Origin of the sequence: Aquabacterium sp. (assembly GCF_035476535.1) — a bacterium.
GTDB lineage: Bacteria > Pseudomonadota > Gammaproteobacteria > Burkholderiales > Burkholderiaceae_C > Pseudaquabacterium.
The window spans coordinates 54,493-109,926 of the sequence record NZ_DATILJ010000251.1 but is presented as its reverse complement, the minus strand read 5'-3'; the positions used below and the strand labels follow the sequence as shown (position 1 = coordinate 109,926).

Here is a 55,434-nt window from a genome sequence, read left to right as displayed (position 1 = left end):
ACCCAGGTCGTGGCGCGGGTCGCTCAGCAGCAGGCGGCGCGGCAGCGCCGGATCACGCAGGTCGACCTCGAACACCGCCGCCCGGCCTTCATGGTTGGCGCTGATGTACAGCCGGTCGGCGTCCTTGCCGAAGCCCAGCGGACGAACGCTGTCCGGGCTGAACAGCTCGTAAGTCCAGGCGCGGCGCCAGTTCTGGCCGTCGGCGTCGCACAGTTCCACCACGACGCGCGTGCCGGTCTGGCGCACGGCCACGCGTGCGCGGTGTGTGCGGTCGGTGATCCAGCGCGTGACATCGGCGCGCGCTCCCTCGACGAGGCGGCGCTGGCCAGTCTCGATGTTGACGCGGTAGATCGCCGGATCCAGCGTGCCGTCGTCGGCCAGCTGCAGCAGCACATGCTGGCCATCGTCGGGCATCCAGTCGATCACCTGGTCCTGGAACTGCGCTGGGCGCCGATGCTCGTCGAAGCGGCTGTGCCGCACGAGGTTGACCAGGCCGCCACCATCGCGGTGGATGGACAGCAGCCGTGTCTCGGTGAGCTCCGTCCAGCCGCGCCGGCCCGGGTAGACCACGCTGAACACCACCCGGTCATTGTTGCCCCAGCGCAGCCAGCCGAAGCGGAACTGGCGGTTGTCGGTCTTCAGGATGGCGCGAGACTTCTCGCCGCCGGTGAGCTCACGGGTGATCAGGACCGTGTTGTCACCGACGTTCATCAGCGCCGCGAAGCGTTGGCCATCGGGCGACAGCGCCACTTGCTGCAACAGCGGCAGGTGCGCAAAGGCTTGGATGGGCAGTCGCTCGGCGCGGGCCGGCGCGGCTGACACAGGCGCGCTGCTCGCCGAAGCGGCGGGTGCCGGCCCGGTCTGCGCTGATACGGCGACCGCCCCCGCCAAGCCCAGCGCGGCCAGCAGCCCATGGATGACTCTGCGGTTCATGCCGCCTCCCTCTGTTCCGGATCCCGGACCGCGTGCGTGTGCGCGATCGCAAGCCTGCGATGATAGCCAGCGCCCACCCCGATCCCGATGTCCGCCTTGCCCGCTCCCCCTCGACCCGATGCCGCCGATGCGGTGCTGGCCACGCGCGCCTCGCCGGCCGAAATCGCGCTGCTGGCCTCGGTGTTCGTCGTCGCCGCCTGCGGCCTGGTTTACGAGCTGGCCGCTGGTGCGCTGGCCAGCTACCTGCTGGGCGATTCGATCCTGCAGTTCTCCACCGTCATTGGCAGTTATCTGTTTGCGATGGGCATTGGCTCCTGGTTGAGCCGGCACATTGAGCATCAGCTGGTGGCGCAGTTCCTGCGCATCGAGTTGCTGGTGGGGCTGATCGGCGGGCTGATGCCGGCGGCGCTGTTCGCCGCGCACAGCCTGCTGCCGCTGGGCCACGGCCTGCCGTTCAAGCTGATGCTGTACGGCCTGGTGCTGGCGGTGGGCATCCTGGTGGGGCTGGAGATCCCGCTGGTGATGCGCATCCTGAAGCGCCACTTCCGCGAGCGCTATGCGCTGCGCGAGCTGGTGTCGCAGGTGCTGACCTTCGATTACCTGGGCGCGCTGGCGGTGTCGGTGGCCTTCCCGCTGCTGCTGGTGCCGCAGCTGGGGCTGATCCGCACGGGGGTGTTCTTCGGCCTGCTGAACGCCGCGGTGGCGGTGTGGGCGCTGTGGCTGTTCCGCGCCGAGTTGCGCACGCTGCGCTCGCATGCGCTGGCCTGTGCGCTGGTGATCGGCCTGCTGTGCGCCGCAATGCTGTTCGCCGACCGCTTGACCACCTGGGCCGAAGACCGCTTTTATGGCGACCGCGTGATCCTGCGCGAGTCCAGCCCCTACCAGCGCGTGGTGCTGACCTCCGGCCCGGCCGGCGTGCGGCTTTTCCTCAACGGCAACCTGCAGTTCCATTCACGCGACGAGTACCGTTATCACGAAGCCCTGGTGCATCCGGCGATGGCCGGCCACGGAGCGCCCAAGCGCGTGCTGGTGCTGGGCGGCGGCGACGGCATGGCCGTGCGCGAGGTGCTGAAGTACCCCAGCGTCGAGCAGGTCACGCTGGTCGAACTGGACCCGCACATGACGCGGCTGTTCGCCGAGCTGCCGATGCTGCGCCAGCTGAACCACGACGCGCTGCGCTCGCCCAAGCTGCGCATCGTCAACACCGACGCCTTCGGCTGGCTGGAAACGCAGCAGGATGTCTTCGATGTCATCGTCGTCGACTTTCCCGATCCGACCAACTTTGCGCTGGGCAAGCTCTACACCACCAGCTTCTACCAGCGGCTGGACCAGCACCTGGCGGCCGGCGGCTATGCCGTGGTGCAGACCACTTCTCCCTTGATCGCGCGGCGCAGCTTCTGGACCGTCGCCGCGACGATCGAAGCAGCAGGCCTGACGATCACGCCCTACCACGCGCATGTGCCGAGCTTTGGCGAGTGGGGCTTCATCCTGGCCAGCCACCGGCCCTGGCGCCAGCCGACCACGCTGCCTGACGGCCTGCGCTTCCTGACGACGGCGGCGTGGCCGGCGCTGATGGACTTTCCGCCAGACATGGCACGGCTGCCGGCCGAGCCGAACCGCTTGTCGAACCAGACGCTGGTGCACACCTTCGAGGCCGAATGGGGCAAGGTGCACGAGTGAACTGGGGCGCGTCGGGCGTGAATCGCCGTGAGGCGATGCTCGCCGGCGCGGCGCTGCTGGCAGGCTGCGGCGACCGGGCCGCCACAGCGGCGCCGGCCGAGTGGGTGGGCGCCTCGCACGAGCGCGGCCACCGCCTGCGCACACTGCGCAGCGGCGCGCTGCCGGCGCCGGCGCGACAGCGGCGCTGCGACGTGCTGATCGTCGGCGGCGGCATTGCCGGGCTGGCCAGCGCACGCGCGCTGGCGCGCGCCGGTATCCACGACATCGCGCTGCTCGAGCTGGAAGACCAGGCCGGTGGCAACAGCCGTGGCCATACCCTGGCGGGCCAGCGCTGTCCGCTGGGCGCGCATTACCTGCCGATGCCGGACGAGGCGGGCACCGAGGTCAGCGAATTCCTGCATCAGCTGGGCCTGCTGTCGTCGCAGCTGGGCCGCACCGTGGCCGAGGAGCGCTACCTCTGCCACAGCCCGCAGGAGCGCTTGTTCTTCGAAGGCGCCTGGCACGAGGGCCTGTTGCCGCCGGCCGCGCCGGGTTCGGCGACGCAAATCCAATACCGCGCATTTGCAGCGGCCACGGCGCGCGTGCAGCGTGAGCTCGGTTTCGCGATGCCCAGCCTGCGCGCGCCCTGGACCGCCGGCCACGGCGCGCTGGATGCCCAGACCTTCGCCCACTGGCTGAACGGCCACGGTCTTGACGATGCGCGGCTGCGCTGGTACCTGGACTACGCCTGCCGGGACGACTACGGCGCCGGCCTGGACCAGGTGTCGGCCTGGGCCGGCCTGCACTATTTCGCCAGCCGCCACGGTTTCCACGCGCCGGGCGACGATGCGGGCGAGCGCGACGCGGTGTTCACCTGGCCCGAGGGCAATGCCTGGCTCGCCGAGCGCCTGGCCGCACCGCTGCGTGACCGCATGCAGGGCGGTCGCGTGGTGCTGCGCGTCGACCTGCAGCGCGATGGCGTGCAGGCGCTGGCCTGGAGTGCCGCGACCGGCGAGACCGAAGCCTGGTCAGCGCGCGCCGTGGTGATGGCCACGCCGCTGTTCATCGCGGCGCGGCTGCTGTCATCGGTGCCGCCGGCCTTGTCCGAGCTGGTGCCGCGCATGCCGCAGGCGCCGTGGCTGGTGGCCAACCTGCGGCTGCGCGAAGCGCTGCTGGACCGCGGCATCGGCGCGCCGGCGGCCTGGGACAACGTGGCCTACGGCGCGCCGTCGCTGGGCTATGTCGATGCCGGCCACCAGCGCCTGAGCCCGCTGCCCGGACCCACGGTGCTGACGGCCTACTGGGCGCTGCCGCAGGCGCAGCGGCAGCCTTTGCTGGACGGTGAGGCCGCCGCCTGGGCCGCCCGCGTGGTGGCCGACATCGCGGCGCTGCACCCGGACTTGCCGCACAAGCTGGAGCGCATCTCGCTGATGCGCTATGGCCACGCGATGAGCATTCCGGTGCCGGGGCTGCGTTCGTCACCTGCTCTGGCCGCGCTGGCGCAGATGGCCGGCCGGCTGCAGTTTGCGCACAGCGACCTGTCGGCCTACTCGGTGTTCGAAGAAGCATTCACGCACGGCGACCGCGCGGGCCGCGGCGCCGCGGCCTGGCTGCGGCGATGACCCGCCACCGGCCCGCCGCGCCTCACGTGCGGGCGGGCGTCAGACGCACCACGCGCCTGCGCGTGCCGGGTATGTCACGCGCCTGTGCGCGCCGGGTGTGTCACGCGCCGGTGCGTGACAGGCCCATCACGCTGGCCTCGGCGGCCAGCCAGTGCGTCACCGCGTCGGGCAATGGCTTCTGCGGCACGGCCAGGCCCATCGCTGCGTACGAGCTGGCGTTGGGCACCAGCCCCTGGCGCCCGACCGCTGCGCCCTTCATCACGCCGGCCGCGCACAACGTGCCGTCCCGCTGCAGGAATTCGAAGCGCATGTAGTTCCAGTGCGTGTCGGCCGCCAGCATCGAAAAGCGCACGCGGTAGCGCTGCATCGGCTGCAGCCCGCGCCGGTAGGTGATGATCGCCCCGCCGGACATCGGTCGCCAGCCGGCACGCAGCATCGCGCGGGCAAAACCGGTGCGCACGAAGTACTCCATCAGCATCAGGTCCACCAGCGTCAGGTAGCGGCCATTGTTCATGTGGCCGTTGATGTCCAGGTCGTTCGGCAGCACGCGCCAGTGGCGTTCCAGGCAGTCGTCCACCGTCAGTCGCGGCAGGCGCCAGCTGCGCAGCAGGGTCCACAACAATCGCAGGTACAGGTTCATTCAGGCGCTCCATCGATGGCCGATAGTAGTTCTATAACGAACCAATTGTCCAGTTCGTTTCCGAACTTCTTTTGTGCCGACAATGCCCGACCATGGCCACCTCCCGACGCGCTGATGCGGCGCCCCCCGTTCCGAAGCCGGTGCGCAGCTGGCTCACCGTCGTCACCGCCTATCACCTGTGCGATGCGGCGATGACGCAGCAGCTCGCGCCGCTGGGCATCAAGCTGCCCGAGCACGAGGTGCTGTCGCATGTGCTGCGCGACCCCGGCCTCAGTCAGCAGGCACTGGCTGCGCGCTGCTTCACCGCCAAGAGCCACATCAGCGCGCTGGTGGTGGCGCTGGAGGAACGCGGCTGGCTGCTGCGCGAACGCGATCCGGCCGATGGCCGCGCCCGCCGCCTGCGGCTCACCGCCACCGGCCGCACGATGGCCGAGCGCTCGCTGGCGGTGCAGTCCGCCATCGTCAGCGCGATGGCCGAAGCGGTGAGCGCCGAGGAGATGCTGCTGGTCGAACGCGCGATGCAGCGCGTCAACGAGCGGCTGCGGGCGCTGCTGGACGCCGGCTGAACCCGATCGGCGCAGGGTGAGCGGTGGACCCGGTCAGGGGCAGCCTTCCAGCGACAGGACCTCGGGCACCCGCCCGCCGCGCAGCGTGATGATGCGGCCCTGGTCGTTGGTCTCCATCACCAGCGCGTGCTTCTTGTCGCCGGCATAGACCACCAGCGACTTGCCCTGGTCGAAATAAGGGTGCGCGCCCAGCACCAGCCGCGCGCCGTACAGCTGCTGCGCGCGCGCCAGCGTATCGCCCACCCGCAGGCCGCTGGCGGTGGTGTAGCGCGCATCGCGTGTTTCGCTGCGGATGATGCGGCCCTGCAAAACGGCAAAGCGCACGCCGGGCTGGCTGGCCGCGCTGCGGTAATGGCAGGCCTCGGGCGTGGCGGGCGGCTTGTCGGCCAGCAGCGGCTGCCCCAGCGACTTTTGCGCCTGCTCCAGCGTCTGCCCGGCCAGCGCCGGCGACAGGCCTTGCACGGTGAAGCGCTTGTCGTCGGCAGTGCGCGCCGGTGCCGCCGCCGCCAACGCCACCATCCCAGCCGCCACACCCGCGACCACGCCCCGCACCACGCCCCGCACCACGCCGCGCATCAGCACCATCACCGTCCTCGATTGCAGGCCGCGACGATAGCGCAAGTCCTTGTCGGCCTCTGGCCGCTCGAGGCGGCAAGCGCCTCGCGGCGACGCGACGCAACCGTGTCTCAGCCCGCCGCTCGAGCGGCCTGCCGGTAGCGCGTGGCGCTGCCCAGCCCGGCGCGGCGCAAGGCGCTGTTCAGGTGGCTCAGGTGGGCATAGCCCGCATCAGCGGCCACCTGGGGCAGGCTGAGCCGCGCATCGGCCAGCAGCCGGCGGGCATGGGCCAGGCGGCGCTGCATCACCCAGCCGTGCGGGCTCATGCCGAAGCTGGTCTTGAACATACGTGCAAAGTGGTAGGGCGACAGGCAGGCCGCGTCGGCCAGGGCCGGTAGGTCGACCGGCGTGCCATCGGACTGCGCGGCCTCGATGCAATCGAGCACCCGCCGCCGCGCCTGCGGCGACAGCCCGCCGCGCAGCACCGGCGTTGCACGCTGCGCGCCGCCATGGGCCAGCAGCAGCCGTGCCTGCATCTGCAGGCCCAGCTCCTGCAGCCGCAGCGTGGCATCGGTCTCGCGCCAGTCCAGCGAAACGATGCGGCGGCCCAGCTCGGCGAGCAGCGGGTCGTCGAAGTAGATGCGGTCATCCAGGTGCGCCAGGCGCGGATCGCGGTCGAACCACTGCTCGGCCGCCAGCGCCAGCGGCAGCCGCGGCAGGTACAGGTGCAGCAGCTGCAGCGAACCGCGCACCGCCCAGCGCGAGACATGGCCGGCCGGCAGGCAGCACAGGCTGCCGGGCGCGCCACGCGCGGCGGGCTGGTCCAGGCAGCGCACGGCCTCGCCGCCTTCGAGGTACAGCGACAGCGTGTGGTGCGTGGGCTGCTCGTAGGCGGTGTCGGTGTCGGCATTGCGCCAGTGCACCAGCCAGGCGCCATCCGACCCCAGGGCCGCGGCGCGCAAGGGCGTGGCGCGCGACTGCACAAGCGCGCGAAACACGTCGAGCCGGTCCGGCTGAAGTTGGTGAGGCATGGCCGCAAGCTTACGCAGTGGCGGCCGTTTGTGCCCGTGCAGGCCGCACAAAACCGCAAGTTCCTGCCAGCGCCGACGCGGCGCGACCGCCAGACTGCGGCCATGACTTCCTCCGCCGCGCTGTACGCGCTGACCGTCCTGATCTGGGGCACCACCTGGATCGCGCTGAAGCTGCAACTGGGCATCGTGCCCATCGCCTGGTCCATTGCCTGGCGATTTGCGCTGGCGGCTCTGGTCATGCTGGGCTGGCTGGCCTGGACGCGCAAGAGCCGCTGGCCGCCACGCGCCGCCTGGCCCTTGCTGCTGGCCCAGGGCGCGTGCCTGTTCTGCCTGAACTTCCTGTGCTTCCTGGAGGCCAGCCGCTGGATCGCCAGCGGGCTGGTGGCGGTGTGCTTCTCGACCGCGCCGGTGTGGAACGCGCTGAATGCCCGGGTCTTCCACGGCCAGCCGCTGCAGCGCCGCGTGCTGCTTGGCGCCGCACTGGGCCTGGCCGGGCTGCTGCTGCTGTTCGGCACCGAAGTGCTGAAGGACCTGGGCCAGCCGCAGACGCTGCGCGGCCTGGCGCTGGCGATGGCCGGCACCTACTGTTTTTCGCTCGGCAACCTGCTGTCCGGTGCCTTGCAGCGCCGTGGCCTGGCGCCCTTGCAGACCAATGCCTGGGCCATGCTGGCCGGCACGCTGCTGGTCTCGGCCTGGGCGCTGGCCAGCGGGCAGGCGCCGGCCTTCGACCTGTCGCCCACCTATGTGGCGGCCTGGCTGTACCTGGCGATTCCCGGCTCGGTGATCGGCTTCACCGCCTACCTGACGCTGGTCGGCCGGCTCGGCGCCGACCGCGCGGCCTACTGCACCGTGCTGTTCCCCGTGGTGGCGCTGAACGTCTCGGCCTGGGTCGAGGGCTACCACTGGACTGCGCCGGCCGGGTTGGGCCTGCTGCTGGTGCTGGCCGGCAACGTGGCGGTGTTCTGGCGGGCCGGTGCGCTGGCCCTGCCGCTGCCGTGGCTCCGACGGGCGCAGCGGCCGCGCTGATCGAGCACTGCAGGTCTGGCGCTTGCCCGCGCACTGCCGTGTAGCCGCGTTGTCCCCCGGGTGACGGGCGCGGCCCTTCTGCCGCCGCCGCTCCTGGGCTACCCTGGAGGCCGTGACGACGCTGCGCACCGAATCGGTCCATCCTCAGCACGCCGGGCTCGACGGCTATGGCAGCCTGGACCTGGTGCGCGCACTCGTCGACGACCAGCAGCAGGCGCTGGTCGCGGTGCAGGCTGCCGCCGGCGCGCTGGCCCGCGCGGTGGACGACGCGCTGCCGCGGCTGCGCGAAGGCGGGCGCCTGGTCTACGTCGGCGCCGGCAGCTCGGGCCGCCTGGGCATGCTGGATGGCGTGGAACTGCCGCCGACCTTCTCGTGGCCGGCCTACCGCGCGATCGGCCTGCTGGCCGGCGGGCCGCGCGCGATGTTCGTGTCGGTCGAAGGCGCCGAAGACTCGGCCGAGCAGGGCGCCAGCGACGTGCAGGTCGCCGAAGTGAATGGCCGCGACGTGGTGGTGCTGATCGCCGCCTCCGGCAGCACGCCCTATGTGCTGGGTGCGGCGCAGGCCGCCCGAGCCGCCGGCGCGCTGACGCTGGGGCTGTGCAACAACCCCGGCGCACCCTTGCTGGCCGCCGTGCAGCACCCGGTGTTGCTGGACACCGGCCCGGAAGTGATCTCGGGCAGCACGCGGCTCAAAGCCGGCACCGCGCAGAAGATGGCGCTGAACGCCTTGTCCAGCGCGCTGATGGTGCGGCTGCACAAGGTCTACCGCAACCTGATGGTCGACCTGAAGGCCAGCAACAGCAAGCTGCGCCAGCGTGCGCTGATGCTGACGATGCGCGCCTCGGGCGCCGGCGAGGCGGCGTCGCTGCAGGCGCTGGCGGCTTGCGCCGACCAGGTCAAGCCAGCCATCGTGATGCTGCGCGCGCGCTGCGATGCCGAGCGCGCGTTGCTGCTGTTGCAAGCGCATGAAGGCTCGGTGCGCGCGGCGCTGGCGGCAGCCGGCGTGCGCGACGCGTAGTGCGGCCTCAGGCCCCGCCGGTCCGGTTCAGGTCCGCCAGCTGCTCCGGCGTGCCCAGGTTGTGCCAGGGCTGGCTGAGCAGCTCGCCGCCCAGCCGGCCGGCCGCGGCGCTGGCGAACAGCAGCGCATTGAGCCGGGCATGCTGGCCCGGCGTGATGCCGTCCACCAGCCGCCGGCGCACCAGCGCGATATTGGCGTAAGTGAGCGGCCTCGGGTCTGCCTCGCGCAGCACGCGGTCGCCTTGCAGCGCAAAGTCGCCGGCGGCATTGAAACCGGGATTGGGCAGCAGCCACAGGTGCGCGTCGTCATCGCCGGTGGCGAAGCGCTGTGCGATCGTGACATCGAAGCGGAACTGCGGCGTCACGACGTCGCCCGAGACGATCCAGAAGCAGTCGCCCAGCCAGGGCAGGGCCTTGGCGATGCCGCCGGCGGTCTCCAGCGCGCCGCCGTGGTCGCGGCCTTCCATGGAATAGTGGATGCGCAGGCCCCAGCGGCTGCCGTCGCCCAGCGCATCGGGAAATTGCTCCTCGAGCCAGGCGGTGTTGATCACCACCTCCTGCACGCCGTCGCGCGCCAGCGCTTCCAGGTGCCATTCGATCATCGGCTTGCCATGCACCGGCAGCAGCGGCTTCGGGATGTGGTCGGTCAGCGGCCGCATGCGCTCGCCACGACCGGCGGCGAAGATCAGCGCTTTCAGGTTGCCCGCAACCGGGGCACGCGGGGCCGATGCAGCGGCACGCCCGCGCTGCAGGCGGTGGCGCGCCACGCTGCTCGCACCAAACGCCGCCTCCAGCCGCAGCAGCAGCGCATCGGCTTTCGCCGAGTTGTCGGCGCCGAAGTTGCAGACGTAGACATCCAGCGTCACCGCGGCCAGCTCCGGCCAGGTGTGCACCGCCAGGTGCGATTCGGCGAGCAACACCACGCCGGTGATGCCCGGCCCGCCAGTGAAGCGGTGGAACAGTTCGCCCACCGCGGTGAGGCCGGCTTCGGCCACCGCGGCCAAGCACAGCGCGCGCAATGCCGCCGCATCGGTCATCACCGCGGCAGTGGGGGGGCAGCCGCTCAAGTCGGCGGTGAGGTGCAGTCCCTGCATGGATGCGGATTATCGAGCCGCTAAAATCGCCGTTTCCCGCGGTTCCTCCCTCCCCTCCTTTTTCACCCTCCACCAGCCTGACGGCTGCTGCGCGCATGGCCTCCACACTGACTCCCGACACCTCCAGCATTGCCGATGCTTCGCTGATGGCCAACGCGATCCGCGCGCTGGCCATGGACGCCGTGCAACAGGCCAATTCGGGCCACCCCGGCGCGCCGATGGGCATGGCCGAGATCGCCGTCGCGCTGTGGGGCCACCACCTGAAGCACAACCCGGCCAACCCGCTGTGGCCCAACCGCGACCGCTTCGTGCTGTCCAACGGCCACGGCTCGATGCTGATCTACGCGCTGCTGCACCTGACCGGCTACGACCTGCCGATGAGCGAGTTGCGCAATTTCCGCCAGCTGCACAGCAAGACCCCGGGGCATCCGGAAGTGGGCATCACGCCGGGCATCGAAACCACCACTGGCCCGCTGGGCCAGGGCATCAGCAACGCAGTGGGCATGGCGCTGGCCGAGAAGCTGCTGGCCACCGGGTTCAACCGCCCCGGCCATGCCGTGGTCGACCACCACACCTACGCCTTCATCGGCGACGGCTGCCTGATGGAAGGCATCAGCCACGAAGCCTGCGCGCTGGCCGGCGCCTGGAAGCTGAACAAGTTGATCGCGCTGTACGACGACAACGGCATCTCGATCGACGGCCAGGTGCAGCCCTGGTACATCGACAACGCCGGCCAGCGCTTTGAGGCCTATGGCTGGAACGTCATCGGGCCGGTCGACGGCCACGACGTGAAGGCGGTGGACACGGCGATCCAGAAGGCCCGCAGCTCGGCCGTCAAGCCGACGCTGATCATCTGCAAGACCACCATCGGCAAGGGTTCGCCGAACCGCGCCGGCACCGCCAAGGCGCATGGCGAGGCGCTGGGCGGCGACGAGATCAAGCTGACGCGGGAGGCGCTGGGCTGGAGCCACGAGCCCTTCGTGATTCCCGAAGCGGCCTACGGCGCCTGGGACGCCAAGGCCGCCGGCGAAGCGGCCGAAGTGACCTGGCTGGCCACCTTCGCGACCTACAAGGCCGCGTTCCCCGAACTGGCCGCCGAATTCGCGCGCCGCATGGCCGGCGACCTGCCGGCCAACTTTGCGCAGACCGCCGTGGACGCGGCGATCGCCGCGCACACCCAGGCGCAGACCGTGGCCAGCCGCAAGGCCAGCCAGATCGCGCTGGAAGCCTTCACCAAGGCCTTGCCCGAGTTGCTGGGCGGCTCGGCCGACCTGACCGGCTCGAACCTCACCAACACCAGCAGCACCGCGCCGCTGCGCTTTGCTGACGATGGCGCCGCCAAGCTCGGCGAAGACGGCAAGGCCGGCCGCCACATCAACTACGGCGTGCGTGAATTCGGCATGGCGGCGATCATGAACGGCATCGCGCTGCACGGTGGCTTCATCCCCTACGGCGGCACCTTCCTGACCTTCAGCGACTACAGCCGCAACGCCATCCGCATGGCCGCGCTGATGAAGGCGCGCGTGATCCATGTCTTCACGCACGACTCCATCGGCCTCGGCGAAGACGGCCCCACCCACCAGAGCGTGGAGCATGCCGCGGCGCTGCGCCTGATTCCGAACCTGGATGTCTGGCGCCCGGCCGACACCGCCGAAACGGCGGTGGCCTGGGCCAAGGCGATCGAGACGCGCAACCGCCCGAGCGCGCTGCTGCTGTCGCGCCAGAACCTGCCGTATGCGCCGAAGGCCGGTTTGGAGGACATCGCCAAGGGCGCCTACGTGCTGGCCGAGCCGGCCGAAGTCGGGCTGAAGAAGAAGGCCCGCGCGGTGATCATCGCCACCGGCTCTGAAGTGCAGCTGGCCTTGCATGCCCAGGCCCAGCTGGCCCAGGCCGGCATCCCGGTGCGCGTGGTGTCCATGCCCTCGACGACGGTGTTCGACCGCCAGGCCGTGGCCTACAAGAAGAGCGTGCTGCCCGAGGGCCTGCCGCGCGTGGCGGTGGAGGCCGGCGTCACCGACGGCTGGTGGAAGTACGGCTGCGCCGCGGTGGTCGGCATCGACACCTATGGCGAAAGCGCGCCGGCGCCGGCGCTGTTCAAGCATTTCAACTTCACCGCCGAGAACGTGGCCGCGACGGTGAAGAAAGTACTGACGAAGTAGCTGCGGCGCGTCACACTGCGCGCTGCTGAAATCGACCCCCCACTCGTTTCAAACCCGGAGATAACCCACCATGAGCATCAAGATCGGCATCAATGGCTTCGGCCGCATCGGACGCATGGTGTTCCGCGCGGCAGTGCAGAACTTCTCGAACATCGAGGTGGTCGGCATCAACGACCTGCTGGAACCCGACTACCTGGCCTACATGCTGACGTACGACTCGGTGCACGGGCGCTTCAAGGGCGAAGTGGCGGTCGATGGCAACACACTGATCGTCAACGGCAAGAAGATCCGCCTGACGGCGGTGAAGGACCCGGCCGAGCTGAAGTGGGGCGAGATCGGTGCCGACATCGTCGTCGAATCCACCGGCCTGTTCCTGACCAAGGACACCGCGCAGAAGCACATCGATGCCGGCGCGAAGAAGGTCATCATGAGCGCACCGTCGAAGGACGACACGCCGATGTTCGTCTACGGCGTCAACGACAAGAGCTACGCCGGCCAGGCCATCGTCTCCAACGCCTCGTGCACGACCAACTGCCTGGCCCCGGTGGCCAAGGTGCTCAACGACGCCTTCGGCATCAAGCGCGGGCTGATGACCACGGTGCACGCCACCACCGCGACGCAGAAGACCGTCGACGGCCCGAGCAACAAGGACTGGCGCGGCGGCCGCGGCATCCTGGAGAACATCATCCCCAGTTCCACTGGCGCGGCCAAGGCGGTGGGCGTGGTGATTCCCGAGCTGAACAAGAAGCTCACCGGCATGTCCTTCCGCGTGCCGACCTCCGATGTCTCGGTGATCGACCTGACGGTCGAACTGCTGAAGGAAGCCAGCTACGAGGACATCTGCAACGCGATGAAGGCCGCCGCCGCCGGTCCGATGAAGGGCGTGCTCGGCTACACCGAGGACAAGGTGGTCTCCACCGACTTCCGCGGTGAATCGATGACCTCGGTGTTCGATGCCGAAGCCGGCATTGCGCTGGACAAGACCTTCGTCAAGGTCGTGGCTTGGTACGACAATGAATGGGGCTACTCGAACAAGGTGCTCGAGATGGTGCAAGTGATCGCGAGGTGAACACGATGACCGCCGAACATTCCGTGTTGTCGCCAGCGTTGACCGCGCTGTTTGCCGCCGTGCTGGCCTCGGGCTGCGTCACGATGCCCGGCAGCAAGAGTGAAACGGCGGCCGCGCCGGCACCGGCCCCCGCGCCTGCGCCTGCAGCACCCAAGAGCAAGGCCGGCATGAACGAGCGCGGCGAGGTGATCGAGTCGTCCAAGGTCGAGGCCGGCAGCGGTACCACCGTCAAGGGCCTGGGCGGCTGGGAAGGCGAGATCACCGGCCGGCCCGCGCCCGGCAGCAAGTTCACCAAGCTGCAGATCGGCATGTCGATGCGCCAGGCGGTCGACCTGGTCGGCACCCGGCCCACCGACCAGGGCGCCTACATCACCGGCAAGGCCTGGATTCCGTTCTATTACGGCAGCGACCGCCACCGCTACGAAATGGTGTTCAAGGGCCAGGGCCGGCTGATCTTCGCCGGCGGTTCGCTGGGCGACTATTCGGGCGGCAATCTCGTCTGGATCATCCACAGCGCCAGCGAGGGCGGCTACCGCTAAAGGCCCGGTGTTGCCGGCGCGGCGGAACATGTCCACCCCGTTGCGCTTGTAAACCGTCGGCTTACACGGCGCCGCTAGCATGGTTGCGGCGTGCCGGCTCCGGCCGCGCGCGCCGTCCCGTCACCCTGCTGCGAGCTGCCGATGAACACCCGAGCCTGGATCTTCACGCGCCTGTTGCTGGCCGCCGGGCTGCTGCCGGTGGCCGGCGCCGTCACGGCAGCCGAACGTGGCCCGCAGCAGCTGCGCCGCCCGGCGGTGCAGGCCGAAGACGCGTCGACGGCGCGGGTGATCGTCAAGTACAAGGCCGACAGCAGCTTGATGCGCGCGTTGTCGGCCAGCGGCACAACGAGCACCACGGCCACGACCGCCACGGCCACCGCCTTGCCGCAGCACGCCGCCCGGCTGGCGCAACGGCTTGCGCTGCCGCTCACCGACGGCCGTGTGCTCGGCCGCCGCACGCAGGCGCTGCGCGGCACGGGGTTGTCGTCATCGCAGCTGGCCACGCGCCTGGCTGCACTGCCGGATGTCGAATGGGCGGTGGTCGACCAGCGCCGCCAGCTCTACGCGCTGCCGAACGACCCCTACCTTGGCGACCGCCAGACCGGCATCACGCCCACCGCCGGCCAGTGGTACCTGCGCGCGCCGGATGCCACGCTGGCCTCGGCGATCAATGCGGTGGGCGCCTGGGATGTGAGCGTCGGCTCGGCTGCCGTCACCATCGCGGTGCTGGACACCGGTGTGCGGCTGGACCATCCGGACCTGGCGGGCAAGCTGCACCCGGGCTACGACTTCATCGCCGACCGCACGACCGCCAACGATGGCGGCGGCCGCGACAGCGATGCCAGCGACCCCGGCGACTGGACCACCGCCAACGAGTGTTCCGCCGGCGAAGCCGCCTACAGCAGCAGCTGGCACGGCACGCAGGTGGCCGGGCTGATCGGCGCGGCCACCAACAACGGCATCGGCATCGCCGGCGTCGGCCGCAACGTGATGCTGCTGCCGGTGCGCGTGCTCGGCCGCTGCGGCGGCTACGACAGCGACATCATCGCCGGCATGCGCTGGGCCGCGGGCCTGAGCGAAACCCAGGCCAACCCGCATCCGGCCCGGGTGCTGAACATGAGCCTGGGATCGTCGGGCGCGTGCGAACAGAGCTATGCCGAGGTCTTCAACGAACTCAGCGCCGCCGGTGTCTCGGTCGTGGTGGCCAGCGGCAACGACACCGGCCTGGCCATCGGCGTGCCGGCCAACTGTGCCGGCGCCATCGCGGTGGCCGGTGTGCGCCACCTGGGATCGAAGGTCGGCTACTCGAACGTCGGTCCGGAAATGAGCATCGCCGCACCGGCCGGCAACTGCGTCAACGACACCGGCGCCTGCCTGTACCCGCTGCTGACCACCACCAACAGCGGCAGCACCTCGCCCGGCGCCAACATCTACAGCGACAGCTACACCATCTCGGTGGGCACCAGTTTCGCGACGCCGCTGGTCGCCGGCACCGTCGGGCTGATGCTGTCGATCGACCCGACGCTGACGCCAGCGCAGGTGAAAGCCGCGCTGCGCGCCAGCGCGCGACCCTTCCCGAGCAGCGGCGCGGCCTCCGGCGTGGTGGCTTGCCATGCGCCCAACGGTGTCGAGCAGATCGAGTGTTATTGCACCACCAGCACCTGCGGCGCCGGCATGCTGGACGCGGCCGCCGCCGTGGTGCGCGTGCAGGCCGGCGCGGTGCCGGCGCCGACGGTGACGATCAGCGCCTCGACCAGCGCACCGGCCGCAGGCACCTCGGTCACGCTCGACGGCAGCACCTCAGTCGCGCAGGGCGGGCGCACGATCGCGGCCTACCAGTGGGCCATCACGGCGGGGTCGACGCTGGCCTCGTTCAGCGGCGCCACGGACGCCGTCACCGCCACCCTGGCCACCAGCGCGGCCGGCAGCGTGACGGTGAGCCTGACGGTGACCGACTCGGCCGGCGTCAGCAGCACCGGCAGCAGCACGCTCACGGTGGGCGCGGTGCCCACGGTGACCGTTGGCGCAACGACATCGTCCGGCGGCGGCGGGGGTGGCGCGATGGGCGCGGAATGGCTGCTGGCGCTGGCGCTGGCGGTGTTCGCGCTGCGGCGCAGCGCTCGGGCGGACTGAATTTCCGGGTCAGGACTTCGGCAAAGTGCAGGCGGCGAAGGCCGGGCCGTTGTTCGGCAGCTTCAGGCCGCTGAGCTTGTCGCGCTGCGCATCGCTGGCATTCGGCACGCGCAGCGTCACCAAGGGCACTGCGGGCACCAGTGTGATGACCCGCGCGGTGCGCAGGCCGCGCTGCGACAAGCGGCCCAGTTCGGCTTCGGCGGCGGTCTTGTCGTCGAAGCGGCCGAGCACCAGGCCTGGCTCCAGCTCGGGTGAGTTGCTCATCGGCTTGGGGTCGAGCCGCAGGCGCTTGACCTCCTCGATCTTGCGCCCCAGTGTTTCTTCGTCGGCGTACTTGCCCATGTAGATCAGGAACACGCCCTTGCGCTCGCTGCTCACCGGCGTCCAGCTGCCGGGGCTCAGGCCGGCGTTGTCGCGCAGCAGCTTTTCGGCGGCGGCCAGCGCCGTGGCGGGCACCGGGCCGGCTTCGAGGCAGGTGCCGGGAGGTGCGGCCGCCGCACGGACCGCAGCTTCGGCTTCGCTGGCCGCAGCGGCCTGGGCGGCGGCCAGCGCGGCACTGGCCGCCGGCGCGGGCAGCACCCGCACCTGGTCGGCATTCACCTGGCGCTGCAGGCGTTCGGGCTCGCGGTCGGCATCGGCACGTGTGCCGCGCAGCTTGTCGAACAGCCCTTGTGTCCAGCCCAGCACCAGCAGGTTGACCAGCAGCAGCACAAGGGCCGCGGCCCTCAGCATGCGGGGGCCTCGCCCGCCGTCCCGGTGGTGCCGCCGTCGACCCCTGTGCTGCCGGCGCCGGCAGCGGCCACGCGGATGCTCACTTCGCCGCTGCTCACGCGATGGCGCTCGGCGCCCACGCGCAGCCACAGCGCGCCCTTGTCGTCGAGGCCGTCGGCCACGCCTTCGGGCAGCTCGGCCAGCGTGGTGCTCACCGCGCGGCCGTGCAGCGCATCACGCCGGGCATAGGCCGCCTGCAGCGGCGCGAAGCCTTCGCGCTCGAACGCGAGGATCGTGCGCACCAGCGGCGCGGCCAGCAGGGCCAGCGCCTGCGGCGCGCTGATGTCGGCCTGCAACTCCTGCAGGCAGGCATAACCCCAAGCCAGCTCGGCCATGGGCTGCGGCAGCACGTTCAGTCCGATGCCGATGACGGCCATGCGCTGCGTGCCGATCGACACCGTCTCGATCAGGATGCCGCCCAGCTTGCGGCCCAGGCCGCCGGCCTCCAGCAGCAGCAGGTCGTTTGGCCATTTCAGGCCGATGCGCGGCGCCTGCTCGGGCTGCAGCGGATCCAGTGCATCGGCCAGCGCCACGCCCACGGCCAGCGACAGGCCCGACCAATCGGCCGGTGCCAGCGGCAGCGACAGCGAAAAGGTCAGCGATGCGCCGTGGCTCGCGAACCAGGCCTTGCCCTGGCGGCCGCGGCCATGCGTCTGCTGTTCTGCCACCAGCAGGCAAGGCTGCTTGTCGCCGGTGCGCCGGCCCTGGGCCTCGTCGCTCGACGCATGGCCGGTGCCGGCGTGCCGGGCGCGGTCGAGCAGCTGCGTATTGGTCGACGGCGAGCGCGCCACCACTTCCACCGCCAGGCCCGGCAACAGCGGCTGCAATTGGTGCCACAAGGCCTCGGCGCCCCAGTGCAGGTGATGCAGTTGCTGGTCGGCCATGGTGATCTCCAGGCTTCAGGCGCTGAGTTTCTGCCGCTTGGGCGCGAGCATCGTGCCGCGGCAGGTCTTGGCGCCGCAGCGGCACGCGAATTGCCGCTTCAGCGCCGGGGTGTAGCGTTCGTCGATCACCAGGCCGTAGTCGTAGAACAACTCTTCGCCGGGCTTCAGGCTGCGCAAGGCCTTGATGAAGACGCGCTCACCGTCGTCGTCGGCTTCGCAGTTGGGGGCGCAGGCGTGGTTGATCCAGCGCGCCGCGTTGCCGCCGTGTTTGGCGTCGATCACACGTTCTTCATCGATGTGGAAGTAAAAAGTGTGATTGGGATCGCTGGGGTCGTGCGGGTGGCGGCGCAGCGCTTCGGCCCAGGTGATGAGCTCGCCGGTGTACTCGATGATGGTGTCGCCCTTCTTGATCGGCCGCAGCGCGAACACGCCCTTGCCGTGCACGCCGCTCTTGCGCACCTGGATGCGCCGGCCCTTGGGCGCCAAGGCGTCGGCGGCGCCGGGGGTCTTCTCGGGGGAGGCTTGCGTGCTGGGTTTCATTCGGTAAAGTGAATTCATGGGCGCGCGCGTGTACACCTGTGCAGGCGCGCGCGAAGAAGCGGATTGTAGGCACGGCCTATCCAGGGAACTGATCTGAATCCATGAGCAAGACACTCATCATTGCCGAGAAGCCCAGCGTCGCACAGGACATCGTGCGCGCGCTGACCCCCGTGGCAGGCAAGTTCGAGAAACATGCCGAACACTTCGAGAACGACACCTACGTCGTCAGCTCCGCTGTCGGCCACCTGGTGGAGATCAAGGCGCCGGAGGAATACGACGTCAAGCGCGGCAAGTGGAGCTTTGCCCACCTGCCGGTGGTGCCGCCGCACTTCGACCTGGCGCCGATCGACAAGGCCAAGACGCGGCTGAACGCCGTCGTCAAGCTGGTCAAGCGCAAGGATGTGACGCAGCTGATCAACGCCTGCGACGCGGGCCGCGAAGGTGAGCTCATCTTCCGGCTGATCGTGCAGTACGCGGATGGCGCGAAGGCGCCGCTGAACAAGCCGGTCAAGCGCCTGTGGCTGCAGAGCATGACACCGCAGGCCATCCGCGACGGCTTTGCGCAGCTGCGCAGCGACCAGCAGATGCTGGGCCTGGCGGACGCCGCACGCAGCCGCTCCGAGGCCGACTGGCTGGTCGGCATCAACGGCACGCGGGCGATGACGGCCTTCAATTCACGCGATGGTGGCTTCTTTCTCACCACCGTCGGCCGCGTGCAGACCCCCACGCTGTCGATCGTCGTCGAGCGCGAGGAGAAGATCCGCAAGCACGTGGCACGTGACTACTGGGAGATCAAGGCTGGTTTCGCGGCTGCCGCCGGCGAGTACGAGGCCAAGTGGTTCGACCCCAAGTTCAAGAAGAACGACGAAGACCCCGACCGCCGTGCCGACCGCCTGTGGGACGAGAAGGCAGCCAATGCCATCGCCGATGCCGTACTGGGCAAGAGCGGCATCGTCACCGAAGAGGCCAAGCCCAGCAACCAGTCCAGCCCGCTGCTCTACGACCTGACCACCTTGCAGCGCGAGGCCAACGGCCGCTTCGGCTTTTCGGCCAAGACCACGCTGAGCATCGCGCAGGCGCTGTATGAAAAGCACAAGGTGCTGACCTACCCGCGGACCGACTCGCGCGCACTGCCGGAAGACTATGTGCCGACGGTCAAGCAGACCTTCGAGATGATCGCCAAGGAAGACCTGCCGGGCCCGCTGCGCGAACTGGCCCAGCATGCGAAGAAGGGCCTGAAGGAAGGCTACGTCAAGCCGATCAAGCGGGTGTTCGACAACAGCAAGGTGTCGGACCACTTCGCGATCATCCCGACGCTGCAGCCGCCGAAGAGCCTGACCGAGGCCGAGGCCAAGCTCTACGACATGGTGGTCAAGCGCTTCCTGGCGGTGTTCTACCCGCCGGCTGAGTTCATGGTCACCACGCGCATCACCCAGGTCGCCGAGCACCATTTCCAGACCAACGGCAAGGTGCTGGTGAACCCTGGCTGGCTGGCGGTGTATGGCAAGGAAGCGCAGGACGAGGATGCCAACCTGGTGCCGGTGCAGCCCAACGAGACGGTGGCCAACGAGCACATCAGTGTTAACGCGCTAAAGACGCGGCCGCCGGCACGCTACAACGAAGGCACGCTGCTCAGCGCCATGGAAGGCGCCGGCAAGCTGATCGACGACGACGAACTGCGCGCCGCGATGCACGAGAAGGGCCTGGGCACGCCGGCGACGCGCGCGGCCATCATCGAAGGCCTGATCCTCGAGAAGTACATGCTGCGCGAAGGCCGCGACCTGGTGCCCACGGCCAAGGCCTTCCAGCTGATGACCTTGCTGCGCGGCCTGGCCATCGAAGACCTGACCAAGCCCGAACTCACCGGCAACTGGGAATACCAGCTCGCCGAGATGGAGCATGGCCGCCTGTCGCGCGACAGCTTCATGAAGGAGATCGCCAAGATGGCCGAGCGCATCGTGCGCAAGGCCAAGGAGTACGACCGCGACACGATTCCCGGCGATTACGCCACGCTGGCGACGCCGTGCCCGAACTGCGGCGGCGTGGTGAAGGAAAACTACCGCCGCTTTACCTGCAGCGGGGCCGATGGGGCCAGCGAGGGTTGCGGCTTCTCGATCACCAAGATCCCCGGCGCGCGCAGCTTCGAGCTGCATGAAGTCGAAGCCTTCCTGCGCGACAAGAAGGTCGGCCCGCTGGAGGGCTTCCGCTCCAAGGCCGGCTGGCCGTTCACCGCCGAGCTGCGCCTGGTCTTCGATGACGAGATCAAGAACTGGAAGCTGGAGTTCGATTTCGGCGACGACGCGAAGAACGGCGAAGGCGATGGCGAGCCGGTCGACTTCTCGGCCCAGACCGCGCTCGGCAGCTGCCCCAAATGCAAGGGCCGCGTCTTCGAACACGGCAGCAACTATGTCTGCGAGCACAGCGTCGGCGCGCATGTCACCTGCGACTTCAAGTCCGGCAAGATCATCCTGACGCAGCCGGTCTCGCACGAGCAGGTGCACAAGCTGCTGGCCACCGGCAAGACCGATCTGCTCGACGGCTTCGTCTCCAACCGCACCAAGCGCAAGTTCAAGGCCTTCCTGGTCTGGGACGAGAAGGAAGGCAAGGTGATCTTCGAGTTCGAGCCGCGCGGCGCCAAGACACCGGCGGCGAAGAAGACCGCCGCTGCGAAGAAGGTCGCGGCGAAGAAGACCGCGGCGGCCACCGAGGAGTGAATGCGACGAGGCGGGCGGGCGGATCGTCGTCATGGCCCTGCCTGCGCGCACAGGGCGAAGGCTGTGTGCTCGATGTCAGCGTGTCGCCGAACGCCAAGCGCACCGCCGCCGACGGCCTGCACGACGGCGCCTTGCGCGTGCGCCTGGCCGCGCCGCCGGTGGATGGCAAAGCCAATCAATGCCTGATCGACTGGCTGGCCGATGAACTGGGTTGCCCGAAGCGGGCGGTGACCTTGTTGCGCGGTCAGACCTCGCGCCGCAAGCAGCTGCTGTTGGCGCTGCCGCCGGCGCAGCTTGCGGCCTGGCTGGCACGCTGCTGCCCCGACACCGCGGCCTGAGTTCGCCTTACTTCATTGCCGCGTGGCTCAAGGACTCGATCTGCGAACTCACTTCCACCAGCCGCGCGGCGACCACGCCGAATTCGCGCCCGCCATCGCCGGCGCGTGCGGCCGCAATGCGCGCGTTCATCGCCACGATGCGCGCCTCGCCGGCCACGCGTTCGATGCTGCTGATCAGGCTGGCCTGGCGTTGTTGTGCGCGCTGCGCCGATGCGCGGGCATGGGTTTCATAGGACTGGGTCAGGTGGTTCAGCAGCGTCAGCAAGGGCGTGGCCAGCTCCACCAGCGTGGTCAGTGCCTCGCGGTCCTGCCCGCCGTTGCCATCGACGATCTGCCGGGCCAGCGAGATGAAGCGGCGCACCGCGGCGTCGGCACCGTCGTGGCCGAAGAAGGCTTCGCGCAGCGCCGAGGCCGGCGGTGGCGGCAGGCCGTCGCCGCCCTGCGTCAGCCTTTCATGGGCGGTGCTGAACTGCTGCAAGGCGTCGCGCGCGGCGCTGCGGGCCACGCGGTCGCCGCGGTCGGCCAGCAACGCCATCAGCGCGATGCGCTGCGACAGCATGCGCTGGCGTCCGGCCAGGTTGATCAGTGACGACCAGGTCTCGGGCGCCACCATCTCGCCCTGAGGCAGGGCGGTCTGCACTGATGCGAGGCGTGATACGGCAGTCGGAATCATGGCTGCTCCCTGTCTGTGTGCATGAGCATGCATCGTGCAAACTCTGTGCCTGGTTGGGACCCCCCCGAAGCGCCTGCGGCGCCTCCCCCCGAGGGGGCGGCCGCCTGCGGACCGGCAGAGCCGGATCCGCGACGGCTGCGTGGTTGGGTCTGGCCGCTTCAAATGACTGATAGGACTGTTTTACCGTGACGGCGCTGGTCTTGCACAAACTGCTGGCGATCTTCGTCACCGTGGCGCTGGGCTGGGCGGCGGGGCGCATGCGCTGGCTGGGCGCGGCCGGGGGCAGCAGCGATCCGGCGCGCACGCTGGGCAATGCGGCCTTCTACATCTTCGTGCCGGCCCTGCTGTTCCGCACCACCGCGCGGCTGGACCTGGCGACCATGCCTTGGTCCACCGTGGTGGCCTTCTTCGTGCCGGTGCTGCTGCTGCTGCTGGGGGTGTACAGCTGGGCGCGCTGGCGTGGGGCCGGGCGGGTGGCCACCGATGCGGCGCCCGACCTGGCGGCCAGCGAGCGCGCCGCCGCGGCGCCGTCAGCACGGGCGATTGCCGCGACGTTCGGCAACACCGTGCAGGTGGGCATCCCGGTGGCGGCCGCGCTGTTCGGCGAAAAGGGTCTGGGCATCCACATCGCGGTGGTCAGCGTGCATGCGCTGACGCTGATGACAGTGCTGACCGTGCTGGCCGAGATCGACATTGCGCGGGCCCGCGCCAAGCACGAGGCCACGGCCGGCCTGATGCGCACGCTGGCCGCCACCGTGCGCAACACCATCATCCATCCGGTGGTGCTGCCGGTGCTTGCCGGCCTGTTGTGGCATGCCACCGGCTGGCCGCTGCCCGGCGCGGTGGACGAGACGCTGCAGCTGCTGGGCACGGCGGTGGCGCCGCTGTGCCTGGTGCTGATCGGCCTGGCGCTGGCCTACTCCAACGTGGCCGGCGCCGTCGGCGGCGCGGTGCTGGTCAGCGTGCTGAAGCTGCTGGTGCTGCCGGCGCTGGTGCTGGTGGTGGCCCACTGGGGCTTCGGCCTTGCCGGCCTGCCGCTGCAGGTGATCGTGCTGATGGCCGCGCTGCCCACCGGCAGCAATGCGCTGATCTTCGCGCAGCGCTACCGCTCGCAGGAAGTCGAGGCGACGACGACGATCGTGCTGTCGACCTTCGGTTTCGTCTTGACCGCGCCGCTGTGGCTGGCGGTGCTGGCGCGCATCGCCTGACGCCGGCTCATCTGGTGCCGGTGGTCTCGCGCGGGTCGTCGGCGGTGGCGCTGGACAGCACGCGGTGCTCGCGGTCGAAGGTCACGCTGAACACCTTCTTCTGCTGGCCGTCGAGGAAGCGCCAGTCCCACACCTCTTGATCGGGTTTCATCGCAAAGCGCTGCATGCTGGCCGGCCGGCCCAGCAGGCGGCGCACATCGGCCTGGGCCATGCCCGGCTCGACCTTCGCGAAGGCAGCGGGCGTCAGCGCCTGGCGGATCGATTGCAGCTTGCCGTCGGCGCCCAGCGTGATGAAGTAGTTGGTCGAGCCTTCGGGCTGGCGCGGGTACTCGAAGACCTTCGAGCCGTCGGCCTTCTCGACGATCATCACCGGCTCGCCGAACTGTTGCCGCACATCGGCCTCCACCGAGACACCGGGCTGCAGCTTGTCGATGCGCTGCTGGTCGCAGGCGGTCAACGTCAGGCAGCACAGCAGCAGGGTCAACAATCGCTTCATCAGGGGCTCCGGCGGCACGCTTGAGGTCCGCGCATTGTGATCTGGGAAAATCAGGCCCATGAACCCAGCCGACATTCCCGCGTACATGGCCCATGTGGGTGGTGCGGCCCGCGTGGCCGCCACCGCGATGGCCGCTGCCTCCACCGCCGCGAAGAACCAGGCGCTGCGTGCGCTGGCCCGCCAACTGCGCGAGCAGACCGAGGCCTTGCAGGCGGCGAACGTCCGAGACCTGGACGCGGCCCGGGCGGCCGGCTTGGCCGAGCCGATGGTCGACCGGCTCAAGCTCACGCCCAAGATCCTGGCCACCGTGGCCGAAGGCTGCGAGCAGCTTGCCGCGATGCCCGATCCGATCGGCGAGATCTCGGGCGTCAAGCGCCAGCCCTCGGGCATCAACGTCGGCCAGATGCGCGTGCCGCTGGGCGTGTTCGGCATGATCTACGAGAGCCGGCCGAACGTGACGATCGAGGCTGCCTCATTGGCCATCAAGAGCGGCAATGCCTGCATCCTGCGTGGCGGCTCGGAGGCCTTGCACAGCAACCTGGCGCTGTGGCGATTGGTGCAGGCGGCGCTGGTCGAGGCCGGGCTGCCGGCCGCAGGCGTGCAACTGGTGGAGACCACCGACCGCGCGGCCGTCGGCCGACTGATCACGATGCCGGAGTACGTGGATGTGATCATCCCGCGCGGCGGCAAAGGGCTGATCGAGCGCATCAGCGCCGAAGCCCGCGTGCCGGTGATCAAGCACCTGGATGGCAATTGCCATGTCTACATCGATGCCGAGGTCGACATCGAGCAGGCCCTGGCCGTCACCGACAACGCCAAGACGCAGAAGTACAGCCCCTGCAATGCCGCCGAATCGCTGCTGGTGCATGCGGCGCAGGCAGCGGTCTTTCTGCCGCGCATCGGGGCGATCTTCGCGGCCAAAGGTGTCGAGATGCGCTGCTGCCCGCAGAGCAAGGCCGTGCTTGCCGCCGTGCCCGGCGCGCGGCTGGTCGATGCCACCGAGGCCGACTGGGCCGAGGAGTACCTGGCGCCGATCATCAGCATCAAGCAGGTGGCCAGCCTCGACGAGGCGATTGCCCACATCAACCGCCACGGCTCGCACCATACCGACGCGATCCTGACCACCAACCACCTCGCCGCCATGCGCTTCCTGCGCGAGGTGGATTCGGCCAGCGTGATGGTCAATGCCAGCACACGCTTTGCCGACGGTTTCGAGTACGGCCTGGGCGCGGAAATTGGCATCAGCACCGACAAGTTCCACGCCCGCGGCCCGGTGGGTCTGGAGGGCCTGACGTCCATGAAGTGGGTGGTCCTCGGCCAGGGCGAGTTGCGCGGCTGACGCGTGATGCGACACCCGATGCGCAGACCCGAGGTGCTTCGATGAGCCTGAACAGCAGCGCGCTGGTGCTCTTTTCCGGCGGGCAGGACTCGACGGCCTGCCTGGCCTGGGCCCTGCAGCGCTACCCGCGGGTCGAAACCATCGGCTTCGATTACGGTCAACGGCACCGCGTCGAGCTGGATTGCCGGCAGGTCGTGCGTCGCGAACTGGCCGCTGCCTTTCCGCAGTGGGCCGCGCGCCTGGGCGACGATCATGTGCTGGACCTGGGCCTGCTGGGCCAGATCTCCGACACCGCGCTGACCGACCAGCGGGCCATCGAGATGCAGGCCAACGGCCTGCCGAACACCTTCGTGCCGGGCCGCAACCTGCTGTTCCTGGCTTTCGCCGCGGCGCTGGCCTACCGGCGGGGGGCCTCGGTGCTGGTGGGTGGCATGTGCGAGACCGATTACTCCGGTTATCCTGATTGCCGCGACAACACGATCAAGGCGATGCAGCTGGCGCTGTCGCTGGGCCTGGCCGGGCCGATGACCATCGAGACCCCACTGATGTGGCTGGACAAGGCGCAGACCTGGGCGCTGAGCGAGTCGCTGGGCGGCAGCGCGCTGACCGCGCTGGTGATTGAACACACCCACACCTGCTACCTCGGCGAGCGCGGCCAGCGCCACGCCTGGGGTCATGGCTGCGGCGAATGCCCGGCCTGCCGGCTGCGCGCCGCGGGCTTCGAAGCCTGGCAGCGATCGCGATGAGTTCCGGCCTGTTGCTGTCGCTGGCCGTGCTGGCGCTGCTGTTCTTCTGGATGCTGGGCGCCTACAACCGCGTGGTGGCCTTGCGCAGCCCGATCATTGCTGCCTGGGCGCAGCTGGAGGTGGTACTGCAGGCGCGGCGCCAGGCCATGGCCGGCTTGCTGGTGGCGGCCGAGCCGCGGCTCGCGGCCGAGCGCGCTGCGTTGGAAGCGGTGATCGCCGCGCAGGCCCAGCTGGGGCAGGCGGCCGATGCGGTGCGACCGCGGCCGGCGCATGCCGAGAGCGTCGCGGCGCTGGCCCGTGCCGATGCCGCGCTGGTGCCGGCGCTGGCCCGCCTGGCCTCGTTGATCGAGCAGCAGCCCGATTGGCGTGAAGACGCCGCGTTGGCCGAGCCGCTGCAGGCCCTGCGGGACCTGGCACCGCGCTGGCAGTTCGCGCGCCAGGTCTTCAACGAGGCCTCGGCGGCCTACAACGCCGCGGTACTGCAGTTCCCGACGCGTTTGCTGTCAGGCGTGTTCCACTTCGGCCGCGCCGGCCAGCTGTAGAAAACCTAGCACATGACGGACGCGGTAGCGACCAGCTCGTCGAACATCGCCATCGAGACCTTGCCCGAGATCACATACGGATCCAGCGTCGCCGTGGCCGAGTACTTCAGCAGCAAGGCCGGGTTCAGCCGCGCCATGTTCACCTGGCCCATCGCCCAGCCGGCGAAGCGGCGTTCGCCGATCTCCTCGTAGCTCAGCAGCACCACATCGGTGTGCCGCGGGTCGGCCGCGATGCGGTTGTACAGCTGGCTCACCGCCGAACGCCCGCCTTCGAGCGCCTGGATGAACACGCCGCCGGAATAACACAGCAGCCCGGTGATGCCCTTGGCCGGGTTGTTGTGCTTGCTCTGCCGCAGGATGGTGTGCAGTTCGTCGTTGTCGATGGCGGGCACGGCCCGGCTCGCATACATCAGTCGCACCAGCATCATGGTCGGACTCCAGGAGATCAACTCGAGTTCTTCTTCGACATCAGCGACAGGAATTCCCGCCGCAGGTTCGGGTCCTTCAGGAACGAGCCGCGCATCACGCTGTTGGTCATCGCGGTGTCGTCGTCCTTCACGCCGCGCCAGTGCATGCAGAAGTGGTCGGCCTCCATCACGATGGCCAGGCCATCGGGCTTCACGCGTTCCTGCAGCGTGTCGGCCAGCATCACCACCGCTTCTTCCTGGATCTGCGGCCGGGTCATCACCCAGTCGCAGACGCGGGCGTACTTCGACAGTCCGATCAGGTTGGAATGTTCATTCGGCAGGATGCCGATCCACACCCGCCCGAGGATCGGGCACAGGTGGTGCGAGCAGGCGCTGCGCACGGTGATCGGGCCGACGATCATCAGCTCGTTCAGGCGCGAGAAGTTCGGGAACTCGGTCACCGCCGGCGGCGGCACGTAGCGGCCGCGGAACACTTCCTCGATGAACATCTTGGCCACGCGCCGGGCCGTTTCGTTGGTGTTGTGGTCGCTCTCGGTGTCGATCACCAGCGACTGCAGCACGCCCTGCATCTGCGCCTGCACCTCGGCCTTCAACTCCTCCAGCTCGCCGTCGCGGATGTGTTCGGAGATGTTGTCGTTGGCGTGGTAGCGGCAATCGGCGCCGACCAGGCGGTAGCGGATGCGCTGCGAGGCGGGCAGCGCCGCGAGCTCTTCCTCGTTGCGGAAGATGGGGAGGGTGTCTCGTCCCGGCATGGTGTTTCGGTGGCGGAGGAAGCAGGGGCGCTGATTGTGCGCCGGCCCGCCGGTGCGCGCAGGGCCAGGGGATAGACTGATCCGATGACTCCCGCTTCTCCGCCGCTGGCGCGCCTGCTTGATGCCACCGCCGATGCGGTGGCCGCGGTGCGCGCCGGCCGTTCACTCACCGATGTGCTGGCACGCTGCCCACCCGATTTGCGCGGCGGTACGCAGGCGCTGAGCTTCCATGCGCTGCGCTGGCTGGGCGGCGCGATGGCCGCGCGGGCGCTGATGGCGCCGAAGGAGCCGCCGCAGAACGTCGATGCGCTGCTGGTGACGGCGATTGCGCTGCTGTGGCCGGGCAGTGAGCCGCCCTATGCCGAACACACGCTGGTCGACCAGGCGGTCACCGCCGCGCGCCAGCGCACGCCGGCCGCGGCGAACTTCGTCAATGCGGTGCTGCGGCGCTTCGTGCGCGAGCGGGACGCGCTGGTCGAAGCGGCGCGGCATCAGCCGGTGGCCGCCTACAACCATCCGCTGTGGTGGATCGAGCGCATCAAGCAGGACTGGCCGCAGCAGTGGCAGGCCTTGCTGCTGGCCGCCAACCGCCACCCGCCGATGGTGCTGCGGGTCAACGCGCGGCGCGGCACGGCGCAGAGCTATGTGCAGCACCTGGCTGGGCTGGGCCGCGCGGCCACCGCCGTTGGCGAGCACGCGGTGCAACTGCACAAGCCGTCGCCGGTGCACGAACTGCCGGGCTTTGCCGGAGGCGAAGTCTCGGTGCAGGACCTGTCGGCGCAGCGTGCCGCACCACTGTTGCTGGCCGCCGGCCTGCCGCCGGGTGCGCGCGTGCTCGATGCCTGCGCCGCCCCGGGCGGCAAGACGGCGCACCTGCTGGAGCTGGCCGATCTGGACGTGCTGGCGCTGGACAGCGACCCGCTGCGCCTGGCCCGCGTGCAGGACACGCTGAATCGCCTGCAGCTGACGGCGCGCCTGCAGGCCGCCGATGCGCGCGACGTGCCGCGCTGGTGGGATGGCGACCCCTTTGATGCCATCTTGCTCGACGCACCGTGCACCGCCTCCGGCATCGTGCGCCGGCATCCGGATGTGCGCTGGCTGCGCCGCATGGACGACGTGGTGGCGCTGGCCCGTATCCAGGCCGAGTTGCTGGACGCGCTGTGGCCGCTGCTCAAGCCCGGCGGCCGGCTGCTGTATGCCACCTGCTCGATCTTCAAGCTCGAAGGCCAGCAACAGATCGACGCTTTTTTGCAACGGCAGGCGGCTGACAAGCCCCGGCTGGACCCGGCCTCTCCCGGTCATCTGCCGGGGCTGCCGGACAATGCAGTTCGACCCGGCCTCGCGCCTGAAACAAGCGGTGACGGCTTCTACTACGCACTGATTCACAAACCCTGAGCTCAGCGCCCCTGATGCGCCGCACCTCCTTGCTTTCGCTGCTGCTGCGCATCTCCTACCAGGCGGTGGTGTGGGCCATGCTGCTGGGCGTGGGCGGCGGTGTGCGTGCGCAGGGCGTCGAGTTCACGACGCTGGAAGTGGCACGCCAGGACGGCGCGCTGACGCTCGAGTACAGCAGCCGCCTGACCCTGTCGCGCGCCGTCGAAGACGCGCTGCAGCGCGGCGTGCCGGTGTACTTCAGCGCCCAGGTCGTGGTGCTGCGCAGCCGCTGGTACTGGCGCGACGAGCGTGTCGCCCGCATCACGCGCAACTGGCGCCTGTCCTACCAACCGCTGACGGCCACTTGGCGCGTCAGCCTGGGCGGCCTGTCGCAGAGTTTCCCGACGCTGGCCGAGGCGCTGACGCCGATGTCGCGCGTCTCGGGCTGGCGCCTGGTCGAGGCCGAGAAGCTTGAGCCCGGCGAGCGCTACTACATCGAGTTCAGCTTCCAGCTCGACAACAGCCAGCTGCCGCGGCCGATGCAACTGGACCTGGGGCAGGACTGGAAGCTGGGCATCGAGCGCACATTGCGAGTGGAATGAGCAAGTCGGCGCGCTGGGCCCTGCTGGTATCGCTGATCGCGGTGCTGGGCATTTCGCTGCTGCTCGTCTACCTGCTGTCGCTGGGCACCGCGGGGCGTGGGCTGGAGCGTCACTTCGTCTGGCTGTTCTGGGTCAACGTCGCCGTCGGCGCCTTGCTGCTGCTGCTGATCGGCCTGGCCGCGGCGCGGCTGCTGGTGCGGCTGCGCCAGCGCAAGTTCGGCAGCCGGCTGCTGGCCAAGCTGGCCGGCATCTTCGCGATGGTCGGCGTGCTGCCGGGCCTGTTGATCTACACCGTGAGCTACCAGTTCGTCTCGCGCAGCATCGACAGCTGGTTCGACGTGCAGGTGGCCAGCGCGCTGGACGCCGGCCTGGCGCTGGGCCGCGGCACGCTGGACGCGATGGTCGTCGAGCTGTCGGCCAAGACACGCAGTGCGGCCGAGCGGCTGTCCGATACCCGTGCGGCCATCAGCCCGCTGGCGCTGGAGCGTGTGCGTGAGCAACTGGGCGCGCGTGATGCGGCGCTGGTTGGCGCCGGCGGCCAGCCGCTGGCCAGCGCCGGCGGCAGCACGGCGGCGATCATGCCCGAGCGTGCACCGGCCGCGCTGCTGCGCCAGGCCCGCGCCACCCGCAGCGCCAGCCAGCTCGAAGGCCTGGATGACGAGACGCAGCCGGGTGCGCTGCCCTCGGCCCGCGTGCGCTCGTTGGCCGTCGTGCCCAGCAACGACATCAGCCTGTCGGGCGGCGAAGACCGCTACCTGATGGTGGTGCAGCCTCTGCCGCAGCAACTGGTGGCCAATGCGCTGGCCGTGCAGGCCGCCTACCGCGAGTACCAGCAGCGCGCCATCGCCCGCGACGGCCTGCGCCGCATGTACATCGGCACGCTGACCTTGTCGCTGGTGCTGTCGGTGTTCGGCGCGCTGCTGCTGGCGGTGATGCTGGGCAACCAGATCGCACGGCCGATGCTGCTGCTGGCCGACGGCGTGCGCCAGGTGGCCGATGGCGACCTGACGGCCAAGCCGGTGTTCGCCTCACGGGACGAACTCGGCGGCCTGACCCGGTCCTTCGCACAGATGACCGAGCAGCTGGCCGAAGCGCGCGAACAGGTGCAGCGCGGCGTCAAGCAGCTCGAAGGCGCGCGCACACGACTGCAGACCATTCTGGACAGCCTGTCCGCCGGCGTCATCGTGTTCGACCGCAAGCAGTTGGTCGACACCGTGAACCCCGGTGCGACCCGCATCCTGCGCCAACCGCTGTCGGCCTACCGCGGCCGGCGCCTCGATGAAGTGCCGGGCCTGGCGGCCTTTGCGCAAGCCGTCTGGCAGCGCAGCGAACTGCACCGCACCAGCCCCGAAGCCGGCGAACGCGACCACTGGCAGGACGCCTTCGAGCTGCCGGTGGGCCAGCAGGAAACCGTCAACCTGCTGCTGCGCGGTGCGCCGCTGCCCAATGGCGCGCGCCTGCTGGTGTTCGACGACATCACCGAGGTCGTCTCCGGCCAGCGCTCGGTGGCCTGGGCCGAGGTGGCGCGGCGTCTGGCGCACGAGATCAAGAACCCGCTGACGCCGATCCAGCTGTCGGCCGAGCGCCTGCAGCACAAGCTGGAAGCCAAGCTGGAGGGCAGCGACCAGGCCATGCTGGTGCGCTCGGTGGCCACCATCGTCGCGCAGGTGCAGGCGATGAAGCAACTGGTCAACGAGTTCCGCGACTACGCCCGGCTGCCCGCGGCGCAACTGCTGCCGCTGGACCTGAACGCACTGGCCGGCGAGGTGCTGGCGCTCTATGCCCCGGCGCAAGAACAAGGCCGGCTCGACGCCCGGCTGGAGACACCGCTGCCCGAAATCCTGGGCGACGCCAGCCAGCTGCGCCAGGTGATCCACAACCTGGTGCAGAACGCGCTGGACGCGGTGGCCGAGCGCGCCGACGGCCATGTCACCGTGGTCACCGAAGCGGCGCGCAATGAAGGCGGCGAGCTGCGCGCGGTGCGGCTCAAGGTCACCGACAATGGCGGCGGCTTCAGCGACAAGGTGCTCAAGCGCGCGTTCGAACCCTATGTCACGACCAAGAGCAAAGGCACCGGGCTGGGCCTGGCGGTGGTCAAGAAAATCGCCGACGAGCATGGTGCGCGCATCCGCATCGTCAACCTGCATGCCGGCGCCGACGGGGAAGGCCCCGCCACCGGCGCCCAAGTTTCGTTATCATTTTCTCGGTTTGCCCCCGCACCGTCCCCCCTTCCCCCGTCCATGCCGGCGCCCGGCATGGCCATTGAACCGTCACCTGATGCCGGCGCCTGAGCCGGCGCAGGGGCAGTGAGCACGCATGGCAACGATTCTTGTAGTAGACGACGAGCTGGGCATCCGCGGCCTGCTGTCGGAGATCCTGTCGGACGAGGGCCACACCGTCGAGTTGGCCGAAAACGCCGCCGAAGCCCGCTCGGTGCGCGAACGCCTGCGTCCTGACCTGGTGCTGCTGGACATCTGGATGCCCGATGTCGACGGCATCAGCCTGCTCAAGGAATGGGGCGCCGCCGGCATGCTGAGCATGCCGGTGATCATGATGAGCGGCCACGGCACCATCGACACCGCCGTCGAAGCCACCAAGTACGGCGCCAGCGCCTTCCTCGAAAAACCGATCACGCTGCAGAAACTGCTGCGCGCGGTAGAACAGGCCCTCGCCAAGCCGGCGCCGCGCAACGGCCCGGCAACACCCAGCAACGGCTACCGCGCCGATGGCCTGCTCGGCAACGACACCGGCACTCTGGCGCCCATCGGCCAGCCCAGCCTGCCGGCCGCACCGGTGGGGCCGCAGTCCGCGCAGATGTTCGACCTCGACCGCCCGCTGCGCGAAGCGCGGGATGCGTTCGAAAAGAGCTACTTCGAGTTCCACCTGGCCAAGGAAAACGGCTCGATGACCCGCGTGGCCGAGAAGACCGGGCTCGAGCGCACCCACCTCTACCGCAAGCTCAAGCAGCTGGGCGTCGACTTGAGCCGCAACAAGCGCGGCGGCGTGATCTGACCGGGCGCGCGAAAACTCTGTCTATAATCGCCGGCTCGACAAGATTCCAGGCCTGGTAGCTCAGTTGGTAGAGCAGCGGATTGAAAATCCGCGTGTCGGTGGTTCGATTCCGCCCCAGGCCACCAGAAAAACTCTAAGCGTGACAAGCACTTAGACAAGGCGGCGGCCCCAGCAAGGGCCGCCGTTTTCGCTTCTGGACCCGGTTTGTGCTGCAGGTTGTGCAGCTCACAACGGGTATCCAGCGATGCATGACAGCGCGCCGGTGCGCGCCGTTGCAGGGGAGTTCTCTCCTGTGCGGGGTTGATGGCTAAACCCTCGGTCCTCTATGCAACTCCACTTGCGGCATCACTCGCCGCTCATGCCAACATCGACGACCTACGGTCGCGCGACCATCTTGGGCCGCGCACATGGCGCCGCCATTGGCTGCAGCGCGCCTGAGGCCGAGCGCGCGAAGAGTTTCGGGAGTTGGCTGGGAAGGAGCTGCAAAGCCTCGCCCGGAATCCAAGCGACTCTGGCTCGATTGGCTGCCCTGACGCGCTGGGCTTCTACAAGGACCAGCTGAACAGCTTGCGCCGCGCGAAGCGCTAGGGTCGCAGCCCTGCGGCCCTTGTCTTTGTGTCGCGAGCGCTCTCTGCACAAAGGGAGCAGGCCGCTCCTCTGTGAAGAAGCGGCCCGCCGGTGAATTACCTTAGGGGCTTTACGCCAGCAGACTTGCGCCGCCTACCTTTGCGGCGGCCTTGTCGAAGGTCCAGAGCGGCTGCTCGCCGGCCTGCGCTGCCAGCGCGATGTGCAGGCAGTCCGCGAAGTCAGCCGACGTGTTGCGGTACAGCTCGAGGGCGACCTCGAGTGCTTGTTCGGACTCGAAGGACAACTCCGCTGCCGAAAGGAGCTCCGATAGCACGCGAATTGTCTCGACCTTGCCGTAGCCGAAGTTTGAGCGAAGGACCCACTCCAGCTCGAGCGCCACAGTCACCGGCACGAACAGCGTCATCTGTTCGCTCACGCAATTGCGGATGAGCCGCCGCGCTGACGTCAACTGCGCGGAGTCATCCTGGACGATGTACCTGACCAGGACGTTGGTGTCGAGCGCCGGCATCAGCGCCAGGGGTTCATGTCTTCGACCGAGACACGCTTGCCCTTGGGAGCTTTTAGCATGCCAGCCATGTCTAGGATGGACTTGGTCTTCGCGCGAACGATGATGGTGCCGTCCGGCGTGACCGACCAGACCAGCTTCGTACCGGGCTTTGCGTGAACCAAGGCGCGCACGTCGGCTGGAACCGTGGTTTGCCCTTTGGCTGTTAGGGTGGACTCTGCCATGATGTTTCCTTACATTTGTGCAGATGGTAATGCGACCGGCGGCGGCTGGCAAGTCAGCGCACCAACAACGAATTCCTGCAGCGTCTAGAGAACGGCGGGCACCTCAGGCGCCTATGGCTCGCGACGCATGCACCGCGAACTGCAGGACCGCAGCCACCGCATTGGCCTGCGGCGCGTGGAGCGGCTGATGCGCGAGCATGGCATCCGTGCGCGGCACAAGCGGCGCTACAAGGCGACGACGGACTCCAGGCACGCGCTGCCAGTGGCCGAAACCTGCTGGCGCGCAACTTCACGCCCGAGGCGCCCAACCGGGTGAGGACGGGCGACATCACGCACATCCAGACCGGCGAAGGCTGGCTGTACGTGGCCATCGTGCTGGACCTGTTCAACCGCGAGGTCGTGGGCTGGTCGATCAAGCCTCGGATGACGGCCGCCATCGTCACCGACGCGCTGGGGGACTACATCGACGCCCCGCATGCCGCGGAGCCCGACCGCGTCGCCAGCGTCGCGGAGGCCTGCCGCAGCAGACGCCCAAGCCGAAGGCTGCTAGCAAGAAGAGCGCGCGGCAGCGCAAGTCCTGATGGCGGCCAAGACCGCAAGGCAGGGCTGGTTGCCAAGCCCTAGAGAGGTCAATGCTCTAGGGCTCTTTCTGTCGACGCAGGCTGATGTGCGAGTTGGGGCTTCCGGCGGCGAACACCGGCTGGTGCGCTAGTTGCCTAGATGAGCGGCCAGCGATGGCCACGCGAGAGACGTCAGTCCGCCGATGCAGGACATCGCCTACATCGTCCGTCGCGCTCGGCCGACATCTCGGCGCAGCCGTGGTCGCTAGAGTGCTTTTGCCGGCCCCACTCCTCCCTCCCTCCTTTCCGGGGGCCGGACTTGCGTCACGCACTTCGGTCCGTGGCGCTTTTCTATTTGGATCCGTGGGCGCCCATGTGAGCGGCATTTTCATCGGGCCCCGGGGGAAGCGACATGGCTGCGTGCTAGCCTCGGCACGAGATCCATCGAGCATCATGACCATCTACGGCATCACCCACAGACGGCTTGCAGTCAACGGCGCCATCGCCGCGATCCGGTGCCAGGTTGTCGACGGCAACCGCAACCTGGTCGGCCCGGCGCAGCAGTTCACCGCGCTGCAAGCGGCGGACCTGATCGACGGCGGCGAGGCCTTCGAGTTGTGGCCCCGTGTCGGCGCGGCGCGGGTGTTCGGCGGTGCCGTGCAGGTCCGGCGAGAGCCGGACGGCACGCCGCGGCTGGTGGAAGAACGGGCCGGCGGCCGCCAACTGCTCGACCTGCCGGGGTTCTGAGCACCGCGAGAAACGCGGCGGGCCGGGGCCGCAACGCCGTGTCGGCGTTGACAAACAGCGGCAATGCGTCCGACACCGGCGGCTCGCAAACTGGCGGTGTTGGGCACGCACTTCTCCCTGACCCTCCCTCCCTAAGGTGCCCAACCTTGGCGCCACGCGCAGCCCCAGGGCGGCGCGTGGCGTGTTTCTTTCGTGCGGGCCAGCCGCGCCAGCGCCGGCGCGGCCGCGCCTACACTGGCCGCTCGATGAGCGCTCCCCGCACGCCGTCTTCCCTTGCCGCCACTGCTTCGCCCGCTGACACGGGCGAGTTGGCGTATGCCTGGGTGGTGGTGTGGGCCTGCTTCGTCGGCCTGGCGGTCATCTTCGGCGTGGCCTATTCCTTCGCCGCGTTCTTCGACAGCTTCAGCGCCGAGTTCCACGCCCAACGCGCCGATGTTTCGCTGGTGTTCGGGCTGTCGGGCTTGATCTACTTCGTGCTCGGTGCCGGCGCAGGCGTGCTGGCCGACCGCTTCGGGCCGCGGGTGGTGTGCAGCGCCGGCATGCTGTGCATCGCCGGCGGGCTGCTGGGCTGCAGCTTCGCCGGCTCGATCAGCGCGGTCTACGCGGCCTATGGCGTGGGCATCGGCATCGGCATTGCGCTGGTCTACACACCGTCGATCGCCTGCGTGCAGCCCTGGTTCACGCGCCGACGCGGGCTCGCCGCGGGCCTGGCCAGTGCCGGCATCGGCGCTGGCACGGTGGTGGTGCCGCTGGCGGCCACTGCGCTGATCGGCCTGCTCGACTGGCGCAGCGCGCTGCGCCTGCTGGCGCTGGGCGCGCTGGTGCTGGGCCTGGGCGCCACGCTGCTGCTGCGCCGCGCGCCGGGGGCCACCGCGCAACAAGGCCGCGGGCCGGTGGCCGGCCTGACATTGCGTGAAGCGCTGCGCAGCAGCGAATTCCGCTGGCTGTACGGCGCAATCCTGCTGGCCAGCCCGGTGATGTTCATCCCCTTCGCGCATGCCTCGGCCGCGGCGCGGGACCTTGGCATCGATGATGCGCGGGCGGTTGGCCTGGTCGGGCTGATCGGCATCGGCAGCCTGACCGGCCGCTTCGCGATCGGCGCGCTGGCCGACCGCATCGGCCGGCCGCTGACGCTGGCACTGGCCCAAGCCTCACTGGGCCTGTCCTACCTGGTGTGGGGCGCCGCGGGCGGTTATGCGGCGATGGCGGTGTTTGCGCTGTGGCTGGGCCTGAGCTATGGCGGCATGGTGGCGCTGATGCCGGCGCTGTGCATGGACTTGTTCGGCGCGCGTGCGGTGTCCAGCATCCTCGGCACGCTGTACAGCGGCGCGGCCTTGGGCAACCTGGCCGGCCCGGTGCTGGCGGGCTGGGTGTTCGACCGCTACGGCGGCTACGGCCCGGTGATCTGGGGCTGCGTGCTGCTGTCGGTGCCCGGCACCTGGGCGGCCGCACGCCTGGTCAGGCGGCGATGAAGCGCCTGAGCTGCGGCATCCTGGTGATCAACGCGCAGCGCGAGTTGCTGCTGTGCCATGCCACCGGCACCTGGCATTGGGACATCCCCAAAGGCGGCACCGAGCCCGGCGAAACCCCGCTGCAAAGCGCGCAGCGCGAAGCGCTGGAAGAAACCGGCCTGCGCTTCGAGGCCGACGAGTTGCACGACCTGGGCCGCTTCAGCTACCGCTCGGACAAGGACCTGCATTTGTTCATGGCGCTCAGCGGGCGCTTCGATGCCGCCACCTGCGTCTGCACCAGCCACTACCGGGACAGCTGGGGTCGCTCCCGCCCGGAGATGGACGGCTTCGAATGGACCCCCTTCGAGCGCGTGCACCGCCGCTGCAGCCGACACATGGTGACCTTGCTGACGCAGACGCTGTCGCTGCCCGGCCTGTTGAAACGACTGAAGGGAGACCCCGCATGAGCTCCGCCCGGCCGCCCGAAGGGGCTCATTCCCGCTTGGCGGGACAGGGCCGCAGGCCCAAGGGTGCATCAGTGAGCACCATCAGCCTGCCGACGTCCTTGTGTGACAGCACCGCCACCGAGCTGCTGGCGCTGTACCGCAGCGGCCAGGCCTCGCCGCTGGAGGCCACGCAGGCGGTGCTGGCGCGCATCGAACGGCTGAATCCGCAGCTCAATGCCTTCTGCCTCGTCGATGCTGACACGGCGCTGGCCGCTGCCCGGGCCAGCACGGCGCGCTGGCAGCAGGGGGCACCGGCCGGCGCACTGGACGGCGTGCCGGTGTCGATCAAGGACCTGATCCTGACGCGCGGCTGGCCCACCCGCCGCGGCTCGCGCACGGTGGACCCGAACCAGGCCTGGGACACCGATGCGCCGGCCACCGCGCGGCTGCGCGAAGCCGGCGCGGTGTTGCTGGGCAAGACCACCACGCCGGAGTTCGGCTGCAAGGGCGAGACCAACTCGCCGCTGACCGGCATCACGCGCAACCCCTGGGACCTGTCGCGCACGCCGGGCGGCTCGTCCGGTGGCACCGCCGCCGCGGTGGCCGCCGGTCTCGGGCCCTTGTCGGTGGGCACCGATGGCGCCGGCTCGGTGCGCATCCCGGCGGGCTTCTGCGGCAACGTTGGCCTGAAGCCCAGCTTCGGCCGCGTGCCGGCCTATCCGCTGTCGCCCTTCGGCAGCGTGGCCCACCTGGGGCCGCATGCGATGAGCGTGGCCGACGCCGCGCTGATGCTGAACGTGCTGGCCCAGCCCGATGCGCGCGATTGGACCTCGCTGCCGCCCGACGGGCGCGACTACCGCGTCGGCCTGGACGACGGCGTGCGCGGCCTGCGCATCGCCTATTCACCGACGCTGGGCTATGCGAAGAACGTGCACCCCGAAGTCGCCGCAGCGGTCGAACGCGCCGTGCAGGTGCTGGCCACCCTGGGCGCGCACATCGAGGCGGTGGACCCCGGCATCGCCGACCCGCTGGACATCTGCACCGGACTGTGGTTCCTCGGCGCCAGCACGGTGTGGAGCGGCCTGACACCGGAGCAGCAGGCCGTCGCCGACCCGGATTTCCGCGCCGAGGCCGAACTCGGCCAGCGCCTGTCCGCGCTGGACGTGCAGCAGCTGAACCTGCGCCGTGGCGCGCTGGGCAGCCAGCTGCGGCAGTTCATGCAGCACTTCGACCTGATCGCCACGCCCACCGTCGCGGTGCCGGCTTTCGAAGCGCGCCCGGCCGGCCACTCGCCGATGGACCCGGTGGCCATGCTCGGCTGGACGCCGTTTTCCTACCCCTTCAACCTGTCGCAGCAGCCGGCCATCACCGTGCCCTGCGGCCTGACCCGCGACGGCCTGCCGATCGGCCTGCAGTTGGTCGGCCCGATGTTCGGCGATGCGCTGGTGCTGCGCGCGGCCAGAGCGTATGAAAGCGCACACCCGGCGCCGCGGCCGCCGCTGGCGCGCGACTGACCCCGGCTCAAGTCCACCGCCATTTCGCCGAAACTGCACAAGGTGATTGCGCGCCGGCTTTCCGGTGCGCGCGGGTCTTGTCGGGAGCGGTGGTGGTCAAGCGAACAGATCCATCCAGGGTGCCGTTCGGGGTGCCGGCCGGGGTGTTGACCGGGCTGTCGACCGAGTCGTCGACGCCAGCGAAAGCCCGGGTCTGGCCCTGGGCCATGGCGCTGCTGCTGGGCCTGGCCGTGGCCGGCCTGCTGCTGGCCTGGCTGCTGCGCGTGGCCTCGGCCCAGCTACTGCAACGCGACGCCGAACACACGGCGCTGGCCTGGGCCGAACTGGCCAGCGCCGCGGTGGAGGACCTGGAGCCCCTGCTCAACGGTGCGCCGTTGAGCGACGCCGCGCGCCGCGACCTGCTGCGCCACCGCCGCGTGCAGGAGGTGTTCCGCTTCAAGCTGTTCGACCGCACCGGCCAGCCAGTGCTGGTCTCTGACGACCTGGACAGGCCCACCGCCGCGGCACCGCAGCGCAACAGCATCGGCCACGGCAACACCACGGTGCGCGACTTGGTGCTGCACGGCCACCCGGTGATCGAGCTGCGCCAGGGCACCGATGCCAGTCGCCCGGCGGTGTACAGCGAAGCCTATGTGCCGATCCTGCGCCAGGGCCGCGTGATCGGCGTGGTCGAGGTCTATGTCGACCAGACCGAACGGGCGCGGCGCATCCGCTCGGCTTTCGGCTTGGTGGCCGGTGCGGTGTTCACGCTGCTCGGGCTGCTGGGCGCGGGCCTGGCCGGGTGGTGGTTGCAGCGGCTGCGGCTGGCCCGCCAGGACGAGGCGCGTGAGCGCTACCTCGCCCACCACGATGTCTTGAGCGGCCTGCTCAACCGCACCAGTTTCAACGCAGCGCTGGACGAGGCCGCCTGGCGCCAGGGCGGCGGCGGCCCGGGCTTCGCGCTGTTGTGCGTGGACCTGCACCGCTTCAAGGAAGTCAACGACGCGCAAGGCCACGATGCCGGCGACGAGGTGCTGCGCCAGGTGGGCGAACGCCTGCGCGCGCTGGTGCGCCAGGGCGACCGCGTTGCCCGGCTGGCCAGCGACGAGTTCGCGATCCTGCTCTCCGGCGGTGCCACGCCCGAGGTGGTGAGCACGCTGGCGCAGCGGGTGATCACCGCCTTGGGCGAACCTTTCATGCTGTCCGGCGCCAGCGTGGTCTCGGGCTGCAGCATCGGCGCGGCGATCTTCGGCGTCGATGCGGCAACGCCGGACGAGCTGCTGCACAAGGCCGACCTGGCGTTGACGCGCGCCAAGGACATCGGCTGCGGCGGCTTCAGCTTCTACGACGCGACGCTCGACAAGCGCCTGGACGACCGCCGCCAACTCGCCGGCGACCTGCGCGCGGCGATCGGCACGCCACAGCTGTGCCTGCACTACCAGCCCTTGTTCAGCGGCAATGGCCACCAGCTCGATGGCTACGAGGCCTTGCTGCGCTGGAGCCATCCGGTGCGCGGGCCGGTGTCGCCGGCCGAGTTCATCCCGCTGGCCGAAGAGACGGGCCTGATCGAAGCGCTGGGCCACTGGGTGCTGCGCACCGCCTGCGCCACCGCGGCCGGCTGGCCGGCGGGCCTGAGCGTGGCGGTGAATCTGTCGCCGGCGCAGTTCCGCCGTGACGACCTGGTCGATGAAGTGGCGAAAGCGCTGGCTGATGCCGGCCTGCCGGCCGAGCGGCTGGAGCTGGAGATCACCGAATCGCTGCTGATGGGCAATACCGAGCCGGTGATGCGCATGCTGGGCGAACTGGCCGACATGGGCGTGCGCATCGCGATGGACGACTTCGGCACCGGCTACTCCAGCCTGGCCTACCTGTGGCGCTTTCCGTTCCACAAGGTCAAGATCGACCGCGCCTTCACGCAACACCTGGCCAGCGATCCGAAGGTGCAGCTGATCGTGCGCTCCATCATCTCGCTGGCGCATTCGCTGGCCATCCGCGTCAATGGCGAAGGCGTCGAGACGGCGGCGCAGCTGCACATGTTGCATGCCCAGGGCTGCGACGAGTTCCAGGGTTTCCTGCTCGGCCAACCGGCGCCGGCCGATGCCTTGACCCATCTGCAGCCGGGCGGCACCGAGCCTGCACAACGCGGCGAGCGGGTGCAGGCGACGACCAGCGCGCGCTGATCGCGCGGCCGGTCTTGCTGCCGGCGCCTATCGCGGATCTGCAGCGGCCGTGCCCGGGCCCAGGCTCAGGCCGTTGCGCCGCTGCTGCAGGAATTCGCGCACCGCGGCGTCGGCTTCGAGGCCGATGGCGATGTCGTAGGCCGTGGCGGCGGCCGCCGTGTCGCCGCTGCGGGCCAGCAAGCCGGCGCGGGCGGCCCAGTAGGGCTGGTATTGCGCCAGCCGGGCGTCGCCGGCCAATACATCCAGCGCGGCCAGCCCGCGCGCCGCGCCGTGGACTTCAGCGTCGGCCATCGCGCGGTTCAACGCCACCACCGGCGAGCCGGTCAGCGCGTGCAGCGCGTCGTACAAGTGTTGGATGGCTGCCCAGTCGGCGCGACCGCTGCGCCGGCGCACGACATGGGCCGACTGGATCGCCGCTTCCAGCTGGTAGCGGCCATGCACGCCGAGCGCGGCGGCGCGGTGCAGCAGCATCTCGGCCTCGTCGATCATCGCGGCGTCCCACAGCGCCGGGTCCTGCTCGGCCAGCGGCACGTAGCGGCCCTGCGCATCCCGCCGCGCGCCACGCCGGGCCTGGGCGTGCAGCGTCAGCGCCAGCAGGCCCAGGGTTTCCGGCTCGCCTGGCAGCAGTGAGGCCACCAGCGCGCCGAGCCAGATCGCTTCTTCGGCCAGGTTGCGTCGCTGCGCGTCAGTGCCGGCGGGGTCGCTCCAGCCCTGCGCATAAGCGGCGTAGATGGCTTCGAGCACGGCATCCAGCCGGTCGCGCAACTCGGCGCGGCCGGGCACCTGGAACGGGATGCCGGCCTGGCGGATGCGGCTTTTCGCGCGCACCAGGCGCTGGCCCATCGTGGCCGGCGCGACGAGAAAGGCCGAGGCCACCGTGGCCGCGTCGAAGCCCAGGATCACCTGCAGCATCAGCGGCGCACGCACGTTCACGTCGATCGCCGGGTGCGCGCAGGCGAACATCAGCGCCAGCCGGTCATCGGGGATCGCCGCGTCGTCGGGCCCGTGATCGGCCAGCTCGGCCAGCCAGGACAGCTGCACGGCGGTGGCCTCCTGGCCGCGCCGGCGGCGTGCGGCATCGATCATCTTGCGCCGCGCCACCGTCAGCAGCCAGGCCTCGGGCGTCTGCGGAATGCCCTCGGCCGGCCAGGTCTGCAAGGCGGTGGCAAAGGCCTCGGACAGCGCGTCCTCGGCCCCCGCCACATCGCGCGTGCGCGCGGCCAGGAAGGCGATCAGCTTGCCGTAGCTGCGCCTGGCCACCGCTTCGGCGGTGTGCTGCGCCGGCGTCACGCCGGCGCTCTGCTCGGTCGGACTCACATTTCCCAGATCGGCCGCAGTTCGACCGTGCCGTGGCTGGCCCCCGGGCAGCGGGCGGCCCAGGACAGCGCCTGGTCCAGGTCCTTCACTTCGATCACGTAGTAGCCGCCCAGCTGTTCCTTGGTCTCGGCATAGGGGCCGTCCAGCACCTCGGTGCGGCCCTTGCTCACGCGCACCGTGGTCGCTGCCGAGGTCGGCCGCAGCCGTTCGCCGCCGGCCATCACGCCGGCCTGCACCAGAGCCTGCGAGTAGGCACCATAGGCGGCCATCATGGCCTGGTTGTCGGCATCGGTGGCCGACAGCTCGGCCTTCTCGTTCGCAAAGATCATCAGCATGTACTTCATCGGGCTCTCCATGGGGTGACGCAGGGCCGAAGGACCCCGCCATGACAATGACGCAACCCGGACCGTGGTTTCGACAGCCGCCGTGAAAAAAGGCGGGCCGCCGGGCCACGCTTCATTGCACCATTGTTGCGATGGATTTGGGCCGGCGGCCCGACAACCGCTACGATGACTGTTCGGCCGCGGCCTGCCCTGCCGCGCGCTGAATGCAAGCGACGCACATCCGACGCACAACCGACGAGGATCACCGTGATCGAGAAAGTGCTGGCCGCCATCGGCCTGCTGGTGTGCATCGTGCTGCTGGTGCGCATGGCGCTGGCGCCGCGCCGCCGCCAGGCCTTTGATGCCACGATGCGCGGCGCCTGGTACAACAGCCAGCGCTGGGGCCAGCGCGTGCTGCGGTGGCGGCCCTCGTCGCGCAAGCAGGCGGCGCGGGTCGCCGAAGAGGCCATCGAACGCGCACGCCGCACGCAGACCGACCGGGACGGCAATGTCTACCGGCCGAAGTCCTTCAAGGGACCTCGAAAGCCGCACTAGACGTCCGGCCCGGGCCATGCGGCACACTCGTCGCTTGCTGTGCACCGCAGGTGCCGCCAAGGAAACCAACTGATGAGTACCCCCAAGCCGGCCGAAGCCGGCCGTCCCCCTGCCGCCGTGCCGCGCGCCGCAGCTTCGTTGATCGTGCTGCGCGACAGCCCGCGTGGCCTGGAAGTGCTGATGCTGCGCCGTGCCGACAAGCCCGGCGACCAGAACAGCGGTGCCACCGTCTTTCCCGGCGGCCTGCTGGACGCGGCCGACAGCGCGTCCTACCCGCTGTGCGATGGCCTGGACGACGCGGTGGCCAGCGCGCGGCTCGGCCTGCCGGCGAACGGCCTGAACTACTGGATCGCCGCGGTGCGCGAGTGTTTCGAAGAGGCCGGCCTGCTGTTCGCCCGGGATGCCGGCGGCGCAACGGTCGCGCTGGATGCGCTGGACGCCGATGAGCTGGTGGCCATGCGTCATGCGCTGCATGCCAACCAGATCGGCATGGCCGAGGTCTGCCAGCGCTTGGGCGTGCGCATCGATGCCGGCGCGCTGAGCTACTCCAGCCACTGGATGACGCCGCTGGGCATGCCCAAGGTCTTCGACACCCGCTTCTTCGTCACGCAGGTCCCGCCCGGTCAGACGGCGCACCACGACACCACCGAAACCGTCGAACTGCTGTGGCTGACGCCGGCCGAAGCACTGGATCCGGCGCGTGCCCTCACGCTGATGAACGTGACCTCGGTGACGCTGAAGGCGCTGGCCGCGCACGGCACTGCGGCATCGGTGATCGCGGCGGCACAGGCCCAGACGCAGGTGACGCTGATGCGCCCGCGCCTGGCCCGCACCGCCAAAGGCAGCCGCCAGCCGATCAACAACGGCGACTGGGCCTATGCCGAGATCGGCCGGCTCGACCCCGAAGGCCGTGGCGATGTGAGCACCGAGCTGACGCCGGGCGTGCCGGTGTGGCTGTCGCCGCGTGTCTTGCGCGTGACCGCGCCGAACGGCAGCATGATGACCGGCCCCGGTACCAACAGCTACTTCATCGGCGCACCGGGCGGCGACGACTGGACCCTGCTCGACCCCGGCCCGGACATCGCGGCCCATGTGCAGGCGCTGATCGCCGCCGCGCCCGGCCCCGTCACGCGCATCCTGGTCACCCACACCCACAAGGACCATTCACCGGCCGCCGCCGCACTGCAGGCGGCCTTGGGCGCGCGTACCTTCGGCCGCGTCGCCGATTACCCGGAGTGGCAAGACACCGACTTCCAGCCCGACCAGGTGCTGGCCCACGGCGACCGGCTGGCCTTGGGCGCGGGCGTCACGCTGCGCGTGCTGCACACCCCCGGCCATGCCAGCAACCACCTGTGCTACCTGCTCGAGGAAGAGAAGCTGCTGTTCACCGGCGACCACATCATGCAGGGCTCGACGGTGGTGATCAACCCGCCGGACGGCGACATGGCGGTCTACCTGGCGTCACTGCGCATGCTGCTCGACGAAGACATCGAATGGCTGGCCCCGGGCCACGGTTTCCTGATCGACCAGCCGCACGCGGCCGTCAACAAGCTCATCGCCCACCGCCTGGCCCGCGAGGCCAAGGTGCTTGCCGCAGTGCAGGACCAGGGCCCGGCAGAAGAGAGCGCGCTGCTGGCCCAGGTCTATGCCGACACGCCGGCGCACCTGCACGCGGTGGCCTTGCGCTCGCTGCGCGCGCACCTGCAGAAGCTGCAGGCCGACGGCGTGGCACGGCGCAGCGACGCGGGGCAGTGGTCGGTGGTCTGAGGCTCAGCCGGTGACGCCCGGGGCGCTGGGCATGTCCGCCCACAAGGCCTCGGCATCGATCGTCAGGTCGACGCTGGCCAGTTGCACGCCCTGGCCCGCGTCGCTCGGGTGCAGCACCCACAGCCCGTCGGCACCTTTGCGGTAGAGGTCGCTGCGCCGCGAGTCGGGGTCGACCAACAGGTATTCGCGCAGCGAGGGCAGTTGCCGGTAGGCCGCGAACTTGCCGCCCCGGTCGTAGGCGGCGGTGCTGGGGGACAGCACTTCGACCACCAGCAACGGCTCGGACTTGATCAGCGGTTGCGTCGCGTCGGTTGCGCTGCAGGTGACCATCACGTCGGGATAGAAGTACGCATCCGCTGCCGCGACGCTGAGTTTCATGTCCGTGATGAAGGTGCGGCAAGGCGTGCCGCGCAGATGCGTGCGCAACGCCATCGCGATGCTGAGCGCCACCGTGACGTGCCGTTCCTCGGCACCCGCCATCGCAAAGACTTCCCCGCGCACGAACTCGTGACGCACCGGTTCATGCGCGTCCCAGGCGAGAAAGTCGTCGGCGCTCATCAGCGGCTTGGCAACGGCATGTCCCATGGCGGCTTCGGTCAGGGCGGAGATTTCCAAGTGTATGCGCCGGTCCTTCGCGGCAGGTTCCTGCCGAGCACATCCAACCCACACTTGATCAAGGGGAATTGCCGTTCGCTGCATCCAAAACCCCTCGTGGTGAGTACCAGCGCGCATGGACCTCAGGTCCGACCCGGTCCATGCCCTTGTTGACCCACCAGCCCGAGGAGGCCGCATGCGTTCATCTCTTGTTTCCCCGATCACCCTGAGTCTGGCTGCGTTGGCGGCTTTGTCGGCCTGCACCAGCATGCCGGCCAGCGCACCGATGAAACTCTTCGATCAGGCCGCGCTGCCGGCGGCGGTGCAAGTGCCCACCGGCCACCGCGTGGCCTTGGAGACCGTCGGCGTCGGCGAGATCACTTATGAGTGCCGCGCCAAGGCCAACGCGCCGGGCAGCTTCGAATGGGTCTTCGTCGGCCCCAAGGCGGTTCTCAACTCCCGCCAGGGCAGTGCCATAGGCAGCTACTTCGGCCCGCCGGCCACCTGGCAAGCCAGTGACGGCTCGGCGATCACCGGCGCGCAGGTGGCGGTGGCGCCGAACGCGCCGGGCAGCATCCCGCTGCAACTGGTGAAAGCCAACCCGGCCACCGGCGCCGGTGCGATGAACGGCATCAGCTACATCCAGCGCGTGGCGACTCAAGGCGGCGTGGCGCCGGCGATGCCCTGCGCCGGTGACTCGACGGGCAAGCGCGAGATCGTCAAGTACCAGGCGGACTACATCTTCTGGAAGGCGGCCTGAGTGCGCGTGTTGTTCAGTCCAGCTCCGCCAGCAACGCCGCGTTGCCGCCGGCGGCAGCGGTGTTGATGGTCAAGGTCTGCTCGGCGCAGAAACGGTAGAGGTAATGCGGCCCGCCGGCCTTCGGGCCGGTGCCGGACAGGCCTTCGCCGCCGAAGGGCTGCACGCCGACCACCGCGCCGATCATGTTGCGGTTGACGTAGACATTGCCGACCTTGGCCAGTGCCGCGATGCGCAGCGCGCGGCTGTCGATGCGCGTCTGGATGCCCAGCGTCAGGCCGTAGCGCAGCGCGTTGATGCGATGTACCAGCGCATCGACATCGCCGCTCCAGCGCAGCACGTGCAGCACCGGGCCGAAGACCTCTTCGCGCAGGTCTTCGATGGCCTTCAGCTCGAAGGCCACCGGCGCGATGTGCGTGGTGGCGAAGCGCGCCTGCATGGTGGCGCGCGAGATCAGCGTGGCCTCGCGCTCCAGGCGTTCGACGTGGCGGCTGAGGTTGCCATGCGCCTCGGCGTCGATCACCGGGCCGACATCGGTGGCGATGTCGCCGGCCTCGCCGATCACCAGCGCCTGCATCGCGCCACGCAGCATGTGGATCACGCCGTCGGCAATGCTCTCGTGCACGCACAACAGGCGCAGTGCCGAGCAGCGCTGGCCGGCCGAGCGGAAGGCGCTTTGCACCACCGCGTCGATCACCTGCTCGGGCAGCGCGCTGGAGTCGACGACCATCACGTTCAGCCCGCCGGTCTCGGCGATCAGCGGCACGATGGCACCGTTGCTGGCCGCCAGCGCGCGCTGGATGATCTTGGCCACCTGTGTCGAGCCGGTGAAGCACACGCCGGCCGTTGCGGCATGGGCCACGAGGGCCGCGCCCACCGTTTCACCGGGGCCGTGCAGCAGCTGGATCGCATCGCGCGGCAGGCCGGCTTCGTGCAGCAGTTCGACGAAAGCCAGCGCGACGCCCGGCGTCTGCTCGGCCGGCTTGGCGGCGACGACATTGCCGGCGACGAGTGCGGCAGCCACCTGGCCGGCAAAGATCGCCAGCGGGAAGTTCCACGGCGAGATGCAGACGAAGACGCCGCGGCCATGCAGGCGCAGTTCGTTGCTTTCGCCGGTGGGGCCGGGCAGGGCGATCGGGGCCAGCCGCGTTTCGGCCTGCTCGGCGTAATAACGGCAAAAGTCAACGGCCTCGCGCACTTCGGCGATGCAGTCGCCCAGCGTCTTGCCGGCTTCGCGCACCAGCAGGCCGCAGAATGCCGGCAGGCGCGCGTCCAGCATGTCGCCGGCGCGGCGCAGCACCGCGGCGCGCTCGGCCACCGGGCGGGCCTGCCAGGCTTCGAAGCCTTGCGCCAGCGTGGCCATGGCCTCTTGCACGTCGGCACTGCTGGCGGTGGGCACTTGGGGCACCTGGGTGCGCTGCAGCGCCTGCTCCAGCGGCGCGCGCTGCTCGGCGCAGGCCAGGTCGGCACCGTTGGAATTGGCGCGGCCGGCGCCGTAGAGCGCGGCTGGTGCGACTTGCCCGGGTGCGTCCGCGGCCTGCAGCGGCGAATGCAGCAGCTCATGCGCCGACACCTGCGCATCGGCCAGCTGATGCACGAAGGACGAATTGGCGCCGTTCTCCAACAGGCGCCGCACCAGATAGGCCAGCAGGTCGCGGTGCTCGCCAACCGGGGCATAGACGCGCAGCGACAGCCCCGGCTGCTGCGCCATCAGCTCGCGATAAACACCTTCGCCCATGCCGTGCAGGCGCTGCATCTCGAACTTCGCGGAACGCGCAGTGGCCATCTGCAGAATCGCCGCGATGGTGCCGGCGTTGTGCGTCGCGAACTGCGGCAGGATCAGCGCGTGATGTTCGATCAGCCGCTGCGCGCAGGCAAGGTAGGCGATGTCGGTGTGGTGCTTGTGCGTGAACACCGGGTAGCCGGCCAGGCCCAGCTCCTGCGCGCGCTTGATCTCGCCGTCCCAGTACGCGCCCTTGACCAGCCGCACCATGAAGCGCAGCTGCCGCGCCCGGGCGATCTCGGCGACGGCGTCGATCATCTCCAGCGAGCGGGTCTGGTAGGCCTGGATTGCCAGGCCGAAGCCGGTCCACGCCGGCGCCGTGACCTGCACGTGCGCGGCCAGGCGATCGAAGACCTCCAGCGAGAGTTCGAGCCGGTCGCTTTCTTCGGCGTCGATGGTCAGGTTGATGTCGGCCCGCGCGGCGGCGTCGATCAGGCCCTTCACGCGCGGCAGCAGTTCGGCGAAGACACGGTCCAGCTGCGCATCTTCATAACGCGGATGCAGCGCGGAGAGCTTGATCGAGATGCCGTCGCGCTGCGCCGGGCCGCTGCCCTGCGTGGCCTGCGCGATGGCCTGGATCGCGGCCTCGTAGGCGCCCAGGTAGTGCAGCGCATCGTGGTCGGTGCGCGCCCCTTCGCCCAGCATGTCGAAGCTGAAGCGCAGGCCGGCCTGGTCCTTGCGCTGCGAGCGGGCTTCGGCCAGCGCCTCGCCGATGTGGCGGCCGAGCACGAACTGCCGGCCCAGCAACTGGATCGCGCGCACCGTGGCGCCGACGACGGTCTGCGCGCCCAGCCGCTCGATCAGCCCGGGCTTGGTGCCGACCTCATCAGGCAGGAACTTCTTGGCCAGCCCGATCGCACTGGCCGACAGACTGGCCAGCATGCGGTGCTGCGACCCTTCGGCGGCGCCGCTGGCGAAGTCGGCGCGGCCGAGCTGGTCGGCGGTCAGGGCAATCGCGGTTTCGGCATCGGGCACGCGCAGCAGCGACTCGGCCAGGCGCATCAGTGCGAGCCCTTCGGCGCTGGAGATCGGGTACTCGCGCAACAGCGACTCCATGGCCCAGAACGGCGCCGGCTTGTCGCGCACCGCCTGCACCCAGGGCTGCGCGGCGCTGATCACCGCCGGCCAGTCCAGCCGGTTCCGGAGGCGCTCCAGCAGGTGCTGCACCACCTCCAGTTCCGGGCGGCAGGGGGCTGGCAGGCGAGAGGTGCTGATCGGCATGATGAGGCTTCCAGGCGTTCCGATGTGGAATCAGCGAAGCGTATCTGGCGATCGGCCGAATAAGATGCGGATTGCCGTGGCGGCAGGCGCAGAAAATCCGGCCGCAGCCTCAGCGGCGGTGCCTCAGCCCTTGGGCCGCCTTGGCAGCGCGGCGGCTTGCTCTCCGATGTCCCAGAACAGCGCGGCCATCATGCGCAGGCCCTCGCGTACCACCGGCGCCAGCAGGTGCTCGTTCGGCGCATGCTGCGAGCAGGCCGGGTAGGAGTGCGGCACCCACACGGTGGGCAGGCCCAGGATGTCGGCGAACACATCGTTCGGCAGCGATCCGCCCAGGTTGGGCAACAGCGCAGGCTTCTGGCCGGTGCAGCGCGCGATCGAGTCCAGCGCCAGCCGCACCCAGGCGTTGTCGGGGTCCAGGCGGGTGGCCGCCATGATCACCGGCTCGCTGACCTCGATATCGGCGAAGCCGTGGCGGGCCAGCTGAGCCAGCACATGCGCGCGCAGCTGCTGCGCATCGGTGCCGACGACGAAACGCAGCTGCAAGGTGGCCCGGGCGGCCGGCGGGATCGCGTTGACCGGCTGCGCCGGGTTGCCGCAGCCCATCGCCAGCACCTCGATGGTGTTCCAGCCGAACACGCGTTCGGCCGGCGTCAGGCCCGGCTCGCCCCAACCGCCGGCGATCACCGGGTCGTCGGCGCCGCCACCGAGTTCGATGTCGGCCAGCGCGTCGCGCACGGCCGGCGGGATGGGCGGTGGGCGCAAGCCTTCGACGAGGATGCGGCCCTGGCCATCGACCAGGCAGGCGATGGCCGACGCCATCACCGTGCCGGGGTTGCGCAGCAGCCCGCCCCAGTTGCCGGAGTGGTGGCCGCCAGCGCGCAAAGTGAGCGTCAGATCGAAGTTCGCGACGCCGCGGGAGCCGAGGAACACCGTGGGCCGCTCGGCGCGCAGCCGCGGGCCGTCGCTGGCGATCAGCACATCGGCGCCCAGCAGTTCGCGCTGCAACGCACAGAATTCGGCCAGGCCGGGTGAGCCGGTTTCTTCACCCATCTCGACCAGCCACTTGGCATTGAAGCCCAGGCGGCCACCGCGCGCGGCGAGCACGCAGCCGAGCGCCGTGAGGTTGATGCTGTGCTGGCCCTTGTTGTCGGCGCTGCCGCGGCCGTACCAGCGCTGCGCGGCGGCGGTCAGCGTCCAGGGGTCGCGGCCCTCGGCCCATTGGCCTTCGTGGCCGCGCACGACATCGCCATGGCCGTAGACCAGCACCGTCGGCAGTGCGGGGTCTTCGATGCGCTCGGCCGTCAGCAGCGGCGGCGCGCCGGCCACCGGGTTGTCGTGCAGCCGGTGGCTGAAACCCATCGCGGCCAGGCTGGGGCCGATCTCGTCTGCGAGGTAAGCGCGCAGCACATCGGCCTGGGCCGAGTTCTGGCTCTCGGTGCGGTAGGCCACGCGCCGTGCCAGGTCGCGGGCGAAGCTGCCGGATTCGAAGGCGGCACTCGCAAGCTCGACGGCGCTGGCCATGGTCGTCATGCGGACTTGCCGACCAGCTCGAAGTGCTCCACCACCGGCGGCTGCGCGAAATAAGGGCCGACGATCGCGCGCCACTGCGGGAACAGCGGGCCCTGGCGGAAGCCGACGGTGTGGTCTTCCAGCGTTTCCCAGAACACCTGCAGGATGTAGCGCTCCGGGCTTTCGACGCCCTTGCTGACCTGCCAGCCGGTGACGCCCTTGGCCTGGCTCAGCACCGTGCGCAGCCCGCGCTGGATGGCCTCGTCGAACTCGGCCTGCTTGCCGGGTGGGATGCGGATGTCGGCGACTTCGAGAATCATCGGGGGTCCTTGTGTCGCGCCCGGACTGGGCGGGAGCCCGATGCTAGCGCCGTGCGGTGGCCTGTGGCGCCGCCTGCTGTGTTTTCGGGTCCAGGCCAACGGTCGTGAAGAAGCCGCGGCACGCGGCGTGGCCCGTCATGCGCTGACCGCCTGGTGCGCCAGCGCCAGGCCCAGCAGCAGGCACAACGGGCTGTAGAGCCAGGTGTCATAACGGCCGAAAGGCGTGTCGCGAACGGTCTTGAACAGGCCGGTGTAGCGCAGCGGGGCGAGCGCCCGCACCAGGAAGATCAGCGCCAGCAGCGCGACCACGGCGCGGCTGGCCGCCGGCCACAGCGGCACGGCCAGCACGCCGCCCTGCACCAGGATGAAGGCCGCCGCCACCAGCAGCGCGACGCCCACCAGATGGGTGCTGCCCCGCCGCGGCTTGAAGACCGATCGCCCCTGCGTGGTTTGCGGCACGGCGATGCGCAGGCCGGCGCGGCCGCCGAGGGCCCAGTAGAAGTGGATGCCGGCAATCAGCGTGAGCACGGCGGCACAGGGCAGGGCAGTCCACATCGGGTCGCTCCGAAAAATACGCATGCGAATATTATGATGGCGGCCCCGACGCGTCAAGCCGCCTGCGTCCCTAGAATCGCCGCCCAGCATGGGACGCAAGGTCAAGCTCAGCCGGGACGACTGGATCAACGCCGCCAGCGATTGGGTGGCCGCGCATGGCGTGGCCACGCTGGCGGTGGAGCCGCTGGCGCGTGCGCTGGGGGTCACCAAGGGCGGCTTCTACTGGTGCTTCGCCAACCGGGACGAGCTGCTGCAGGCCGTGCTGGAGCGCTGGGAGGCGCAGGGCACGCAGAACATCATCCACCTGGTCGAACAGTTGCCCGATGCGGCGGCGCAGGCGCGCGAGCTGATCCGGCTGGTGGCGCGCAGCGTCGAGCCGCAGGCTCGCGGGCCCTCGACGGCGGTGCGCATGCAGTACGCGCTGTGGGGGGCTTCGCACGACCCGCTGGTGGCGCCGGTGATCGAGCGGGTCACGGCCGCGCGGGTGGGCTTTCTGATCCAGGTTTTCACGCAAGCCGGGCTCGATGTCGCGGTGGCCGAACACCGCGCGACGCTGGCTTACGCCAGCTATGTCGGCATGGTGTTGCTGCGTGCCACGCAGGCCGGCGCCGAGGCCGCGGGCATGGGCCGCGACGGCCTGATCGACGCGTACATCACGATGCTGCTGACACCCCCGATGGCGGAGCCGCCGAAGCCACCGAAGCCACCGAAGCCGCCGAAGCCGCCGAACGCGTCGACACCGCCGCGCGGCAGCAGCCGCATCCGCCGCAGCACGCGGTAGCGCCTGGTGCGGCCGGCGGCAGCGTGCCGCGCTACTGGCGGCCGCGCGACTGCGCTGGGCTGGGGCCGGCTGCTAGAGTGGCCCGCGTTTGCGATGCGTCGCGGGAGTCGGGCACATGCTGGTCATCATCGCCATCGTCATCGGCGCTTTCCTGGGTGGTGCCTGGGGACGGGACGTCGATGTATTGTTCGGCGCCCTATTGGGCTGGCTGCTGGTGCGCACGGTCCGACAGCAGCGCGAACTGGCTTCCTTGCGGCAGGCCGTGACGGCACCACCGCTGGCAGCGCCCCTCGCGCCGCCGGCACAGGCCGGGCAGGAAGCGCAGGAATCACCTGCGGCGCCAGCGGCCGAAGCAGTCCAGCCGGAATCCGTCGGCGCGCCACCCGAGCCGTCCGCGCCACCGGCGGCCGTGTCAGAGCCGCAACCGGCGATGGCCGCGGCTGCCGCCCTGCCCGATGTCTCGGAGCACGTGCCCGCCACGCTGCCCGTCGGCATGGAACCCCTCGGCCCGCCGCCGGCCGAACCCCGACCCGGTGTGCTGGCCTCGTTGCGCGCCTGGATGTTCGGCGGCAACACCATCGTCAAGGCCGGTGTCGCGATCCTGTTCATCGGCCTGGCCTTCCTGGCCAAGTACGCCACGGAGCACGCGCAGTTGCCGATCGAGCTGCGCCTGGCGGCGGTGGCCGGCGTGGCGATCGTGCTGCTGGTGCTGGGCTGGCGCCTGCGCACCCGACGTGCAGGTTATGCGCAAGTGCTGCAGGGCGGTGCGGTGGCGGTGTTGTACCTGACGCTGTTCGTCGCCTTCCGCTTCTATGGCGTGCTGGCGATCGGGCCGGTGTTCGCGATGATGGTCGCGATAGCCGCGCTGGCCGCCGCGCTGGCCATCCTCCAGGAAGCGCCGGCGCTGGCGGTGATCGGCGCGCTCGGCGGCTTCGCGACGCCGCTGCTGGTGTCCACCGGCAGCGGCGACCACGTGGCGCTGTTCAGCTACTACCTGGTGCTGGATCTGGGCATCGCCGCGGTGGCCTGGTTCCGCACCTGGCGCGTGCTGAACCTGGTGGGCTTCGTCTGCACCTTCGTGATCGGCAGCGCCTGGGGCGTGCTGAAGTACGAGCCCGAGCATTTCGCCAGCAGCCAGACCTTCCTGATCCTGTACTTCCTGCTGTTCGTGGCCGTGCTGCTGCTGCCGTCGCGCCGCTCGGCCGAGGACGGTGCCAGTGCGAAGTGGGTCAACGGTAGCCTGCTGTTCGGCTTGCCGACCGTGAGCTTTGCGCTGCAGTACGGCCTGGTGCGGCACACCGAGTACGGCGTCGCGCTGTCGGCGCTGGTGCTGGCCGGCTTCTACGTGGCGCTGGCCACGGCGATGCGCCATCGCGCGCGATTGGCCTTGACCTTCGAGGCCAGCCTGGCCATCGGCACGGTGTTCCTGACGCTGGTGATCCCGTTTGCGCTGGACGCGCGCAGCACGGCCGGCGCCTGGTCGCTCGAAGGGGCCGGGCTGGTCTGGCTGGGCCTGCGCCAGTCGCGCCGCTTGCCGCGGGTGTTCGGCTACCTGCTGCTGATGCTGGCCGGCTGGGCGATGGTGTTCGGGCATTCGCATGGGAATGTGTCGACCGGCCTGTGGAACGCGACGCTGTTCAACGCGCTGATGGCGGCTGCGGCCTCGCTGGGGGCGGCGTTCTTCGTGCAACGCCATGCGCCGCGGCTGGCCACTGGCGAGGGCCTGGCCGAGCCGGTGCTGATTGGCTGGGCCACGCTGTGGCTGCTGTTCGGCATTGCGGCGCAGGTCGAGGCCTTCGTGCCCGGCCGGCTGAGCCTGGCGGTGTGGGTGGCTTGTCTCAGCGCCATCGCGGCGCTCTACACGCTGCTGGCACAGCGGCTGCAATGGCCGATGGTCAACCGGCCGGTGCTGGCCCACATGCCGCTGATGGCGCTGGCCATGGCCACCAGCGCGCTGCTGCAGCGCAACCCGCTGCACCACGGCGGCTGGTGGGCCTGGCCGCTGGCGCTGGCGGTGCATGCGCTGGTGCTGCAGGTGGCGGCGCCGCAGTGGCCACAGGCGGGCCGCCGCATCGTGCATGCGCTGGGTGCGCTGCTGGTGGCGGCCTTGCTGGCGCTGCTCGGGCGCGCGCTCACGGCCGAGTGGGGCGATGAGCTCAGTGCCTGGCCCTGGCTGGGCTGGCTGGTGGGTCCGGCGCTGTTGCTGCTGTGGCTGCCGCGGCCGGGCACTGCACTGCGCTGGCCGGTGCGCGCCGAAGCGCTGGCCTACCAGCGCCACGCGGCGGGGCTGCTGGCGCTGGTCGGGCTGCTCTGGGCGCTGCTGGCCAACAGCGTCTCCACCGGCGCGGCGCGGCCGCTGCCGCATGTGCCGCTGGTCAACCCGCTGGACCTGGGCATTGCCACCGCACTGCTGGCGGCGTGGTGGTGGTGGCGCAGTGAAGCCGCCGCGCCGCTGCGCGACCAGCAGGCGGCCACCGGCCCGGTGCTGCTGGGGGGCTTGAGCTTCCTGTGGCTCAACGGCATGCTGCTGCGCGCCTTCCACCACTGGGCCGAGGTGCCCTACCGCCTGGACGACTGGGCCGATTCGCTGGCCGTGCAGACCGGCCTGACGCTGCTGTGGAGCACGATCGCGCTGGCGCTGATGTGGCTGTCGGCGCGTCGCGCCGCGCGGGCGCTGTGGCTGGTCGGCGCCGTGCTGCTGGGCGTGGTGGTGCTGAAGCTGCTGCTGGTGGATTTGTCGGGCAGCGGCACGGTGGCGCGCATTGTTTCTTTCATCGGCGTCGGTGTGCTGATGCTGGTGATCGGCTATGTCGCGCCTTTGCCGGCGTCGGCGGAGAAACGGCATGCAAATTGAGCGGCCAAGGGGCGGCGGACTGATCGGCGTGCGGGTGCTGGGCTTGGAGTTGCTGCGCTTCCGCCTGCTGCGCTTCCGGTTGTTGAGCGTCCGGCCGCTGGTCGCGGCGGGTGTCGCCGTGGCGGCTGCTGCGGCAGCGGTGGCGGCTGAGGAAGCGCCCGCGCTGCGCTACAGCGCGCCGGTGGTGGTGAGCCAGCCGGCACCCTTCGTGCAGCTGCCCTTGCCGGTCAGCGTCTACGCCCACAGCCGGCAGCCGGGCCTGGCCGACCTGCGGCTGCTGGATGCCGGGGGGCAGCGGGTGCCGTTTGCGCTGCTGGCGCCGCGCGACGATGCGGTGCAGGCCCGCGAGCAGTTGCAGTCGGCCAAGCTCTATGCCCTGCCGCCCGGGCCGGTGGGCACCAGCCTGCCGTCCTCGCTGGAACTCGTGGTGCAGGGCGATCGC

Annotated in this window: 51 protein-coding genes, 1 tRNA gene and 1 pseudogene (2 of these 53 cut by a window edge); 32 read left to right on the top strand and 21 right to left on the bottom strand. The window is 69.9% G+C overall.

Annotation, left to right across the window (positions count from 1 at the left end; genetic code table 11):
- Window positions 1-933 carry the beginning of a S9 family peptidase gene (locus VLK61_RS25110; protein WP_325425126.1) on the bottom strand. Its footprint begins 1,086 nt before the window's first position, so 933 of the gene's 2,019 nt are visible here — the first part of the coding sequence; it begins with the start codon at window positions 931-933; its stop codon lies off the left edge, out of view.
- An 87-nt stretch (window positions 934-1,020) separates the two neighbouring features.
- On the opposite strand from VLK61_RS25110, the gene VLK61_RS25105 reads away from it, so the two are divergent.
- Together VLK61_RS25105 and VLK61_RS25100 are read left to right on the top strand one after the other, a co-directional pair.
- A complete protein-coding gene (locus VLK61_RS25105) occupies window positions 1,021-2,613 on the top strand; it encodes a polyamine aminopropyltransferase (protein WP_325425124.1) in 1,593 nt (530 codons plus the stop codon).
- A gap of 17 nt (window positions 2,614-2,630) precedes the next feature.
- Complete coding sequence (locus VLK61_RS25100; protein WP_325425122.1) at window positions 2,631-4,214, top strand: FAD-dependent oxidoreductase; 1,584 nt, start codon at window positions 2,631-2,633, stop codon at window positions 4,212-4,214.
- 100 nt (window positions 4,215-4,314) lie between these two features.
- Here the strand turns inward: VLK61_RS25100 and VLK61_RS25095 are convergent, their stop codons facing one another.
- Entirely contained in the window at window positions 4,315-4,854 is a 540-nt protein-coding gene (locus tag VLK61_RS25095) for a thioesterase family protein (protein ID WP_325425120.1), read from the bottom strand.
- Between the two features lie 92 nt (window positions 4,855-4,946).
- Here VLK61_RS25095 and VLK61_RS25090 point away from each other — a divergent pair, with 92 nt between their 5' ends.
- On the top strand, window positions 4,947-5,420 hold the full coding sequence (locus VLK61_RS25090; protein ID WP_325425118.1) for a MarR family winged helix-turn-helix transcriptional regulator: 474 nt from the start codon (window positions 4,947-4,949) through the stop codon (window positions 5,418-5,420).
- A gap of 33 nt (window positions 5,421-5,453) precedes the next feature.
- Here the strand turns inward: VLK61_RS25090 and VLK61_RS25085 are convergent, their stop codons facing one another.
- Both VLK61_RS25085 and VLK61_RS25080 read right to left on the bottom strand, forming a co-directional pair.
- Entirely contained in the window at window positions 5,454-6,041 is a 588-nt protein-coding gene (locus VLK61_RS25085; protein ID WP_325425116.1) for a hypothetical protein, read from the bottom strand.
- A gap of 65 nt (window positions 6,042-6,106) precedes the next feature.
- A complete protein-coding gene (locus VLK61_RS25080) occupies window positions 6,107-7,006 on the bottom strand; it encodes a helix-turn-helix transcriptional regulator (protein ID WP_325425114.1) in 900 nt (299 codons plus the stop codon).
- A 102-nt stretch (window positions 7,007-7,108) separates the two neighbouring features.
- Between VLK61_RS25080 and VLK61_RS25075 the strand changes: the two genes are divergently transcribed.
- Together VLK61_RS25075 and VLK61_RS25070 are read left to right on the top strand one after the other, a co-directional pair.
- On the top strand, window positions 7,109-8,032 hold the full coding sequence (locus VLK61_RS25075; protein WP_325425112.1) for a DMT family transporter: 924 nt from the start codon (window positions 7,109-7,111) through the stop codon (window positions 8,030-8,032).
- 112 nt (window positions 8,033-8,144) lie between these two features.
- The gene (locus VLK61_RS25070; RefSeq protein ID WP_325425110.1) at window positions 8,145-9,050 is read left to right on the top strand and encodes an N-acetylmuramic acid 6-phosphate etherase; all 906 of its coding nucleotides are present in this window, start codon (window positions 8,145-8,147) and stop codon (window positions 9,048-9,050) included.
- 7 nt (window positions 9,051-9,057) lie between these two features.
- On the opposite strand, the gene murU is transcribed toward VLK61_RS25070, so the two are convergent.
- Window positions 9,058-10,143 carry an N-acetylmuramate alpha-1-phosphate uridylyltransferase MurU gene (murU, locus tag VLK61_RS25065; protein ID WP_325425108.1) on the bottom strand — a complete coding sequence of 362 codons (1,086 nt, stop codon included), beginning with the start codon at window positions 10,141-10,143 and terminating at the stop codon, window positions 9,058-9,060.
- Window positions 10,144-10,238: 95 nt separating this feature from the next.
- On the opposite strand from murU, the gene tkt reads away from it, so the two are divergent.
- From tkt to VLK61_RS25045, 4 genes are all read left to right on the top strand, one after another.
- On the top strand, window positions 10,239-12,302 hold the full coding sequence (tkt, locus tag VLK61_RS25060; RefSeq protein ID WP_325425106.1) for a transketolase: 2,064 nt from the start codon (window positions 10,239-10,241) through the stop codon (window positions 12,300-12,302).
- Window positions 12,303-12,372: 70 nt separating this feature from the next.
- Window positions 12,373-13,371 carry a type I glyceraldehyde-3-phosphate dehydrogenase gene (gene gap, locus VLK61_RS25055; protein WP_325425104.1) on the top strand — a complete coding sequence of 333 codons (999 nt, stop codon included), beginning with the start codon at window positions 12,373-12,375 and terminating at the stop codon, window positions 13,369-13,371.
- A gap of 5 nt (window positions 13,372-13,376) precedes the next feature.
- On the top strand, window positions 13,377-13,910 hold the full coding sequence (locus VLK61_RS25050) for a hypothetical protein (RefSeq protein ID WP_325425102.1): 534 nt from the start codon (window positions 13,377-13,379) through the stop codon (window positions 13,908-13,910).
- 141 nt (window positions 13,911-14,051) lie between these two features.
- Window positions 14,052-16,043 (top strand): S8 family peptidase, encoded by a 1,992-nt coding sequence (locus VLK61_RS25045; protein ID WP_325425100.1) that lies wholly within the window; start codon window positions 14,052-14,054, stop codon window positions 16,041-16,043.
- A gap of 9 nt (window positions 16,044-16,052) precedes the next feature.
- Here the strand turns inward: VLK61_RS25045 and VLK61_RS25040 are convergent, their stop codons facing one another.
- From VLK61_RS25040 to VLK61_RS25030, 3 genes are read right to left on the bottom strand one after another with little or no spacing between them, the layout of a single operon-like run.
- On the bottom strand, window positions 16,053-16,775 hold the full coding sequence (locus tag VLK61_RS25040) for a hypothetical protein (protein ID WP_325425098.1): 723 nt from the start codon (window positions 16,773-16,775) through the stop codon (window positions 16,053-16,055).
- Complete coding sequence (locus VLK61_RS25035) at window positions 16,769-17,698, bottom strand: biotin--[acetyl-CoA-carboxylase] ligase (protein WP_325425096.1); 930 nt, start codon at window positions 17,696-17,698, stop codon at window positions 16,769-16,771. Before VLK61_RS25035 ends, VLK61_RS25040 begins: the two co-directional genes overlap by 7 nt.
- Before the next feature lie 15 nt (window positions 17,699-17,713).
- Window positions 17,714-18,238, bottom strand: coding sequence for an SET domain-containing protein (locus VLK61_RS25030; protein WP_325425094.1), 525 nt, complete (start codon window positions 18,236-18,238; stop codon window positions 17,714-17,716).
- Between the two features lie 101 nt (window positions 18,239-18,339).
- Between VLK61_RS25030 and VLK61_RS25025 the strand changes: the two genes are divergently transcribed.
- Together VLK61_RS25025 and VLK61_RS25020 are read left to right on the top strand one after the other, a co-directional pair.
- A complete protein-coding gene (locus VLK61_RS25025) occupies window positions 18,340-20,952 on the top strand; it encodes a DNA topoisomerase III (protein WP_325425092.1) in 2,613 nt (870 codons plus the stop codon).
- A complete protein-coding gene (locus tag VLK61_RS25020) occupies window positions 20,949-21,290 on the top strand; it encodes a DUF167 domain-containing protein (protein WP_325425090.1) in 342 nt (113 codons plus the stop codon). The genes VLK61_RS25025 and VLK61_RS25020 overlap by 4 nt, the downstream gene beginning before the upstream one ends.
- A 7-nt stretch (window positions 21,291-21,297) precedes the next feature.
- On the opposite strand, the gene VLK61_RS25015 is transcribed toward VLK61_RS25020, so the two are convergent.
- Complete coding sequence (locus VLK61_RS25015) at window positions 21,298-21,963, bottom strand: type IV pili methyl-accepting chemotaxis transducer N-terminal domain-containing protein (RefSeq protein ID WP_325425088.1); 666 nt, start codon at window positions 21,961-21,963, stop codon at window positions 21,298-21,300.
- A 185-nt stretch (window positions 21,964-22,148) separates the two neighbouring features.
- Between VLK61_RS25015 and VLK61_RS25010 the strand changes: the two genes are divergently transcribed.
- The gene (locus tag VLK61_RS25010; RefSeq protein ID WP_325425086.1) at window positions 22,149-23,171 is read left to right on the top strand and encodes an AEC family transporter; all 1,023 of its coding nucleotides are present in this window, start codon (window positions 22,149-22,151) and stop codon (window positions 23,169-23,171) included.
- 7 nt (window positions 23,172-23,178) lie between these two features.
- On the opposite strand, the gene bamE is transcribed toward VLK61_RS25010, so the two are convergent.
- Window positions 23,179-23,667, bottom strand: coding sequence for an outer membrane protein assembly factor BamE domain-containing protein (gene bamE, locus VLK61_RS25005; RefSeq protein WP_325425084.1), 489 nt, complete (start codon window positions 23,665-23,667; stop codon window positions 23,179-23,181).
- An 85-nt stretch (window positions 23,668-23,752) separates the two neighbouring features.
- Here bamE and VLK61_RS25000 point away from each other — a divergent pair, with 85 nt between their 5' ends.
- The 3 genes from VLK61_RS25000 to VLK61_RS24990 are packed head-to-tail and all read left to right on the top strand — an operon-like array spanning window position 23,753 to window position 26,294.
- The gene (locus tag VLK61_RS25000; protein WP_414636857.1) at window positions 23,753-25,006 is read left to right on the top strand and encodes a glutamate-5-semialdehyde dehydrogenase; all 1,254 of its coding nucleotides are present in this window, start codon (window positions 23,753-23,755) and stop codon (window positions 25,004-25,006) included.
- A gap of 41 nt (window positions 25,007-25,047) precedes the next feature.
- Complete coding sequence (gene queC / locus VLK61_RS24995; protein ID WP_325425080.1) at window positions 25,048-25,752, top strand: 7-cyano-7-deazaguanine synthase QueC; 705 nt, start codon at window positions 25,048-25,050, stop codon at window positions 25,750-25,752.
- On the top strand, window positions 25,749-26,294 hold the full coding sequence (locus VLK61_RS24990) for a LemA family protein (protein WP_325425076.1): 546 nt from the start codon (window positions 25,749-25,751) through the stop codon (window positions 26,292-26,294). Before queC ends, VLK61_RS24990 begins: the two co-directional genes overlap by 4 nt.
- 5 nt (window positions 26,295-26,299) lie before the next feature.
- Here VLK61_RS24990 and VLK61_RS24985 read toward each other — a convergent pair whose 3' ends face one another.
- Together VLK61_RS24985 and folE are read right to left on the bottom strand one after the other, a co-directional pair.
- On the bottom strand, window positions 26,300-26,719 hold the full coding sequence (locus tag VLK61_RS24985; RefSeq protein WP_325425183.1) for a BLUF domain-containing protein: 420 nt from the start codon (window positions 26,717-26,719) through the stop codon (window positions 26,300-26,302).
- A 20-nt stretch (window positions 26,720-26,739) separates the two neighbouring features.
- Window positions 26,740-27,474, bottom strand: coding sequence for a GTP cyclohydrolase I (gene folE / locus VLK61_RS24980; protein WP_325425074.1), 735 nt, complete (start codon window positions 27,472-27,474; stop codon window positions 26,740-26,742).
- 84 nt (window positions 27,475-27,558) lie between these two features.
- Between folE and rsmB the strand changes: the two genes are divergently transcribed.
- From rsmB to VLK61_RS24955, 5 genes are all read left to right on the top strand, one after another.
- A complete protein-coding gene (gene rsmB / locus VLK61_RS24975; RefSeq protein ID WP_325425072.1) occupies window positions 27,559-28,869 on the top strand; it encodes a 16S rRNA (cytosine(967)-C(5))-methyltransferase RsmB in 1,311 nt (436 codons plus the stop codon).
- 14 nt (window positions 28,870-28,883) lie between these two features.
- Window positions 28,884-29,450 (top strand): DUF4390 domain-containing protein, encoded by a 567-nt coding sequence (locus VLK61_RS24970; protein WP_325425070.1) that lies wholly within the window; start codon window positions 28,884-28,886, stop codon window positions 29,448-29,450.
- Window positions 29,447-31,741 (top strand): sensor histidine kinase, encoded by a 2,295-nt coding sequence (locus VLK61_RS24965; RefSeq protein ID WP_325425068.1) that lies wholly within the window; start codon window positions 29,447-29,449, stop codon window positions 31,739-31,741. The genes VLK61_RS24970 and VLK61_RS24965 overlap by 4 nt, the downstream gene beginning before the upstream one ends.
- 25 nt (window positions 31,742-31,766) lie before the next feature.
- Window positions 31,767-32,462 carry a response regulator gene (locus tag VLK61_RS24960; protein ID WP_325425066.1) on the top strand — a complete coding sequence of 232 codons (696 nt, stop codon included), beginning with the start codon at window positions 31,767-31,769 and terminating at the stop codon, window positions 32,460-32,462.
- A 49-nt stretch (window positions 32,463-32,511) separates the two neighbouring features.
- A tRNA-Phe gene (locus tag VLK61_RS24955) sits at window positions 32,512-32,587 on the top strand.
- Window positions 32,588-33,159: 572 nt separating this feature from the next.
- Here the strand turns inward: VLK61_RS24955 and VLK61_RS24950 are convergent.
- Window positions 33,160-33,558, bottom strand: a complete 399-nt coding sequence (locus VLK61_RS24950; RefSeq protein ID WP_325425064.1) for a PIN domain-containing protein — start codon at window positions 33,556-33,558, stop codon at window positions 33,160-33,162.
- Window positions 33,558-33,779: an AbrB/MazE/SpoVT family DNA-binding domain-containing protein gene (locus tag VLK61_RS24945; RefSeq protein WP_325425063.1), complete on the bottom strand. Its 222-nt coding sequence runs from the start codon at window positions 33,777-33,779 to the stop codon at window positions 33,558-33,560. Before VLK61_RS24945 ends, VLK61_RS24950 begins: the two co-directional genes overlap by 1 nt.
- A 106-nt stretch (window positions 33,780-33,885) precedes the next feature.
- Here VLK61_RS24945 and VLK61_RS24940 point away from each other — a divergent pair.
- From VLK61_RS24940 to VLK61_RS24915, 6 genes and pseudogenes are all read left to right on the top strand, one after another.
- Window positions 33,886-34,232, top strand: a pseudogene (locus tag VLK61_RS24940) (DDE-type integrase/transposase/recombinase); the annotation flags it as partial.
- A 560-nt stretch (window positions 34,233-34,792) separates the two neighbouring features.
- On the top strand, window positions 34,793-35,086 hold the full coding sequence (locus VLK61_RS24935; protein ID WP_325425062.1) for a hypothetical protein: 294 nt from the start codon (window positions 34,793-34,795) through the stop codon (window positions 35,084-35,086).
- Window positions 35,087-35,331: 245 nt separating this feature from the next.
- Window positions 35,332-36,558 carry an MFS transporter gene (locus VLK61_RS24930; protein ID WP_325425060.1) on the top strand — a complete coding sequence of 409 codons (1,227 nt, stop codon included), beginning with the start codon at window positions 35,332-35,334 and terminating at the stop codon, window positions 36,556-36,558.
- Complete coding sequence (locus VLK61_RS24925) at window positions 36,555-37,004, top strand: NUDIX hydrolase (protein ID WP_325425058.1); 450 nt, start codon at window positions 36,555-36,557, stop codon at window positions 37,002-37,004. The genes VLK61_RS24930 and VLK61_RS24925 overlap by 4 nt, the downstream gene beginning before the upstream one ends.
- Before the next feature lie 71 nt (window positions 37,005-37,075).
- Window positions 37,076-38,497: an amidase gene (locus tag VLK61_RS24920; RefSeq protein ID WP_325425057.1), complete on the top strand. Its 1,422-nt coding sequence runs from the start codon at window positions 37,076-37,078 to the stop codon at window positions 38,495-38,497.
- 206 nt (window positions 38,498-38,703) lie between these two features.
- Window positions 38,704-40,656, top strand: a complete 1,953-nt coding sequence (locus VLK61_RS24915) for a putative bifunctional diguanylate cyclase/phosphodiesterase (RefSeq protein WP_325425055.1) — start codon at window positions 38,704-38,706, stop codon at window positions 40,654-40,656.
- A 27-nt stretch (window positions 40,657-40,683) separates the two neighbouring features.
- Here the strand turns inward: VLK61_RS24915 and VLK61_RS24910 are convergent, their stop codons facing one another.
- Complete coding sequence (locus tag VLK61_RS24910; RefSeq protein ID WP_325425053.1) at window positions 40,684-41,973, bottom strand: RNA polymerase sigma factor; 1,290 nt, start codon at window positions 41,971-41,973, stop codon at window positions 40,684-40,686.
- Window positions 41,970-42,317, bottom strand: coding sequence for a YciI family protein (locus VLK61_RS24905; protein ID WP_325425051.1), 348 nt, complete (start codon window positions 42,315-42,317; stop codon window positions 41,970-41,972). The genes VLK61_RS24910 and VLK61_RS24905 overlap by 4 nt, the downstream gene beginning before the upstream one ends.
- Before the next feature lie 246 nt (window positions 42,318-42,563).
- Here VLK61_RS24905 and VLK61_RS24900 point away from each other — a divergent pair, with 246 nt between their 5' ends.
- A complete protein-coding gene (locus VLK61_RS24900; protein ID WP_325425049.1) occupies window positions 42,564-42,851 on the top strand; it encodes a hypothetical protein in 288 nt (95 codons plus the stop codon).
- Between the two features lie 72 nt (window positions 42,852-42,923).
- Window positions 42,924-44,618, top strand: a complete 1,695-nt coding sequence (locus tag VLK61_RS24895) for an MBL fold metallo-hydrolase (RefSeq protein WP_325425047.1) — start codon at window positions 42,924-42,926, stop codon at window positions 44,616-44,618.
- A gap of 3 nt (window positions 44,619-44,621) precedes the next feature.
- Here the strand turns inward: VLK61_RS24895 and VLK61_RS24890 are convergent, their stop codons facing one another.
- Complete coding sequence (locus VLK61_RS24890) at window positions 44,622-45,203, bottom strand: Uma2 family endonuclease (protein WP_325425045.1); 582 nt, start codon at window positions 45,201-45,203, stop codon at window positions 44,622-44,624.
- A gap of 205 nt (window positions 45,204-45,408) precedes the next feature.
- Here VLK61_RS24890 and VLK61_RS24885 point away from each other — a divergent pair, with 205 nt between their 5' ends.
- Window positions 45,409-45,972, top strand: coding sequence for a DUF3455 domain-containing protein (locus tag VLK61_RS24885; RefSeq protein ID WP_325425043.1), 564 nt, complete (start codon window positions 45,409-45,411; stop codon window positions 45,970-45,972).
- A 13-nt stretch (window positions 45,973-45,985) separates the two neighbouring features.
- On the opposite strand, the gene VLK61_RS24880 is transcribed toward VLK61_RS24885, so the two are convergent.
- The 4 genes from VLK61_RS24880 to VLK61_RS24865 all read right to left on the bottom strand — a co-directional run bounded on the left by VLK61_RS24880 (window position 45,986) and on the right by VLK61_RS24865 (window position 51,357).
- Entirely contained in the window at window positions 45,986-48,973 is a 2,988-nt protein-coding gene (locus tag VLK61_RS24880; RefSeq protein ID WP_325425041.1) for an L-glutamate gamma-semialdehyde dehydrogenase, read from the bottom strand.
- A 123-nt stretch (window positions 48,974-49,096) separates the two neighbouring features.
- Window positions 49,097-50,503 (bottom strand): M20 family metallopeptidase, encoded by a 1,407-nt coding sequence (locus VLK61_RS24875; RefSeq protein WP_325425039.1) that lies wholly within the window; start codon window positions 50,501-50,503, stop codon window positions 49,097-49,099.
- On the bottom strand, window positions 50,500-50,802 hold the full coding sequence (locus tag VLK61_RS24870) for an antibiotic biosynthesis monooxygenase family protein (RefSeq protein ID WP_325425037.1): 303 nt from the start codon (window positions 50,800-50,802) through the stop codon (window positions 50,500-50,502). Before VLK61_RS24870 ends, VLK61_RS24875 begins: the two co-directional genes overlap by 4 nt.
- 135 nt (window positions 50,803-50,937) lie before the next feature.
- Window positions 50,938-51,357, bottom strand: a complete 420-nt coding sequence (locus tag VLK61_RS24865) for a DUF3995 domain-containing protein (protein ID WP_325425035.1) — start codon at window positions 51,355-51,357, stop codon at window positions 50,938-50,940.
- 88 nt (window positions 51,358-51,445) lie between these two features.
- Between VLK61_RS24865 and VLK61_RS24860 the strand changes: the two genes are divergently transcribed.
- The 3 genes from VLK61_RS24860 to VLK61_RS24850 form a co-directional block, all read left to right on the top strand.
- Window positions 51,446-52,138 carry a TetR/AcrR family transcriptional regulator gene (locus tag VLK61_RS24860; RefSeq protein ID WP_325425033.1) on the top strand — a complete coding sequence of 231 codons (693 nt, stop codon included), beginning with the start codon at window positions 51,446-51,448 and terminating at the stop codon, window positions 52,136-52,138.
- 115 nt (window positions 52,139-52,253) lie between these two features.
- Entirely contained in the window at window positions 52,254-54,992 is a 2,739-nt protein-coding gene (locus VLK61_RS24855; RefSeq protein ID WP_325425031.1) for a DUF2339 domain-containing protein, read from the top strand.
- Window positions 54,982-55,434, top strand: partial view of a DUF3999 family protein gene (locus tag VLK61_RS24850; RefSeq protein WP_325425028.1) — the beginning only. The gene runs 1,053 nt beyond the window's last position; 453 of the gene's 1,506 nt are visible here — the first part of the coding sequence; the start codon lies at window positions 54,982-54,984; the stop codon falls past the right edge of the window. The genes VLK61_RS24855 and VLK61_RS24850 overlap by 11 nt, the downstream gene beginning before the upstream one ends.

Bases quoted from the DNA above. Each gene is read 5' to 3' on its own strand.
- VLK61_RS25045 (WP_325425100.1), top strand. From the start codon at position 14,052: ATGAACACCCGAGCCTGGATCTTCACGCGCCTGTTGCTGGCCGCCGGG.
- VLK61_RS24885 (WP_325425043.1), top strand. From the start codon at position 45,409: ATGCGTTCATCTCTTGTTTCCCCGATCACCCTGAGTCTGGCTGCGTTG.
- VLK61_RS25025 (WP_325425092.1), top strand. From the start codon at position 18,340: ATGAGCAAGACACTCATCATTGCCGAGAAGCCCAGCGTCGCACAGGAC.
- VLK61_RS24880 (WP_325425041.1), bottom strand. From the start codon at position 48,973: ATGCCGATCAGCACCTCTCGCCTGCCAGCCCCCTGCCGCCCGGAACTG.
- murU (WP_325425108.1), bottom strand. From the start codon at position 10,143: ATGCAGGGACTGCACCTCACCGCCGACTTGAGCGGCTGCCCCCCCACT.
- VLK61_RS25035 (WP_325425096.1), bottom strand. From the start codon at position 17,698: ATGGCCGACCAGCAACTGCATCACCTGCACTGGGGCGCCGAGGCCTTG.
- VLK61_RS24935 (WP_325425062.1), top strand. From the start codon at position 34,793: ATGACCATCTACGGCATCACCCACAGACGGCTTGCAGTCAACGGCGCC.
- VLK61_RS24865 (WP_325425035.1), bottom strand. From the start codon at position 51,357: ATGTGGACTGCCCTGCCCTGTGCCGCCGTGCTCACGCTGATTGCCGGC.
- rsmB (WP_325425072.1), top strand. From the start codon at position 27,559: ATGACTCCCGCTTCTCCGCCGCTGGCGCGCCTGCTTGATGCCACCGCC.
- VLK61_RS24915 (WP_325425055.1), top strand. From the start codon at position 38,704: ATGGCGCTGCTGCTGGGCCTGGCCGTGGCCGGCCTGCTGCTGGCCTGG.
- VLK61_RS24875 (WP_325425039.1), bottom strand. From the start codon at position 50,503: ATGACGACCATGGCCAGCGCCGTCGAGCTTGCGAGTGCCGCCTTCGAA.
- VLK61_RS25105 (WP_325425124.1), top strand. From the start codon at position 1,021: ATGTCCGCCTTGCCCGCTCCCCCTCGACCCGATGCCGCCGATGCGGTG.
- VLK61_RS25040 (WP_325425098.1), bottom strand. From the start codon at position 16,775: ATGCTGAGGGCCGCGGCCCTTGTGCTGCTGCTGGTCAACCTGCTGGTG.
- VLK61_RS24905 (WP_325425051.1), bottom strand. From the start codon at position 42,317: ATGAAGTACATGCTGATGATCTTTGCGAACGAGAAGGCCGAGCTGTCG.
- VLK61_RS24945 (WP_325425063.1), bottom strand. From the start codon at position 33,779: ATGGCAGAGTCCACCCTAACAGCCAAAGGGCAAACCACGGTTCCAGCC.
- bamE (WP_325425084.1), bottom strand. From the start codon at position 23,667: ATGAAGCGATTGTTGACCCTGCTGCTGTGCTGCCTGACGTTGACCGCC.
- VLK61_RS24890 (WP_325425045.1), bottom strand. From the start codon at position 45,203: ATGGGACATGCCGTTGCCAAGCCGCTGATGAGCGCCGACGACTTTCTC.
- VLK61_RS24970 (WP_325425070.1), top strand. From the start codon at position 28,884: ATGCGCCGCACCTCCTTGCTTTCGCTGCTGCTGCGCATCTCCTACCAG.
- VLK61_RS25090 (WP_325425118.1), top strand. From the start codon at position 4,947: ATGGCCACCTCCCGACGCGCTGATGCGGCGCCCCCCGTTCCGAAGCCG.
- VLK61_RS25050 (WP_325425102.1), top strand. From the start codon at position 13,377: ATGACCGCCGAACATTCCGTGTTGTCGCCAGCGTTGACCGCGCTGTTT.
- gap (WP_325425104.1), top strand. From the start codon at position 12,373: ATGAGCATCAAGATCGGCATCAATGGCTTCGGCCGCATCGGACGCATG.
- VLK61_RS24930 (WP_325425060.1), top strand. From the start codon at position 35,332: ATGAGCGCTCCCCGCACGCCGTCTTCCCTTGCCGCCACTGCTTCGCCC.
- VLK61_RS24985 (WP_325425183.1), bottom strand. From the start codon at position 26,719: ATGCTGGTGCGACTGATGTATGCGAGCCGGGCCGTGCCCGCCATCGAC.
- VLK61_RS24855 (WP_325425031.1), top strand. From the start codon at position 52,254: ATGCTGGTCATCATCGCCATCGTCATCGGCGCTTTCCTGGGTGGTGCC.
- VLK61_RS24860 (WP_325425033.1), top strand. From the start codon at position 51,446: ATGGGACGCAAGGTCAAGCTCAGCCGGGACGACTGGATCAACGCCGCC.
- VLK61_RS25000 (WP_414636857.1), top strand. From the start codon at position 23,753: ATGGCCCATGTGGGTGGTGCGGCCCGCGTGGCCGCCACCGCGATGGCC.
- VLK61_RS24895 (WP_325425047.1), top strand. From the start codon at position 42,924: ATGAGTACCCCCAAGCCGGCCGAAGCCGGCCGTCCCCCTGCCGCCGTG.
- VLK61_RS24950 (WP_325425064.1), bottom strand. From the start codon at position 33,558: ATGCCGGCGCTCGACACCAACGTCCTGGTCAGGTACATCGTCCAGGAT.
- tkt (WP_325425106.1), top strand. From the start codon at position 10,239: ATGGCCTCCACACTGACTCCCGACACCTCCAGCATTGCCGATGCTTCG.
- VLK61_RS24990 (WP_325425076.1), top strand. From the start codon at position 25,749: ATGAGTTCCGGCCTGTTGCTGTCGCTGGCCGTGCTGGCGCTGCTGTTC.
- VLK61_RS24965 (WP_325425068.1), top strand. From the start codon at position 29,447: ATGAGCAAGTCGGCGCGCTGGGCCCTGCTGGTATCGCTGATCGCGGTG.
- VLK61_RS24925 (WP_325425058.1), top strand. From the start codon at position 36,555: ATGAAGCGCCTGAGCTGCGGCATCCTGGTGATCAACGCGCAGCGCGAG.
- VLK61_RS25015 (WP_325425088.1), bottom strand. From the start codon at position 21,963: ATGATTCCGACTGCCGTATCACGCCTCGCATCAGTGCAGACCGCCCTG.
- VLK61_RS24960 (WP_325425066.1), top strand. From the start codon at position 31,767: ATGGCAACGATTCTTGTAGTAGACGACGAGCTGGGCATCCGCGGCCTG.
- folE (WP_325425074.1), bottom strand. From the start codon at position 27,474: ATGCCGGGACGAGACACCCTCCCCATCTTCCGCAACGAGGAAGAGCTC.
- VLK61_RS25030 (WP_325425094.1), bottom strand. From the start codon at position 18,238: ATGAAACCCAGCACGCAAGCCTCCCCCGAGAAGACCCCCGGCGCCGCC.
- VLK61_RS25095 (WP_325425120.1), bottom strand. From the start codon at position 4,854: ATGAACCTGTACCTGCGATTGTTGTGGACCCTGCTGCGCAGCTGGCGC.
- VLK61_RS24870 (WP_325425037.1), bottom strand. From the start codon at position 50,802: ATGATTCTCGAAGTCGCCGACATCCGCATCCCACCCGGCAAGCAGGCC.
- queC (WP_325425080.1), top strand. From the start codon at position 25,048: ATGAGCCTGAACAGCAGCGCGCTGGTGCTCTTTTCCGGCGGGCAGGAC.
- VLK61_RS25075 (WP_325425112.1), top strand. From the start codon at position 7,109: ATGACTTCCTCCGCCGCGCTGTACGCGCTGACCGTCCTGATCTGGGGC.
- VLK61_RS25080 (WP_325425114.1), bottom strand. From the start codon at position 7,006: ATGCCTCACCAACTTCAGCCGGACCGGCTCGACGTGTTTCGCGCGCTT.